At 49.1% G+C, this 53,108-nt stretch carries 46 protein-coding genes and 2 pseudogenes; 19 read left to right on the top strand and 29 right to left on the bottom strand.

The window, feature by feature from the left end; all coding sequences use genetic code 11:
• A pseudogene (locus QQ055_RS03045) lies at positions 1-454 on the top strand (IS701 family transposase); the annotation flags it as partial.
• Positions 455-501: 47 nt separating this feature from the next.
• On the opposite strand, the gene QQ055_RS03040 reads toward QQ055_RS03045, so the two are convergent.
• Together QQ055_RS03040 and QQ055_RS03035 are read right to left on the bottom strand one after the other, a co-directional pair.
• Positions 502-768, bottom strand: coding sequence for a Precorrin-3B methylase (locus QQ055_RS03040; RefSeq protein ID WP_349775312.1), 267 nt, complete (start codon positions 766-768; stop codon positions 502-504).
• A gap of 60 nt (positions 769-828) precedes the next feature.
• On the bottom strand, positions 829-1,662 hold the full coding sequence (locus QQ055_RS03035; RefSeq protein WP_284476277.1) for an aldo/keto reductase: 834 nt from the start codon (positions 1,660-1,662) through the stop codon (positions 829-831).
• 164 nt (positions 1,663-1,826) lie between these two features.
• Here QQ055_RS03035 and QQ055_RS03030 point away from each other — a divergent pair, with 164 nt between their 5' ends.
• The 3 genes from QQ055_RS03030 to QQ055_RS03020 are packed head-to-tail and all read left to right on the top strand — an operon-like array spanning position 1,827 to position 4,230.
• Positions 1,827-2,477, top strand: coding sequence for a hypothetical protein (locus QQ055_RS03030; protein ID WP_284476276.1), 651 nt, complete (start codon positions 1,827-1,829; stop codon positions 2,475-2,477).
• Between the two features lie 47 nt (positions 2,478-2,524).
• Positions 2,525-3,946, top strand: a complete 1,422-nt coding sequence (locus QQ055_RS03025) for a phosphoglucomutase/phosphomannomutase family protein (protein WP_286004210.1) — start codon at positions 2,525-2,527, stop codon at positions 3,944-3,946.
• Positions 3,947-3,954: 8 nt separating this feature from the next.
• Positions 3,955-4,230, top strand: coding sequence for a LapA family protein (locus QQ055_RS03020; RefSeq protein ID WP_284476275.1), 276 nt, complete (start codon positions 3,955-3,957; stop codon positions 4,228-4,230).
• A gap of 39 nt (positions 4,231-4,269) precedes the next feature.
• Here QQ055_RS03020 and QQ055_RS03015 read toward each other — a convergent pair whose 3' ends face one another.
• The 6 genes from QQ055_RS03015 to QQ055_RS02990 form a co-directional block, all read right to left on the bottom strand.
• Positions 4,270-5,160: a transposase gene (locus tag QQ055_RS03015; protein WP_284476274.1), complete on the bottom strand. Its 891-nt coding sequence runs from the start codon at positions 5,158-5,160 to the stop codon at positions 4,270-4,272.
• Between the two features lie 309 nt (positions 5,161-5,469).
• Positions 5,470-6,627, bottom strand: a complete 1,158-nt coding sequence (locus QQ055_RS03010; protein ID WP_284476273.1) for a glycerate kinase family protein — start codon at positions 6,625-6,627, stop codon at positions 5,470-5,472.
• 213 nt (positions 6,628-6,840) lie between these two features.
• Positions 6,841-8,277 (bottom strand): ATP-binding protein, encoded by a 1,437-nt coding sequence (locus QQ055_RS03005; RefSeq protein WP_284476272.1) that lies wholly within the window; start codon positions 8,275-8,277, stop codon positions 6,841-6,843.
• An 11-nt stretch (positions 8,278-8,288) separates the two neighbouring features.
• A complete protein-coding gene (locus QQ055_RS03000; protein ID WP_349775311.1) occupies positions 8,289-9,794 on the bottom strand; it encodes an SLC13 family permease in 1,506 nt (501 codons plus the stop codon).
• A 229-nt stretch (positions 9,795-10,023) separates the two neighbouring features.
• Complete coding sequence (locus QQ055_RS02995) at positions 10,024-11,874, bottom strand: GAF domain-containing protein (RefSeq protein WP_286004211.1); 1,851 nt, start codon at positions 11,872-11,874, stop codon at positions 10,024-10,026.
• On the bottom strand, positions 11,792-12,871 hold the full coding sequence (locus tag QQ055_RS02990; protein ID WP_286004209.1) for a PAS domain-containing protein: 1,080 nt from the start codon (positions 12,869-12,871) through the stop codon (positions 11,792-11,794). The genes QQ055_RS02995 and QQ055_RS02990 overlap by 83 nt, the downstream gene beginning before the upstream one ends.
• Before the next feature lie 477 nt (positions 12,872-13,348).
• Here QQ055_RS02990 and QQ055_RS02985 point away from each other — a divergent pair, with 477 nt between their 5' ends.
• Positions 13,349-13,753 (top strand): response regulator, encoded by a 405-nt coding sequence (locus tag QQ055_RS02985; RefSeq protein ID WP_069967506.1) that lies wholly within the window; start codon positions 13,349-13,351, stop codon positions 13,751-13,753.
• Between the two features lie 108 nt (positions 13,754-13,861).
• Here QQ055_RS02985 and QQ055_RS02980 read toward each other — a convergent pair whose 3' ends face one another.
• The 4 genes from QQ055_RS02980 to prfC all read right to left on the bottom strand — a co-directional run bounded on the left by QQ055_RS02980 (position 13,862) and on the right by prfC (position 19,879).
• Entirely contained in the window at positions 13,862-14,326 is a 465-nt protein-coding gene (locus tag QQ055_RS02980; protein WP_069967505.1) for an RNA recognition motif domain-containing protein, read from the bottom strand.
• A 622-nt stretch (positions 14,327-14,948) separates the two neighbouring features.
• Positions 14,949-17,339, bottom strand: a complete 2,391-nt coding sequence (locus tag QQ055_RS02975) for a M48 family metalloprotease (protein ID WP_284476269.1) — start codon at positions 17,337-17,339, stop codon at positions 14,949-14,951.
• 66 nt (positions 17,340-17,405) lie between these two features.
• On the bottom strand, positions 17,406-18,257 hold the full coding sequence (locus tag QQ055_RS02970) for an Rpn family recombination-promoting nuclease/putative transposase (RefSeq protein ID WP_284476268.1): 852 nt from the start codon (positions 18,255-18,257) through the stop codon (positions 17,406-17,408).
• 8 nt (positions 18,258-18,265) lie between these two features.
• Positions 18,266-19,879: a peptide chain release factor 3 gene (gene prfC, locus QQ055_RS02965; RefSeq protein WP_284476267.1), complete on the bottom strand. Its 1,614-nt coding sequence runs from the start codon at positions 19,877-19,879 to the stop codon at positions 18,266-18,268.
• 304 nt (positions 19,880-20,183) lie between these two features.
• Between prfC and QQ055_RS02960 the strand changes: the two genes are divergently transcribed.
• The gene (locus tag QQ055_RS02960; protein WP_284476266.1) at positions 20,184-22,373 is read left to right on the top strand and encodes a PAS domain-containing sensor histidine kinase; all 2,190 of its coding nucleotides are present in this window, start codon (positions 20,184-20,186) and stop codon (positions 22,371-22,373) included.
• Between the two features lie 205 nt (positions 22,374-22,578).
• Entirely contained in the window at positions 22,579-22,932 is a 354-nt protein-coding gene (locus QQ055_RS02955; protein WP_284476265.1) for a DUF4870 domain-containing protein, read from the top strand.
• A 73-nt stretch (positions 22,933-23,005) separates the two neighbouring features.
• Here the strand turns inward: QQ055_RS02955 and QQ055_RS02950 are convergent, their stop codons facing one another.
• The 4 genes and pseudogenes from QQ055_RS02950 to rimO form a co-directional block, all read right to left on the bottom strand.
• Positions 23,006-23,947, bottom strand: a complete 942-nt coding sequence (locus QQ055_RS02950) for a bestrophin family protein (protein WP_284476264.1) — start codon at positions 23,945-23,947, stop codon at positions 23,006-23,008.
• A gap of 354 nt (positions 23,948-24,301) precedes the next feature.
• Complete coding sequence (locus QQ055_RS02945; RefSeq protein ID WP_284476263.1) at positions 24,302-24,775, bottom strand: hypothetical protein; 474 nt, start codon at positions 24,773-24,775, stop codon at positions 24,302-24,304.
• Positions 24,776-24,957: 182 nt separating this feature from the next.
• Complete coding sequence (locus tag QQ055_RS02940) at positions 24,958-26,349, bottom strand: DEAD/DEAH box helicase (protein ID WP_069967535.1); 1,392 nt, start codon at positions 26,347-26,349, stop codon at positions 24,958-24,960.
• 64 nt (positions 26,350-26,413) lie between these two features.
• Positions 26,414-27,735 (bottom strand): annotated as a pseudogene (gene rimO / locus QQ055_RS02935) (30S ribosomal protein S12 methylthiotransferase RimO).
• A gap of 379 nt (positions 27,736-28,114) precedes the next feature.
• Between rimO and QQ055_RS02930 the strand changes: the two are divergent.
• The 4 genes from QQ055_RS02930 to QQ055_RS02915 all read left to right on the top strand — a co-directional run bounded on the left by QQ055_RS02930 (position 28,115) and on the right by QQ055_RS02915 (position 32,127).
• Entirely contained in the window at positions 28,115-28,645 is a 531-nt protein-coding gene (locus QQ055_RS02930; RefSeq protein ID WP_284476262.1) for a DUF3122 domain-containing protein, read from the top strand.
• Positions 28,646-28,790: 145 nt separating this feature from the next.
• Complete coding sequence (locus QQ055_RS02925; protein ID WP_284476261.1) at positions 28,791-29,474, top strand: Crp/Fnr family transcriptional regulator; 684 nt, start codon at positions 28,791-28,793, stop codon at positions 29,472-29,474.
• A gap of 170 nt (positions 29,475-29,644) precedes the next feature.
• Positions 29,645-31,444: a M61 family metallopeptidase gene (locus QQ055_RS02920; RefSeq protein ID WP_284476260.1), complete on the top strand. Its 1,800-nt coding sequence runs from the start codon at positions 29,645-29,647 to the stop codon at positions 31,442-31,444.
• Between the two features lie 206 nt (positions 31,445-31,650).
• Positions 31,651-32,127: a tellurite resistance TerB family protein gene (locus QQ055_RS02915; protein WP_284476281.1), complete on the top strand. Its 477-nt coding sequence runs from the start codon at positions 31,651-31,653 to the stop codon at positions 32,125-32,127.
• Positions 32,128-32,177: 50 nt separating this feature from the next.
• Here QQ055_RS02915 and nadA read toward each other — a convergent pair whose 3' ends face one another.
• The 7 genes from nadA to QQ055_RS02880 form a co-directional block, all read right to left on the bottom strand.
• Complete coding sequence (nadA, locus tag QQ055_RS02910) at positions 32,178-33,152, bottom strand: quinolinate synthase NadA (protein ID WP_284476259.1); 975 nt, start codon at positions 33,150-33,152, stop codon at positions 32,178-32,180.
• A 143-nt stretch (positions 33,153-33,295) separates the two neighbouring features.
• Positions 33,296-34,354 (bottom strand): 3-deoxy-7-phosphoheptulonate synthase, encoded by a 1,059-nt coding sequence (aroF, locus tag QQ055_RS02905; protein WP_284476258.1) that lies wholly within the window; start codon positions 34,352-34,354, stop codon positions 33,296-33,298.
• Positions 34,355-34,496: 142 nt separating this feature from the next.
• Positions 34,497-34,994: a PAM68 family protein gene (locus QQ055_RS02900; RefSeq protein ID WP_284476257.1), complete on the bottom strand. Its 498-nt coding sequence runs from the start codon at positions 34,992-34,994 to the stop codon at positions 34,497-34,499.
• A gap of 15 nt (positions 34,995-35,009) precedes the next feature.
• Positions 35,010-35,279 carry a 30S ribosomal protein S15 gene (rpsO, locus tag QQ055_RS02895; protein ID WP_069967490.1) on the bottom strand — a complete coding sequence of 90 codons (270 nt, stop codon included), beginning with the start codon at positions 35,277-35,279 and terminating at the stop codon, positions 35,010-35,012.
• Between the two features lie 248 nt (positions 35,280-35,527).
• Positions 35,528-37,177 (bottom strand): alpha-amylase family glycosyl hydrolase, encoded by a 1,650-nt coding sequence (locus QQ055_RS02890; protein WP_284476256.1) that lies wholly within the window; start codon positions 37,175-37,177, stop codon positions 35,528-35,530.
• A gap of 156 nt (positions 37,178-37,333) precedes the next feature.
• Entirely contained in the window at positions 37,334-37,960 is a 627-nt protein-coding gene (ruvA, locus tag QQ055_RS02885; protein ID WP_069967533.1) for a Holliday junction branch migration protein RuvA, read from the bottom strand.
• 228 nt (positions 37,961-38,188) lie between these two features.
• On the bottom strand, positions 38,189-38,938 hold the full coding sequence (locus QQ055_RS02880; RefSeq protein WP_284476255.1) for a sucrose-phosphate phosphatase: 750 nt from the start codon (positions 38,936-38,938) through the stop codon (positions 38,189-38,191).
• Between the two features lie 417 nt (positions 38,939-39,355).
• On the opposite strand from QQ055_RS02880, the gene btpA reads away from it, so the two are divergent.
• From btpA to QQ055_RS02850, 6 genes are all read left to right on the top strand, one after another.
• A complete protein-coding gene (gene btpA / locus QQ055_RS02875; RefSeq protein ID WP_284476254.1) occupies positions 39,356-40,210 on the top strand; it encodes a photosystem I biogenesis protein BtpA in 855 nt (284 codons plus the stop codon).
• 94 nt (positions 40,211-40,304) lie between these two features.
• The gene (locus QQ055_RS10790; protein WP_069967486.1) at positions 40,305-40,781 is read left to right on the top strand and encodes a glutaredoxin family protein; all 477 of its coding nucleotides are present in this window, start codon (positions 40,305-40,307) and stop codon (positions 40,779-40,781) included.
• 81 nt (positions 40,782-40,862) lie between these two features.
• Positions 40,863-41,780, top strand: a complete 918-nt coding sequence (locus QQ055_RS02865) for a vitamin K epoxide reductase family protein (RefSeq protein WP_284476253.1) — start codon at positions 40,863-40,865, stop codon at positions 41,778-41,780.
• Between the two features lie 146 nt (positions 41,781-41,926).
• Entirely contained in the window at positions 41,927-42,130 is a 204-nt protein-coding gene (locus tag QQ055_RS02860; protein ID WP_069967484.1) for a hypothetical protein, read from the top strand.
• A gap of 162 nt (positions 42,131-42,292) precedes the next feature.
• Positions 42,293-44,533, top strand: coding sequence for a CHASE2 domain-containing protein (locus QQ055_RS02855; RefSeq protein WP_284476252.1), 2,241 nt, complete (start codon positions 42,293-42,295; stop codon positions 44,531-44,533).
• Between the two features lie 243 nt (positions 44,534-44,776).
• Positions 44,777-44,998: a hypothetical protein gene (locus tag QQ055_RS02850; RefSeq protein WP_141724379.1), complete on the top strand. Its 222-nt coding sequence runs from the start codon at positions 44,777-44,779 to the stop codon at positions 44,996-44,998.
• A 17-nt stretch (positions 44,999-45,015) separates the two neighbouring features.
• On the opposite strand, the gene nadB is transcribed toward QQ055_RS02850, so the two are convergent.
• From nadB to QQ055_RS02830, 4 genes are all read right to left on the bottom strand, one after another.
• Positions 45,016-46,665 carry an L-aspartate oxidase gene (gene nadB / locus QQ055_RS02845; RefSeq protein ID WP_432805993.1) on the bottom strand — a complete coding sequence of 550 codons (1,650 nt, stop codon included), beginning with the start codon at positions 46,663-46,665 and terminating at the stop codon, positions 45,016-45,018.
• An 82-nt stretch (positions 46,666-46,747) separates the two neighbouring features.
• Positions 46,748-47,182, bottom strand: a complete 435-nt coding sequence (psbU, locus tag QQ055_RS02840) for a photosystem II complex extrinsic protein PsbU (RefSeq protein WP_069967482.1) — start codon at positions 47,180-47,182, stop codon at positions 46,748-46,750.
• A gap of 89 nt (positions 47,183-47,271) precedes the next feature.
• The gene (locus QQ055_RS02835) at positions 47,272-48,294 is read right to left on the bottom strand and encodes an adenylate/guanylate cyclase domain-containing protein (RefSeq protein WP_069967481.1); all 1,023 of its coding nucleotides are present in this window, start codon (positions 48,292-48,294) and stop codon (positions 47,272-47,274) included.
• Between the two features lie 263 nt (positions 48,295-48,557).
• Positions 48,558-49,178 carry a DUF3120 domain-containing protein gene (locus QQ055_RS02830; RefSeq protein WP_284476280.1) on the bottom strand — a complete coding sequence of 207 codons (621 nt, stop codon included), beginning with the start codon at positions 49,176-49,178 and terminating at the stop codon, positions 48,558-48,560.
• Positions 49,179-49,482: 304 nt separating this feature from the next.
• Here QQ055_RS02830 and QQ055_RS02825 point away from each other — a divergent pair, with 304 nt between their 5' ends.
• Entirely contained in the window at positions 49,483-50,451 is a 969-nt protein-coding gene (locus QQ055_RS02825) for an undecaprenyl-diphosphate phosphatase (protein WP_432805992.1), read from the top strand.
• Positions 50,452-50,490: 39 nt separating this feature from the next.
• Entirely contained in the window at positions 50,491-51,873 is a 1,383-nt protein-coding gene (locus QQ055_RS02820; RefSeq protein WP_286004208.1) for a TIGR03279 family radical SAM protein, read from the top strand.
• Between the two features lie 137 nt (positions 51,874-52,010).
• Here QQ055_RS02820 and QQ055_RS02815 read toward each other — a convergent pair whose 3' ends face one another.
• Both QQ055_RS02815 and QQ055_RS02810 read right to left on the bottom strand, forming a co-directional pair.
• Positions 52,011-52,556 (bottom strand): FKBP-type peptidyl-prolyl cis-trans isomerase, encoded by a 546-nt coding sequence (locus QQ055_RS02815; protein ID WP_284476250.1) that lies wholly within the window; start codon positions 52,554-52,556, stop codon positions 52,011-52,013.
• Positions 52,557-52,583: 27 nt separating this feature from the next.
• A complete protein-coding gene (locus QQ055_RS02810; RefSeq protein WP_069967477.1) occupies positions 52,584-52,907 on the bottom strand; it encodes a phasin family protein in 324 nt (107 codons plus the stop codon).
• Positions 52,908-53,108 lie beyond the last annotated feature (201 nt).

Below are 53,108 nucleotides of genomic sequence, written 5' to 3'. Positions count from 1 at the left end.
AAATCTTCAAGGTCAAATCAAAAAGAAAATCGGCAATCTTTATGGATTAAGAACTTGGATAGAATATGGATTCCGGCAATGTAAACAAGAACTCGGTTGGACTGATTATCGCTTTACGAATTTCCGAGACATTGAAAAGTGGTGGGAAATTATTTTTTGTGTTTATCTAATGATTAGTTTAAGTTCTCTACCTTTTTTGTCCTTAAATTCTCGCGAGCTAGGGGAGAGTGAAAAGATTGAGACGAATCAGAGTTTTTCTAGTCATCAACACTGGCAGTCGGGGAAGAGCTGGAAAAGCGTTTTGAATAATTGGCGTTTGATTATTCAACCGACGATTGCCTTATGGCTGCTTTCTCCTTGGTTAAATATTTTTGCAAATCCTGATTTATTGAGAGGGTTTCACAACTTAATTCAGATTATGAACCAATTTACACCGGGTTTTCCTGATGGATAATTTGACTGTTTTGTTACTTTTTGATATCGGAGAGTGACAGAAGAGGGCTACTTCGCCTTCCGTTTAGACTTGGGTGGGGTGCGGTGTGCGCCGAAGTATTTCTCGCTGCGATAGCGCAGCCACACCCGCAACTGTTGGGGAATTTTGTCTTTTTGTTCTTTCGTTAAGGTATTGTAAAGCGCTAAGGCGCGTTCCCTTTCTCCGCGACAGGCGGCGTTATTATGAGCATCCCAGTAGCTGCGTGCTATCCGAATTCGCCGACAGACTTCTTTAACTAGCGCTTCTCCGGTGAGGGGTTTTTCTGGTTTTGCCATCATTCAATTACCTCATAATATTGCACCAGTGCTAGAAACCGGGTTTCTCAGGTCTTAATCCTAGAGCATTTCTAGGGGGGTGGGTTGAGTGGGGGGAGGAAAGGCGCTGTCGAGGGTTGCTAATTCTTCAGGGCTTAATTGCAGAGTTAGGGCGTTATAATTTTGCTCTACATGGTCGATGCGGCTGGCTTTGGGGATAACAATTACGTTATCTTGGTGAAGCAACCAGGCGATCGCAATTTGTGCCGCACTTACCCCTCTCGCCTCTGCCAGTTGATTGAGGGTACGATGATTCAGCATCCGGCCTTGTTCAATGGGAGAATAAGCCATCACTGGGATGCTGTGCTGGCGACACCAGGGAAGCAAATCCCACTCTATCCCCCGGCGCGTTAGGTTGTAGAGGACTTGGTTGGTGGCAATTTGCGATCCATTCTCTAACCCAATGGCGGCTTGCATATCCTGAAGGTCAAAATTACTGACGCCATAGCTGCGAATTTTACCCGCCTGTTGTAAGGTTGCAAAGGCTTCTAAGGTTTCCGAAAGGGGAATAGAACCTCGCCAGTGCAAGAGGTAAAGATCGAGATAGTCTGTTTTTAACCGTTGCAGACTCCGCTCGCAAGCTGCGATCGCGCCCTGTTTTGAGGCATTATGGGGATAGACTTTGCTGACTAGGAACACTTCAGAACGACGAGATGCGATCGCTTCAGCAATGACTTCCTCTGCACCCCCCTCCCCGTACATTTCTGCTGTATCAATTAACGATAAACCCAAGTCGAGGCCATACTGCAAAGCCTTCACCTCGCTTTGCCGATTTTTCCCACTTTCCCCCATCTGCCAAGTTCCCATACCCAAGACAGGAATTGCATCACCATTGGGAAGTTTCAGCGTTTGCATGGTTGTTTCTCAAAGGTTGGAAAAGGCGATCGCACTAATTTTACACCTCAGAACTCGCCCAATTGGCTCCTCCCAAAAGAGGAGAATGAGTCTTCCCCGCGAAATCGCAACCCGAAGTTGTGTAGCCTGAGACTAAGACTTGTTATTTTCGCGACTATTTACTAATGAAATCCCCTTTCTTCCTCTGTGGTTTGCTGATTTTACTCGTAGGTTGCAATCAGAATACACCGACTCCCGCCGTTTCCCCGAACCCTACGGTTTATCCTACTGCTGCTTCAACCCCTGTAATCCCTCAATCTGAAAATGACCCCTCTAAACTCATCTCTGATACAGGCATTGGTGAAGCTAGGATTGGAATGAGTCTTGGAGAACTTAAACAGGCTTTGGGGAGTAACGCAGAATTTCGGGTAGAGTCGCCCTATATTGTAGACTTCGATGCGATCGCAGTTCGGCAAAATGGCGAAGCGCAATACTATATCCTCTATCCCGCAGGAACGACTTTGCAAGATAGCGACCCAATTGAGCTAATTTATACCGAAAATCCTCAATATCGTACAGTTGATGGAGTTGGCCCGCAAACCCCCATCCAAACCGCTGAGGCTGTCTACGGTCAACCTACTTTGTCTTATAACTATTCTAGTGAAGGACGCGAAGCGGCGCGCTTTGCCAACCAACCCCAAAAACTGCTGTTTGGCTTGGGGAACGCTAACCGAGGCGACTTAGCCGGAATTTACCCCGAATCTCAAGACGAATATAACGAAACCTCCCAATACAAGGAAGATGCAAAAATTCAGAGCATCATCGTCCGTCCCTAGCAAAGGGAACGTGTATATTAGTGAGGAATCGTTGGTATTAGCCCGCTATGGTAGAGATCAAGTTTGGCACGGATGGTTGGCGAGGAATTATCGCAGATGATTTTACCTTTCCCAATGTCCGAAAAGTCACGAGAGCGATCGCGCTTTATCTCAAATCTGCCTATTCTCAAGATCGACCCGTCCTCATCGGTTACGATACCCGATTTCTCGCCGATAAGTTTGCGCGGGCGGCGGCGGAAATCTTAGCCGAGTTAGGATGGACGGTAAAGATCGCCGATCGCGATTGTCCCACACCTGCGATCGCCTACAATGCCAAACTGCTAAACTCGGCGGGGGCCTTAATGTTCACCGCCAGTCACAACCCGGCCCGCTATTGTGGGATTAAATATATCCCCGATTACGCTGGCCCGGCAACGCCAGAAATTACCGATGCAATTGTCGCCAATTTAGAGAACGCCACAGACGACTCTCCCCGCCAAGTTCCCAGCCAGCTTATTTCTAAGTTTGACCCCAAACCCGCCTACCTCGACTTTTTGCGGACGTTAGTCGATCTCGACACGATTCGCGCGGCTAAACTCAAGGTCAGATACGATGCGCTATACGCCACCTCGCGCGGTTATCTGGATGCGCTGTTAGAAGAGTGCGGTTGCCAGCTAGAATCGTTCCACACCCATCGCGACGTGCTGTTTGGGGGGGGGATGCCAGAACCGACTCCCGACCAACTGGGAGCGCTAATGACGGCGGTGAAAGCCAGTGGTGCTGATGTGGGGTTAGCCACCGATGGCGATAGCGATCGCTTCGGGATTGTGGACGAACAGGGTAATGTTTTGACCCCCAACACGGTCTTATTGCTGCTTGCACGCCACTTAATTCAAAATAAGGGCAAAACTGGTGCAATTGTCCGCACGGTCGCGACAACGCATTTATTGGACAATCTAGCCGATCGTTACGGCTTAGAGTGTTTTGAAACCCCCGTTGGCTTTAAGTATATTGGCGAGAAGATGCGCCAAACAGATGTCTTAATTGGCGGGGAAGAGTCGGGAGGCTTAAGTATTATCGGGCATATCCCGGAAAAGGATGGGATTTTAGCCAATCTTCTGGTTGTGGAAGCGATCGCCTCTGAGGGGAAACCGCTATCGCAACTGGTTGAAGAAGCGATCGCCCAAACCGGCGGGCCTCGCTACAATCATCGCATCGATTTGCATCTAGAAGACGCCCACAAAGCGGCGGTTATCGCCACCTATCAGCAAAATCCCCCAAATGCGATCGCCGGAATTGGCGTCAAACAGGTCAGCCACAAAGATGGTTTAAAGCTCTATCTTGAAGATGGCGGTTGGGTTCTCCTGCGTCCTTCCGGAACAGAACCCCTGATGCGCGTTTACCTCGAAACTGACTCTTTAGAGAAACAAGCACAAATCGCCGCCTTCTTAGAAACGCTGATTCAAGCTGTTTCCCCTGTCGCCGCCTAACCTAAGTTATGAATACGTTCCCGCTATTTCTGATTTCGATTATTTTCGCCCTTTGGGTCAGCGCGATCGCCCTTGTCTCCGTACAAAATGCGGCCCCCGTTTCCCTGCGCTTTCTGGTCTTCGAGTCTATTCAACTCCCGTTTGGCTTAGTCTTAGCTTTTAGTGCCAGTATCGGCTTAATTGCCGGCGCGATCCTCATCCCCCTTTGGGGTTTACCCTCGGCTTCTCGTCGATCTTCGGCTTCTGTCAGTGCGGCTGACGAGGATGATGAGTTTGATTTCTAATCAAAAGAACCCGCTTGTCCGGGTTCTTTTGGCACAAACTTAGAGAGAATAAACCTGACCGTCAATCAGCAAGCGGGTAATCCCTTTAGCTTGCAAATACTCGCCAACCTTGTGAAACATTCGGCCGTCGGGAACCTTAATCACCCGTTGCGATCGCTTCGAGAACCGCCGCGCCACCCGATGATTATCAAAAATCGGTAAAGTTCTTTCCAACTCCTCCACATCGGGAATATCGCCCAAATCGCCGAAATCGCGCAACGGACGGGTAATTAACTCAGCGGCGCGATCGATCACCAAATAACAAATTTTCGGGATATTCGCCTCTGCTAACGGCAACACTTCAATCGGAGGGGCCGTACTTTTGCGATTCTTAGACCGTGCCAAAATTGGCTTTGGTGGAAAATATTCCTCTTCCTCGTCATCCTCGTCGTCTAGATAATCCTCATCATCGTCATCATCAAAGTCTTCATCCTCCTCATCGTCCTCTTCTAAGTCGGCTTCGCGATCTAAGAGTAAATCTTCCCCTAATAATTCCTTAAGGGCGCTGGCTTGACCTTGATACGTTTCGTCTGCTAGGGGAGATTCCAAAATTTCAGATTCTTGGCGTGCAGGTGCGTAACGGGTGGGCAAATTGATAGCCGCCGCCACCTCTTCTTCTGGATCGTCATCTTCTGCAACTGCGTCCGATGGCTGAGTCTTCATTGCCTCAAGATCAAAAAGTTGCGGAGGTTGACCCTTACCCGCCGCTGCCCGTTTTTGCTGTACCAATATCTCGTATTCTGCCGCCGGTAAGCGACTTTTGAGCAACCGACTAATCGTCGAATTGCTCACGCCATAGCGCGTCGCCAGGGTGGAAGTCGTTTCCGGTGTTTCTCGGTAAAGACTTAGGATCTCGTTTTTTTCAGACTCGGATAGTTTTCTAGGAGGCATGGATTCAGTGCAAACAACGGAGAGGGAAAGCCGTTATGAGTTCTAACAGATGAAAGCGCGTTTGTAAAGAAAGCCTTGGACTTTATAGTTTAACTTGCTTTGACTTTTCCCATCGCAACGGAAATGACTTGCAAGTAGTTTTCCTGTTCAACGAACAATCCCTATTTTAATTTTAGGTTGCTACAGCAGGTTCAACACCAATACAGTCTGCTGATTTTTCAACTTTTGCCTGAAAACTCCGAAGCGGGCGATCCTCAATTAAACCTCAATATTTTTAGCCCCCTCACCCTAGGATGAGGGGGCTAGACGCTAGGCACTCAGGCGTTGACCAACCAACAACAGGCGTGTCAATCGTTCTGCGGCATTAGTCACCAGTTCGCAGGCATTGGCGATCGCCTCCTCTAAACTGCAAGGGCCATCTAAGATACTTTCAAACGAATCAATCCCGCAATCAAAATTAACTTGGGCATCTTCCCCAATGGTTCCAGCGATCGCCACCACCGGAATCCCATATTTTTTAGCCCGTCGCCCCACTTCCGCCGGAATTTTTCCCCGTGGCGTTTGAAAATCAATACTCCCCTCTGCTGTAATCGCTAAATCCGATTCTTGCAATAGAGTTTCTAAATCTAAATACTGCATCACAATGTCATAGCGGGGGTGTAGAGTTGCCCCCACTAAAGCAGATAGCCCCGTTCCTAACCCTCCCGATGCGCCGCTTCCTGGTGCTTCCCGCACGTCTAAATCTAAATCGCGTTGAATAATCTCGGCGTAGCGATCCAGCGCGGCGGCCATCTGTTCTACCGTTTCTGGGGATGCGCCTTTTTGCGGGCCAAACACCCTCGCTACCCCCTTTGGCCCGCACAGTAAATTATGCCAGTTGCAAGCCACATCAATTTGTACCTCTGCAAGGCGCGGATCGCGCTGACTCATATCGATCCGGTCTAAATGAATCAATTCGCCGCCGCCGCGTCCAATCTCTTCGCCCTCCGCATTCAGCAAGCGAACGCCCAAAGCTTGCGCCATCCCCGCGCCGCCGTCATTGGTTCCAGAGTCGCCGCAACCTACTAAAATGCGTTCTGCACCTGCGTCTAGAGCCGCTTTAATTAACTCTCCTACCCCATAGGTGGTTGTTAACAGGGGATTGCGAGCCTCGCGGGGGACTAGACGCAACCCCGCCGCCGCCGCCATTTCTAAGACAGCCGTTCTGGGACCATCTCCTCCCAAAAAGCCAAAATGTGCAGCAACAGATTGACCGACAGGACCAGTAACGATCGCGGAATGCAAGGTTCCTCCAGTGGCATTCACTAAGCCTCTAGTAAAGCCTTCCCCACCATCCACTAAGGGGGCTTTCTGAATGCGAGCGCTAGGCAAAACTCGGAGAATTCCAGCTTCAATACAATCAGCAACTTCGTCAGCTTCTAAGCTTTCTTTGAATCCAGAGGGTGCAATTAAAATGTTTAAGGTCATAAGAAGTTTATCTAAAACTTAAGAAACGGTTTGGGAAGATAACCTCTATTGTCAGTGCCTAGTTTTGAAATGCCTTACCTCTGGGGAAAGACAGCAAGCTCTAGAGTAAGATAGATTTCCCGCCCTGAATGTCGTTAGGTTGAGAGACGAAACCCAACAGCAGCCAGGGTTGTGTTGGGTTCGTTAACTATCCTTTACCCGATTTCCCGCCTCTCAATCTCTGAGGGGGAGTTGCATTTGCACGTAGGTTCCGACTCCCGGCTGACTGTCAATCACCAAATGGCCGCCATGCTGTTCAACGATCGCTCTCGTGAGTTGCAGTCCCACTCCAGGACGGTCTTCAGATTCTAATGAAACTAACGGTAATTCTGCACCCCGACCATTATCCGCCACTTCAATCAGCAGTTCGGTGCCTTCGGTGCTGAGGTTGGCACGGACTCCTACGCGCCCCCCAATTTCTGGTAAGGCGGCTAAGGCGTTGCGGACGAGTTCCCCAATGGCTTCTCGCAATTTCAGGCGATCGACTGTGGCAAATTTTACTTCTGGGCCAATATCTAGTTCTAAACTAATGGCTCGTTGGGCGAGTTCGTCATGGAAGCGCAGCAAGACTTCATAAATGAGCGTGCGAATATCGGTGCGTGCCAGGTTGAGGTCTAAAGGAAAGCCAAATTCAGTAACTCTGGTGACAGCTTGCAGCAGGCGATCGAGTTGCTGAATCAGTTCTTGCTTGGGGATAACAGCAGTTGCACCGTTACCATTGACTTCGCTATTTAATTGGGTCACGCGCGATCGCAACTGCGACACCAGCCGATGCAAGGTGACTCTGGAGGGGCGTTCTTGCCAGACGGGTTCTGAATGGGCGGGAATGGCTCCTAAGCCTGCCATTTGCTCCCTCAGTTGCAGTGCTGCCATCATCTGATTGAAGGCGCGGTGAATATCGCCAATTTCGTCGGCCCTTTCTTCATCGAGTTGGCGCTGAAAGTCCCCAGTTGTGACATCTTCTAAGGCTTGTTTGACTTCTCGCAAAGGGGAAAATAAGTCGGAGGCTAGATAAGCAAACAGCAGCAGAATTAAAGAGGTGGTGCCAAAGGCGGCGATCGCTAAAACAATGCGGGTGGTATCTAAGGTGCGCTGGACTTGACGGTGAACGGAGGAACGGTAGTCGCGATCGGAGGCGATCGCTTGTTCGGTTAAGGTCTGAAACGACTCAAAATCTTCATCTTCTAATTCGCCTTCTAGCAGCACAAAGGCCTCTCGCCGCTGTCCGGCATCCACTAGGGCAAATACCTGTTGGGCGCTTGCGACTAATCGTTGGTAAGCTAGGCGCACTTCTTGCACTTGTTGTTCTTCCTCGGCAGTATCGGCTAAAGCTGCCCAGCGTTCAAAGTCGGTTTCGATGGGGCCCAAAAAGGCGTCAAATTCTTCAGCCGCATCGAGATCGCCACCGCTGACGGCATCGGGAACTTCCTTAAAGGCGCGGAAAACGCTAGCTTGAATCCGTTGCAACAGTAAGCTGCGTTCGTAATGGGCCTCAAGTTGGGCGTTGCTGCTTTGCCATTGCGCGATCGCCCAAACGGTCATCCCGGCAGTGGTTAGGGCCAATAAAGCCAGACCCCCAAAGGTGGTTAACAGTTTTTGTCGTAAATTCATGTTGTTGTCTCCTAGAGCGCTAAACCAATCCAACGCCAGTAGCCGTAATAGAAAGCCACCATTAGCACTAAATGCACGAGCAGCAGCACTGCGCTTAAATACAACAGGTCTGAAGGCTGATAGGTTTCGCCTTCTAGTTCCTGGAACATCAGCAGCGCTTTGGAACTCACCGGGAACGTCAAACAATAGTCCATCCCCACGGTGCTGATAAATAACACCGCCACGGGGTTGAGTTGCAAACTACTCCCTAGGTACAGCAAGGCGGGCACTAAAGCCGCCGCCCGCGCTGTATGCGAGGTCATGTAGATATGCGAGGTTAAGGAGATAAAGCTGAGAATCAGTAAAAGAATGGCGGGCGAACTGGCTTGAGCAATGCCGGTTGCGCCAAATAAGCGGTCGATAATCCATTGGGCTGCACCGGAGTCAATGAGGGCATGGCCGAGGACGAGGGCTGCGCCAACGAAGATAATTAAATTCCAAGAAACGGCTTTGAGACCGTCTTTCCAACTGAGAACGCCGATGCCTGGGGCGGTGAGCAAGGCGGCTGCAACAACAGTAACCGTGGCGATTTCGAGTCCGTGCCAGTCGGCGGTCAGCCAAAGGGCGATCGTGCCTGTAATGATGCCCAAGGTTGTCCATTCTGCTTGGGAAAGGGGTCGGTTGGCAGCCTGTTGGGGGACTCGGATGGGTCGCTGGCGGCGCTTGCGGTCTAAAAATAGGCGCATGACGATCCAACACGAGAGGTAACTGGCAACGATACCAAAGGGTAGGCCATAAATTGACCATTGCAGGAAGGAGATGGACTCGCTGCTAATTTGTTGCAGCAAATCTAGGGCGATCAGGTGCGATCCGGCCCCAACTAGGGCGCTGATGGTGGAAACGAGGATAATGGTGGGCATCAGCAAGGCGAGGGCGCGGGTGATGCGGCGATCGCCCGCAGCCTTGGCGATACTGCGAAAGATGGGAATGACGACGGCGGCTCGACCGGAGGTTGAGGGGATAACGAAGGCTAGCAGGATCAGCAGGGTGGTGACGAGCCAAAAAACGCTGCTGACGTTGTGGGCCCGCGCGACAACCAGTTGCGTGAGGCGACTGGCGAGTCCGGTTTTCTGGACGGCACCCCCTAAAATAAATGCGCCGATCATCAGCCAAATAATGTCGGAGGCAAGGGCGTCAAATAGTTGTTCTTGCGGACTTCCTCCACTCAACACCAGCAGGAGCATGGCAATCAGGGCGATGTAGGCGGCGTTGAGGCGGGTGGTTGACCAGAGGATGACGGCGAGGGCAAAGGCAAAGAGCGATAAGCGGGCTTGGGTGGGAAGGGAACCGGGTAGGAGGATGGCGATCGCGGCGACTGCGAGCGAGGCTAGGGGCCAGACGGCATCGACGACCCAGCGAAACTGACGTTTGGGTTTCACTTGGGTTTTGGGCGAGGGTTTGCTCTCAAATCGCGTCCAAATACTTTCCGGGGGTCTTTGGGCTTGCTTTCGGGTCTGAACTGTCGGCATTTTAGTCATACTCAGTTGTACGATTCGCAAAATGTCTTCAACTGCTCAATGTTTTAGAAACATTGGAGAATCTACTTTGGAATCGAATCAGGTTAATGAGGACTGAATTCTCGGACAATTGCAGAATTCAATATTTAACCTAATAACAACTTTTGCTTAACTCTCCTATTTCCCTTTAGGCGGAAATTTGAGGAGATGCCCTCGCCCTTTTTCTCTACTTCTAGGAATAGTCCTAACCTCAAGTCAGGGGTTCGGTTGGAGCAATGGGAATCGCGATTATAAATTCGGCTCCTTTACCCACTTCAGAGAAACATTGCAGTTTGCCTTTATGTTTTTCGACAACAATTTGATAGCTAATCGATAGACCTAAACCCGTACCTTTGCCGACTGGCTTGGTTGTAAAAAAGGGATCGAACAGGCGCGATCGCACTTCTTCAGACATCCCTTGTCCGTTATCAATGACATGAATTGCAATCCATTGGTCGTTAATATATTTAGTCTGAATCCAAATAGTTGGCATTAAAGGCAAACTTGAAGAATAAGAAGTTATAGGGACAACTGCCGATAATTCTGAAGAAGCTTCTAACGCATCAATCGCATTACTTAAAATATTCATGAAAACCTGATTGAGCTGACCGGGGTAACACTCAATTTGTGGCAGGTTGCCGTACTCTTTAATCACCTGAATGGCTTGATTGGCTGTCTTGGGCTTGAGGCGATGTTGCAGAATCATTAGGGTGTTGTCTATCCCCTCATGAATATTGACAGGTTTCATTTCCGATTCATCCAAACGCGAAAAGTTTCGCAAAGACAACACAATTTGACGAATCCGTTCCGCCCCCACCTGCATCGATTCTAAGAGGCTAGGTAAATCTTCTTCAAGAAACTCTAAATCAATATCCTGAGTCTTATCTTGAATAGTTCGATCGGCATTAGGATAAGAGTCTTGATAGAGTTTTAATAAATCCATCAAATCTTCAATATAGTTACTAGCGTGCGTCAGATTTCCAGTAATAAAATTCACTGGATTATTAATTTCATGGGCAATTCCAGCAATCATTTGACCCAAACTCGACATTTTTTCATGTTGAATCAGTTGAGCCTGGGTTGACTTGAGAGTTTCTAAGGCTTCGCTTAATTGTTCGGCTTGGGTTTTGGCTGCAAAAGCTGCCGCATGGGTTTGAGCATAAAGTTCGGCTTGATCGATCGCGATCGCCAATTGATCGGTCACGGCTTGAAGTAACTCCACCTCAGAATTGCTCCAAGGGCGCGGCCCGCTACAATGACTGCATATAATAGCTCCGAGTTGTCCGGTGCGCGTTTCTAGGGGAACCAACAGTTGAGAAGAAATTCCTTGATGAAACAGCGACGCCTGCAATATCCCCAAGTCAGTATCCTCTGCAAGTTCGCTTGTCGAGTCATGAGTTTCTTCAATCCGAAGCGTTTCCAGGTTTTGGATCTTCTCCATTAAAATGGTTGTATCTGTGGGAGAAAAATCACCTAAGCCGCTGGCAATGTCTGATGCTGCGGATTCGTGCGTAATTGATAAATAGGCTTGATGCGGCCAGCACCACATAAACTGACAGCGATCGATATTGAGTAAGTTACGAATTTCGCTAACCGCCGTCGTTAAGATTGTGTTGAGGTCTAAAGACTTGCGAATTTGGTTAGCCAGCTGAAACAGTAGGCTTTCGCGGCGAGACATCAAGGCTTCGCGCGCCCAAGATCGATCCACCGCAACGGCGATCGCATTCGCCACCCAACTTAACGTATTATCCAGTTCAACGCTAAATGCCCGCTTGCTAAAAACCGCCATAACGCCAATCAGTCGGTCTTCAACAATTAACGGATATCCCGCAAAAGCGCTAAGTTGTTCTTCTTCGGCCCAAGTTGAGGCCCCGAACCAGGCATCTTTGAGGAGGTTATTCGTATGGTAAGGCTGGCGATTGTGAGCAATAAAGCCAATAATTGAAATCCCGATCGCAATTCGCACGGGGAAAGCTTCGCTATAGGACAGTTGACCCGCCACTGCTTGTAATTCCAGCATTTGCGAATCGGTTGCAAACAGCCAAATTTTCGCGCCAGCAATATCTAATTCTTGGACAATCGCATTTGCACACCGCTCTAAAATATCGGGAAGCGTTTCCGCCCTGAACCAAGATGGTACCCACTTCAGTTGCTAGGGTGGAAAGGTACGATCGCTCTAAGAGTTCGGCCTCAGCTTGTTTGCGGGTGGTGACATCGCGAAAGTAAACAGATAATCCTTCTTGGTAGGGATAGGCTTTTACTTCTAACCAGATGCTGAGAAGCGAGTAAAATTCTTCAAAGTGAACGGTGACTTGACGCGACATCGCTCGCTCAAATTCGCCTCTGAAGGTCGAGTTTGCTAATTCTGGGAATTCTTCCCACAAATGGGTGTTTTGGAGTTGCTTGCGGTTTCTCAGCAGAATTTGCTCGGCGCGAGAGTTGAGGTAGGTGAACCGCCACTGACGATCGAGGGTAAAGAAGGCGTCGGTGATACTTTCTAGGATTTTGACAATTTTCAGGTTAGAGGGGTAAGCGATTGCCTCTTCTGAGGAGAACTGACCATTGCGATCGGATGCGGGTAGGGTGTCTCGATGGCTGTCTAGCAATGCGGTGACTTGACGGCTGAGGGCTTGGAGGGCTTGCTGTTGGCTGGGGCTGAGGGGGCGATCGCGATCGTCCATCACCCCCATTAAGCCCAGCGCATACCCATCTGAGGTAAAAATGGGTACGGCAGCATACAAGGGTAAGGTTTGAGATGTGCCATTCACAGCCATCTTTAAAGGGGGATGTCCCTGGCTTGTCCAAACCCCTTGCTGCGCTACAATTTCATCCCAAGGGAGGAGTTGGCGGTCGAGTTCGTTGCTAATGTTGCCGACTTTCGCTTTAACCCACAACCGATCTCGATCGACAAAGCCAATTAAGGCGATGGGGGCTTGACAAACTTGGGCGGCCAAAAAGGCAAGATCGTCAAAGCGGGTGTCTGGAGGGGTGTCTAAAATTTGATACTGAGCCAAAATCTTGAGCCTTTGAATCTCATTACTGGGCAACAAAATAGTCATTGCGATCGCTCCCCCTGGTCACACATTGGTCATGAACCTGTTGCTTTTCGATCCCACCGTTCATGGTCTTTCTAACTCAACAGCACTCTCTTTTTCGGGATTAACCCAATTGGATTGAAGCGATTTCCTCTAGTCTAAAGTGCCCAAATTAACATACGGCTCGCTATCTTAGCGTGTTAAAATTTAATGACTTGCATTAAGAATAATGAATTAGCTCAACGCTCGTTTGTTGATGAATCAGAAAACTAAAATAAATACGTTGACCGTGAATAACTATGAAGGATCTGTGAGTTTATCCTAATTTTGGGCATTCTGAGAATGTCTAGAGGTCATTGTAGTGGTGCAAAATCGCTCTGGCAACGATCGAAGACTGCGTTGCGCTCTCTTGTCGGCCCTTTTTTTCAGACAGGAGAATGGGTAAAAAGCTAGATATGAAGAGCCACATTTCAGAACTATTCTTGGTTGGCGGAGAGAAAGATGGTTTCCGGTGCAAACAATTTTAAAACAATTCTTGCGGTTGACGACAGTGCGATCGTTCAACAGTCAATCAAACGCTCTTTAGAAAATGCCTATCGCGTTTTGGTGACGAGTAACGCGGTGGATGCTCTATCCCTGATCTACCACGAACCCATATCCGCAGTTTTACTCGATGTCACCATGCCGGGGGTTGATGGCTTAGAACTGTGTCGAACGGTTCGCAGCCTTCCTCAGTTTCAGCATCTACCCATTATTATGCTCACAGCTAGAGACAGCGCCTTTGATAAAGTCCAAGGTCGATTAGCAGGCGCAACAGAATATTTGACAAAGCCTTTTGAGGCAGCCACCCTCCAAGAGGTACTCGAACGGCTGATTGATAAAAAGCCGAGTTCCTCCGCCAGTTAAGTTCACTGGCTGGAACGTCCCCCCAAATTGAGGATAGGTGCAGGAGCGTTTCGATAACTATCGCTCCTTACACCCATCCCCATTAGAGAAAACAATACCCAAATGAACTTAGGAATTGGTCGCTTGAGCGGCCAGCATTTCCTTGAGCTTTTCCAGTTCTTGGGCCCAACGCGGATCGGGCTGAACGCTGTTGCTCGATTCGGTACTGGTACTGGGAGAACGGCGAGACTTGTTATTGTTGTTTTTACGACGCCCGCTGCTGCTTGCGGTGGCGCTGCTGCCAGCACTGCTCGCCACGGGTGCTTCTTCGTCTGATTTGCCTTTAGCACGGGGCAATGCTTTCTCAATTTTGAGGGCATTGTCTTTAAAGACATAGCCGTTGTACTTCTCAATAATTTCATCGGCTTGTTCGTCGGTCTTGACGGTGACAAAACCGAATCCCCGACATTTTCCGGTCTTGCGATCGGTAATGACTTTCGTTGAGATCGAATCGCCAGCATCAGCAAACACAGCAGCTAGCTCTTGACGGTCTATTTCTTTGGGTAAATTACCAACATATAGGCGAATAGACATGAACTGAAACCTCCAGACTGAGAATTAAATCAACTTGCACAATCCACTGCTCGGCCACGGGGTCAACTGGGATGCCCTCTTGCAACGAGAAACTCCCCTAGAACTAACCAACCTTTGCACCTTTTCGTAAACCTTGACAGTCCAGCTGACCTTAGCATTTTGCCGATCCAATATCCCTCGTCTCTCCTTTGTTGTCCGGAGGAGAGAAATTGGCGAGATTAAGTCACTGCGTAATTTTTGGGTCATCACTGGAGGCTTTAAGCCAAGCATTTTTTTCTGGAATAACCTTGCCAGAACTTGTGCCATTCTATAAGGTATCACGCCCTTAAGCACCTAGCTCGTTAGTACGACAAATTTCACTCTTTTAGTTGATTTGAAACAAACAATCTTTTTTGCTCAAACCTGCAATCTAGTCAACCCCGTCTTCTGTAACTGTAACAAAAACCAGCCGACAATTGCGGCTGGTTAAGCTTGCTGTGTTGGGAGGAAGAAAACATGACTTCAAGACAGATTAGCTGCACCTGCAACTGAAGTAGCATCCTAGGGCCTGTCTGAGTTCATGGGTTAACATTAAATAATGTTACACGAATGGACGCGATCGCGCAACTTTTCTTTACATTTATCAAGTAGCCGGGGTTGTCCAAATTAAATAAGCAGCCCAAGCCACCACCGCAAACGCCATTAAAGTTAACCAAATCGGCTGATAGTTCCGCGCTGTGCGATTATTGCGCGTGCGAATTTGTTCCACATCAATCCAGGGGGTTGCCCCGCGTCTCAGCCATCCCGTCACAGTAACGGTTTGCCCGATCCAAGCGCCCGGTTGAGGGAAGCCCGACCCGAAATAGGCAAGGGGGCCCAAAAGCGGGTAATGATGAAGTTTAATCGGTCCAGCAGGGCTTTGGATTGTCAAATCTTGAGCCAATGCATTGCCGATCCCGCGCTGGCCGGTTAGTTTGCCGACTAGGCGGATGGGGGTACTCTGGGGAGGTAAGCTGCGCTCAGAAAGTTGCAGTTTCAGCACGTCTCGTTCAGTTTTGGCGTTGGTTGCTGTAACTTCTGGAAAATAGCTGTTAATTCGCACTAATAAGTAAACGCCAAAGCAAATTAACCAGCAGGCGGCAAATAAGTAACCTAGTTTGTCTTGAGAGAGCCAAACCAATTGCCAGATGTACAATTCATAGCTAATTTTGCCAACAACCCACAGAAAACCCCGCAATGCTAACCCGCCTAAACAGCCGTAAGCGATCGCGCTAGGGAGTAACGGCCAAGCTTGGGCATTGTGCAATAGTTGTTGAGTGGTGGTTGTTGCCCATTGCTGAAGGTTGGTTTGAGTCCAGCGAAATGGACGAGGGGGGGAGGGTAAATCGAGTTCGGGTTCGAGACGCCAAAAGCGCGCATAATGGGTGAGGCGGGATAGGCGATCGCCTAAAAGGGGATGTCCCTTGAGGGCAACCAGCCAGCGACGGTAGGGGTTGCGTAAATCCCAGGCGAGTAGTTCTTCAAAGGTGCGATCGCTCGTTTGGGCGGAAAATAATAAGGCTTGTTTGTAACCAACCGGCAGCAGAAAGTTGAAGCTTTCTAACAGCCAGCGAGTAGATTTGTCCCTTTTTGGGCGGGCGGAGTTGTCCTCAGCAACTGTATCGGCGACTCCCATCGCAATTTTGAGTAAAGCTCGAATGAGGGCATTGGGATGACCTGTAATCGCAACGGCTTCCGCATCGCTATAGAATAAGCGCCAGCGCGATAGCCACAGTAACGGGAACTGAAGTATCCAATAAATGCCATACATCAAGCTAGCGATTGTTGCGCCTAAGCCTTGAATGAGGTTAATCAAGAAAGGATGCTCAAAGCGATCGCTAGTTTTTTCGCTCCAGATCGAGGCTTGAAGATAGAGTAAATAGGGGATTTGTAAAAGCAATACGCCCCAAGACATCACCGCAAAATCCCAATGGACAATTTGCCCCAGTTGTGTAGCATAAATTGCCGCAATTTCCTCTTCGCCCAACTGTTCTAAAAGTCCCTGGCTGACGACAATACAAGCCGTTTTGGGTAAATGACCGTAGGTAAAAATGAGGGGGGCTGGGTTCGGTAAAAGTTGCAGTTGCGGTAAGGCTAACCGACGCTGACGGCAATAACGCTGAAGGGTGCGAACGGCATCTGGGCTATAGGCACTAAGCGTTTCTAGGGGGAGGGGTTGCGATTCATAGAAGAATTTTAGCAACCCGGTTACGATCCAAGGGAGTCCAACTGCCAGGATGACTAAGATCGCCAGAAAGAGTTGAGTTGGATCTTGGTAAAGGAAGCCGAGGGGGTTGACGAGGGGAAGGCGCAACAGCAAATCGTTAATTTTCGGTCCCCCATAGCGGAAGGTAAAGCGCATCCACCAGAATAGAGCGATCGCTGTGGCAATTTGTAGCCCCCACAACAGTTGCGGCGAGCCGACTAGACTAATGTTTTGAGGTAAATTCCCCCAGCGTTGAGCGCGTCCGGCTTGATGCCACTGACGGTTTTGTTGGGAAAGCTCAGAGGGTTTGCGGGTTAAGGGAGGCTCTGAACTAGGCGGGGGGTTGCTGTCGAGTTGAAGGCGCGTTTCAGTTTCAGACTGTTGGGTTGAGAGATGTTCCGCAGTTAGGGCCGCACTTTCTGTTTTTGGCTGGCGTTTTAAAGAAAAAGAGGGTTTGGCTGGGGGAGACGCCATCGGCACAAAACCCGTGACATCGGCTGTCTTTTGCGGGGTTGCAGCTTGAGAGAGTTTTTCTAATGTTTTGTTAGCCCAATTTGCCGAACGCGGATTTCTGCTGTGGGTAAGCGTTTGGGCGATCGCGATCGCTTTTTCCCGATCTCCTACTTGAGCATAGGCGGTAACTAAGCCAATTTGAGCGCGTTCAACCCGGCTGAGATCGAGTTCTAACTGACAAACTTCTTCTAAATGCGCGATCGCACTTTGATAATCTTTTTGTTTCAGGGCAGCTAAACCCGACGAGAGTGCGGAGTTTTCCGGGGTAGATGCCATACTCGCATTCAACCAACTCAGGACAACTCCTAAGATAGCTCTCCTGGGTCAGAAATGGCGCTTTTTCTAAGGGCTGTCGGTTGCTTGAATTACGGCTTGCACGGTTTCTAAGGGGAGTTCTAGCAATTGCGCGATCGCTTCTACTTCCATCCCAAGAGACACCAGCCGGGGAATTAAACTGAGTTTGGCTTCCTGTCTGCCTTCCTGCTTCCCTTCCTGTCTGCCTTCCTGTCTGCCTTCCTCCTTACCCTCTTGTTTTCCTTCGCTAAAAGCCTCTTGATAGACTTTCGTTTGCTTTAACTCGTTGAGTCCTAACATTTCCTCAATCTCCTCGCGGGACTTTTGGGGGAGTTTATAAATAATGATAGTTTCGATGAAATCGATTAAGTTATGCTGAGTGGTTTCATCAACAAGCTGCCGTCTAGCTTGAGCAATTAATCGTCTGGCTAGCGTTCCCGCCGTTGCCTCAGCCTCAATCACTAGCTTAACAACACCTACGCCGAGAGAGTTTTCCGCCGCCTCTCCCAATTCATCGAGATAAATGCGCGTTACGCGATTTAAGGATAAAATTTCCTCAAACTGCAAGTCCTGTGCGCGTTCCACACTGCGGGATGGATAAATGGTGACAATGCGCCAAGGATGAGGCGGTTGATATTGTCTCAGGTAGAGGAACAGTTCGGCAAACAGGCGATAGTAGAAATTATCGTCTGGCTGGAACTGCACCTCAACCAGATAAAACGGTTGGTTTTGCTGAGTGGGTTTAGGTAGAAATAAACCATCTAAGCGAAACGCCAGTTGTTTGACTTCTACTGAGGTGAAGTCATAGCGATCGCTATCTTCCGGTAAACGTCCAATTAACTCGAAGAAAATCCTGGGAAATTCTTGGAAGAGAGTATAAAACAGGGTATCGGTTTTCACAGCTTGCTTTAGATACCAGAACCGAGAGGCGCGATCGCACTCAGCTTTAAGTCAGGATGATCGCTTTGTATCTGTTGCAAATTCCACTCGTTCTTAAACAGTAAAACGGGTCTTCCCCAATTATCCTTAACGGTGACGGAGTTAAAGAGGCGTCCGACTTTTTCTAAGGCTTCCCAGCCTCCCAACACCCAACGCGCGACAGAATAGGGCAGCATTTCTATATGGGTTTCGACATTGTACTCGTTCAGCAAGCGGAACTGCACCACTTCAAATTGCAGTTGTCCAACGGCGGCGAGAATGGGATCGCGCTTGGCTTCGTCGGCTGAGTACATAATCTGAACGGCACCTTCTTCGCGCAATTCGGAGACGCCTTTGTGGAATTGCTTAAATTTAGAAGGGTTGGGGTTTCTCAGGTAAGCAAACAGTTCGGGAGAGAAACAGGGAATGCCTTCGTACTCTACTTTTTGTCCGGTGTAGATTGTATCGCCGATCGCGAATACGCCAGGGTTATTTAAGCCAATCACATCCCCAGGATAGGCAACATCTACCACATCTCGATCTTGAGCAAAGAGTTTTTGCGGACGCGAGAGACGGACATTTTTGCCGGTTCTGGCATGGTTGACGGTCATGTCCTTCTCAAATTTTCCCGTACAGACGCGCACAAAGGCAACGCGATCGCGATGTTTCGGGTCCATGTTGGCTTGCAGCTTGAAGACGAACCCGGTAAATTCGGGATAAGACGGTTTTAAGCTTCCGGCGCTGCTTTTCCGTTCTCCAGGTTTAAGGGCATATTCTAAAAAGGCATCAAGAAATAGTTGAACGCCGAAGTTAGTCATGGCGCTGCCAAAAAAGACAGGGGTCATTTTGCCTTGATGAATCAGTTCTAAGTCAAATTCTGGGCCAACGCCTTCAAGAACTTCGAGATCCTCTTTGAGTTGATAGTACAAGTCTTTGTCTAACAGTTCCTCAATACGCGGATCGCCTAGGCTGATGGCTGTATCTTTGGCTGCTTTTTTACCGTGTTCTGTCCGTTCAAAGAGGTGAATTTTTTGGGTGCGTCGATCGAATACGCCTTTAAAGTAGTCTCCCATGCCGATCGGCCAGTTGACAGCGTAGGTTTGCAGTCCTAATTCTTGCTCAATTTCATCGAGGAGTTCTAGGGGAGTGCGGCTGGGACGATCGAGTTTATTGAAAAAGGTGAAGATGGGAATTTGGCGCATCCGGCAAACTTCAAACAGCTTGCGGGTTTGCGGTTCTAAACCCTTAGCCGCATCTTCTAGCATGACGGCATTGTCAGCAGCGGCTAGAGTACGATAAGTATCTTCACTGAAGTCCTGGTGTCCGGGAGTATCGAGTAAGTTAATTTGGCGATCGCGATACTCAAATTGCAAAACAGTAGAGGTAATGGAAATTCCCCGTTGCTGTTCCATTTCCATCCAGTCTGATGTCACCTTACGCTGACTTGCACGCGCTTTAACGGCACCGGCTTCGTGAATTGCGCCGCCGTAGAGTAGCAGTTTTTCGGTTAACGTGGTTTTCCCAGCATCGGGGTGAGAAATAATCGCGAAATTACGACGTTTTTCAACGGCGGTTTGGAGTTCGGTGTGAAATTCAGTGGACATACTGAAGTCTATGGCAGATTTTACGGAGAGACTATAAGTGTGGCAGAGTTTGAGATTCGGATGCAACTGAATCTAGATGGATGTTGGCGCGCGATCGCCAATCCAATCACAGGAAAACGTCAGTCATGATGGCATTTTAATCGCTAAAAGTTTTTGCTAAGGAGCAATTTAGGGCCGTTGTTGAGCCAATTTTAAGTTTTACACGATCGCAAGAAGTGCAAGAGTCTCGTTGTCTGCTTGCCGCCGATGGATTGTTAACGGACTCTCAATCTTAGCTAATCCACACCAGCACCTCGGAAAATCTATGCTAAATATCTGGATAAACTTTGTTGATTCAAGTGGGTTTATTCCTCACGGACATTGCTACCTCTGGAAACCCTGGCTTGTTTGGCTCAACATTGCATCAGATACGCTGATTGCTCTTGCTTATTATTGTATTCCTTTTTTACTGATCTATATCGTCCAGAAGCGCGGCGATCTGCCGTTTGGCTGGATTTTCTTTTTGTTTGCAAGTTTTATTATCGCTTGTGGAACTGGACATTTGATTGATGTCTGGACAATTTGGCATCCTGTTTACTGGATTTCGACGGCTATTAAGGGGATAACGGCGTTAGTCTCTTTGGGAACAGGGGGAGTATTAGTGGGGTTAGTTCCCCTGATTCTTCAGTTACCGAGTCCTTCGCAACTGGAGGAAGCCAACCGCCAACTCGCTGCGGAGGTTCGGGAACGACAGGCGATAGAAAGGGAGTTGCTGTCTTCTCAGGCGCGTTTGGCAGGAATTTTAGATATTGCTGATGATGCAATCGTTTCGATTGATGAATCGCAAACCATTATTCTGTTCAATCAAGGTGCAGAAAAAATCTTTGGCTACCCAGCACAGGAAATTCTAGGTCAATCGCTAGAGGTGCTGTTACCGTTACGGGCCGTCCCTAATCATGCTCGCCATGTTGCTAATTTTAAAGGAAATTCGCGTTGTATGGGCGATCGCGCTACGGTTGCAGGTCGGCGTCGAGATGGGACGGAATTTCCCGCAGAAGCGTCTATTTCGCGTTTAGAAACGCCTGAAGGGGTGGTGTTTACCGTCATTCTCCGCGATGTTAGCGATCGCCTGCGCGTGGAACAAGCACTGCGTCAAAGCGAACGCCGTTTTCGCACCATTTTTGAGGAAGCTGGAATTGCGATCGCGCTGACGGATTTAGCTGGTCTGACGATTGAAGCCAATCCAGCCTTGGAAAGCTTTCTCGGCTACAATAGCGAGCAATTACAGCATCGCTGCCTCAATGATTATGCGATCGCATCAGATTTAGCATCAGAAGCACCTCTTTACGAAACGCTGTTACACCAGCAGTGCGATCGCTATCAAATTGAAAAGCGCTATCGTCATGCTAATGGTCAAATTCTTTGGGGTCGTTCTACAGTCTCCCTCGTTCGAGGTCAAGATACCCAATCTCAATTTGCGATTTGCATGATTGAAAATATTACTGAATGCAAGCAAGCAGAATTAGCTTTGCGTCTATCTGAGTCCCAGTTAAGACAACAAGCTCAACAGCTAGAACAAACGATTCAAAAACTTCAACATACCCAAACTCAACTCATTCATACTGAAAGAATGTCCAGTCTCGGACAAGTCGTTGCTGGGATGGCCCATGAAATTAACAACCCGATTAATTTTATTTCGGGAAATATTGTTCACGCCTATAACTATGCCAGGGAATTACTAGAACTCGTCAAGATTTATCAGCTAACCTATCCGCTAGCTACTCCACAAATTCAATCTCAAATTGAATCAATCGATCTAGATTTTATTGCAGAAGACCTGCCTCGATTACTTTCTTCCATGAAGATTGGAACCGATCGAATTCAACAAATCGTTGTTTCCTTAAGGAATTTCTCTCGACTCGATGAGGCAGCCGTTAAAGCTGTCGATCTTCATGAGGGAATTGAAAATACGTTGCTAATTTTACAGCATCGCTTCAAAAGTCAATCGCCTACTTCGGCAATTCAGGTCATCAAAAACTATGGAAACTTACCCTTAGTTGAGTGTTATGCAAGCCAACTCAATCAGGTTTTTATGAATTTGATTAGTAATTCCATTGATTCTCTACGGGAAAAATCAGCCCTTTTAGTCGCGCAACAACAAGCCACCCTAGAGACTAAATCTGTAGAAATTCACTATCCCTTTTCGCCAGAAATTTCAATTACCACAGAAGTTACTTCTGAAAACCAGGTTGCAATTCGGATTTCTGATAATGGAGTTGGGATCGGTTCGGAGATCAAAAAACAGTTATTCGATCCCTTTTTTACGACAAAACCGATAGGTTCGGGGACAGGCTTAGGCTTATCGATTAGCTATCAAATTGTCATTGAAAGACATGGCGGCACCCTAGAATGCTTCTCGGAATTAGGGAAAGGGGCAGAATTTGTGATTCAAATTCCCGTTTGTCAGAGTCAACTACAAGTTGCTGAAGTCCAACAGCCTAGACCCATTATTTGAAGCTGTTTTTCTACTTTAGCGAACCTCCATCAAACCTGCACCTTCTTCCTCGCCTACTGGGTTAGGATGGTTCTCTACTTCTCTCAACACCTTGAGATGAGGTTTACTCTACTCCAGTTTTCGGTATCCCGAAAGTTTCCCTCCCGAAGCAATGTGATAAGGTCAAAGTAGGCGTACAGGCTTGATGCAACAGAGGAAAAATTCAATGTACGAAGTCTATGATACCGATAAACGGAAGCTGCTATCGGCTCTCAGCCACGGCTCTATCTTTTTTAGCGCTACCCTAGTGTCGATCGGCATTCCTGTAGCGATCTTATTTGTGAGCGAAGACCCCATTGTTAAAGAAAATGCTAAAGAAGCCATTAATTTTCACCTCAATGTGTGGTTATATGGCGCGATTATTGGGGTTCTGTCTTTCCTCACCCTGGGATTGTTAGGGTTTATTCTCTTCCCCATCTGGTTTTTAGTTCACTGGGGACTTTCTATTCGAGCAATTTTATTTAGTCTAAGCGAAGTCGAGCGGGCTTACCGCTATCCTTTTATTTTCCGGGTCGTCTAAGCGGAATGCTAGAGGAGACGACAATCAATGCTAATTGCAGCGCGGGTACTGGCAATTAGCATTGAGAAAGCGCTTAAAAGTCTTCAGACGCGTCCAGCAGCGAAGTCACTGTCAAGGCTTCTGGAACGGTGTAGAAGCTGGGTGAGAGCGAGATTAAGTCTTCAATATTGCGTTGCATGGTACCGCAAATTGCATCTAGAGGGAGATCGTTGGCATCATGACCAAAGGGATCTTCAATTTCAATCCCAATCTCTTCAATCCCTAGTAAAGCAAAGCTGACTAAGGCAACGGTTAGACCTGTTTGCCAGCCTTGGGTTTTCACCATTTGAAAGGGTAGAGAAAGGCAGTAAATCAAGAGTAGCTGCTTGAGATGGATAACGTAGGCCAGGGGAATCGGCGTTTTCTGGATGCGTTCGCAAGCACTTAAAGCTGCCACTAGATTATCTAGTAACCCATACATAGCGGTCAGTTGTTGGATGCTGAGGCGATCGCGTCGATACTGTTGTTGTAGATAGTCGCCAATCCAAAACGCCACTTCTAATGGGGGATTATTCATGCCTTGCAGCTTTTCGTAGCGCGAGAGGGGCATAAAGGCGGCTAATTCGTTGGTGACGGGTTCCCCGCGTAAATGCAGTTTTGTGGCGACTGCAAAGGCAAGCAGCAGGCGCAGCGCCTCAATTTTGCCTTGTCGATCTTCCGGTTCGGGTTCGGGGATGGAAACCCAGATTTGGCGGGCGAGATTACGCACGCTAATGATAATACTTCCCCAAGCCTTGCGGCCTTCCCAAAAGCGGTCGTAGGCGGTATTGGTGCGAAAGACTAAGAGCAAACCTAAAACGAGACTGGGAATTAAACTATCTGCGGTTGGCCAGTTGACGGCCCAACCCTGTTTGTAAAGTGCAGAAACAACGAAGCCGAAAATCCCGCACAGGAAAACGCGGGGTAAGACGGCTTTTAAAACAGAACCCTTAAGTTGGGTAGCAGTCCGAAACCACTTCCACTGACTAATAACCATTCAGTCACTCGACTTGCATTCAAGATTACAGATTGCCGTTGCAAATTTGAGGAAGATAGAGGAAAAGGCACAAGACAACCCCTAGAAACTAGAGGTTAGGTAGATGCGACAACGGTTGAAAACCCTCCAATATAGATTAGCCCTCCCTACAGGATTGGTATAGGGAAGGCGTGGGTTCTCAGTTCTAATTTATACGAGTGGGTTGGGATATGCCACCTATAAAATTGCCCTACGTAAGGGGAATCGCAGGGCATCAGGACAGTTAATTGCTTGTTACGATCTAGTGTCTCTAGGGTTCTCCTCTCTGCTGCGATCGCTTGTGCCAATTTCTCCAGTGTCCACTGATCAAACGCTTCAAAAGCCTAGCAGACCGCGATAATAGTGCATGAGCCAGCCGACGATTAGGCCAATCAGCGAGGTCGCGGTTAAAATCCAAAAAGCCTGTCTCTCGGTATAACCTGCGGTTTGAATATCTAACCGGGCTAAAGAACCAGCCGAGAGCAAGATTAAGCCAGTGGCAAAGATATAAATCTGAGAGATTGCTAATACGGCGGCGAATGCAAAGCCAACAGCCGCGATCAAAATGCCAAGGTCTGTTTTAGACCAAGCAGCAACTAAGGTTTTAGCACTTCTGAGGGGGGCGGTTAAGAGGGCCGCAAAAAAGACAGCAAGGGCAGCCGCGATCGCCCACACTGTATAAGCGCGATGCCACTGAAATCCCTCGACTTCGGGTAAAGGGGGTAAGGGCAAGGTAAATCCATAGGTCGTGTAGGTCAAAACCAAAATGCTCAGAGAAATCCAAGGGAGTTTTTGAAAAAACGGCTTCATGGCCCCTCGACCTATAGCAAAGTGGTGGAGTGGTAGGTAAAAAACTAGTTAGGTTAATCTTGGATTCGCGATCGCATCTCCACCAGAGAATCCCTACGTGGGTATACAAGCAAAAGGAGTGACTGAATAAGCCACTCCTAGGGGCGATCTCCTAGTAGAAATCGCCAACAGATTGATCGATCTTAGCGACCTTGAGACACTGAGGTTTTAGAACGCTTAATCAATTTGGGTTTAGGCGTTGTGGGCGGAATTTCTTCCTCGGCGTAGTCTGACTGCATCCAAGCGGGACGCACGCGATCATAGGCCATTTGTAAGGCCGCAGCAGCGATCGCATGGGGATCGTACTCTTCAGACAGTTGAGCCACAATGGGTAAGAAAGAGGCCATCCGTTCGCCAGCGAGGGCTTCGCGCACTTGGTCTTGCAGTTTTTCCAGGTGGCGAGCTTCAATTTGAGAACGCGTGGGAATTTGCTTAACTTCCAGCTTCTGCCGCAAGTGACGCTCAATTTGATAGAGTTTGCGACGATCGAAGGGTTGCAATAGGGCGATCGCGGTTCCTTCTTTACCCGCGCGTCCGGTTCTGCCGATCCGGTGAACGTAGCTTTCAACGCTATCGGGTAACTCGTAGTTAATGACGTGCGTCAGATCGTCTACATCTAACCCGCGCGCTGCAATGTCGGTAGCAACCACAAGGCGGACTTGACGGTTGCGGAAGCGCAGCATCAAGCGTTCCCGTTGAGACTGGCTGAGATCGCCGTGATATTCATCCACATTATGTCCGGCGGCTTGCAAGAAACTGGTCAGTTCTGCGGCTTGGCGGCGCGTGCGGACGAAAATGAGTGCAGATTCGGGATCTTCAAGTTCCAAAATCGGTTGTAAGGCTCTGGCCTTAGTCCAACCGCGCGGAACCATGTAGGCGGTTTGGTTGATCCGAGTTGGGGCCGTTTTGGTTTGCTTGACGGTGACGGTGACGGGAGAGCGTAAAAACTTCGTCACTAACTCGCGAATCGAAGAAGGCATGGTGGCGGAGAAGAATGCGGTTTGCCGTTCTACGGGCAACTGCATCAGGATCTTCTCGACATCTTGGATAAAGCCCATGTTCAGCATTTCATCGGCTTCATCTAAGACTAACCAGTTAATTTGGTCGAGGTGTAGGTCGCCGCGTTCGTGTAAGTCAATGACTCGACCTGGGGTACCCACAACGATGTGAACGCCTTGTTGCAAGCGTTGAATTTGCCGATCGATGGCTTGACCGCCATAGATCGATTGGATGCGGATGCGGCGATCGCCAGCAAAGCTACGCATCGCTTGGCAAACTTGCATGGCGAGTTCGCGCGTTGGGGTCAGGATTAAAGCTTGGGGTGCGGATAGCTTGAGGTCAATCCGCTCTAGAATGGGCAGCGAAAAGGCTGCGGTTTTTCCGGTTCCGGTTTGGGCTTGTCCGACGACATCCCGACCTGATAGCAGGTGGGGGATGGCTTGAGACTGAATATCAGTTGGCTCAACAAATTCGAGTTTTTCTAAATGCTTGGCGCGAGTTTCTGAAAGTCCTAAGCTTTGGAATGAAAGCGTCATTAATGCTCCTTGTGCTTGTGTTTCTAAAATCTTGGCAGGGTTGGATTGAATCAAAATCGGATGATTACGGGGTTACAATTTGACCGTATAAGTCATAGACATCGGCATCGATAATTTCGACGGGGACGAGGCTACCCAGACGAGCGCTACCTTGGACGTAAACTAAACCGTCAACTTCTGGCGAAAATCGAGCGGAACGACCGATCAGTTCCCCGGTTTCTGGGTTTTCTTGTTCGATCAGAACTTTGACGACTTTGCCGATTTCTGCTTGGTTCTTCTTCAGGGAAATCGGTTGCTGCACTTGCATAATGGCGTCGCGCCGTTCGTCCATCACGGCTTGCGGCAGTTGATTCGGCAAGTTGTAGGCGGGGGTGCCTTCTTCGGCTGAGAAGGTGAAAACGCCCACGTGGTCAAATTCATGCCGCTTGACAAATTCGAGGAGATGTTGAAAATGGCTCTCTGTTTCTCCGGGGAAACCGACGATCAAGGTGGTGCGTAAAACAGCGTTAGGTATAGCTGTTTTGAGCTTTTCAATGATTTCGTCATTGACGCGACCTTGCCAGGGCCGGTTCATGGCTCGGAGAATTTCCGGATGCGAGTGCTGTAGGGGTAAATCTAAATAGGGCAGTATATTGGGCGTTTCTTGAATTGCCTCGATGACGGGTTGGGTTAACCCGGTCGGGTAGGCGTAATGCATCCGAATCCAGGGAATGTCTACTTCCCCTAATGCCCGGAGCAGTTCGGCCAGTTGGGGCTTGCCATAAAGGTCTAGCCCGTAGTTCGTGGTAATTTGGGAAATTAAGATAATTTCTTGAACGCCTTCGGCTGCCAGGTGTTTGGCTTCAGCCACGATGGATTCGATTGGACGCGATCGCTGATTGCCCCGCAGGTGCGGAATAATGCAAAACGCGCATCGATAATCGCATCCTTCGGCCACTCGCAGATACGCAACCGCTTCGGTTGTCGTTCGGTAGCGAGGGGTGGTTTCGTCAGCAATATAGGTGGGTTCGGCTGAAACTTCTTTGACGCGATCGCCGCCTTCAACGCGGTGAATCACATCGACTATTTTATGATAATCCCCAGTGCCAACAACGGCTACGGCTTCTGGCAGCTCATCAAGGAGTTGATCCTGGAAGTGCTGGGCCATGCAAGCCTGTAATCAACAATTTTTTTGTTGGCTTCTGCTAGTTCAACGAGCGTGCGAACAGATTCCTCTCTAGCTGCTTGAATAAAGCTGCACGTGTTAACGATGACGTAATCTGCTAACTCTTCATCGGAGTCTACCTGATAACCTGCTTGGACTAAAAGTCCTAGCATGTGTTCGGTGTCAATCCGGTTTTTCTCACATCCGAGGTGAGAGATTGCAATGGTTGGCTTATTGCCCATTAGGTGACTAACTGACAGCGACGGTGGAAAGTTCAGGTGAGACGATATGCTTCGTCTTCACGCAGGAGGTCGATTGGGGTGAGTTCTCAACTAAACGAGTCTAGTAGAGAATTGCCCGAATCTGCCTGTGCGCTTGTTGATATCACACCTGATATTTTTCACCGCTGTTAGGGGAATCCCCTGCTTCGCGGTCGCCGACAACCAGGCGGCAACATCAACGATCTGTGTAGCGCAGATTTCGATATCTCAACATTACTATACAATAACTTAACGCCTCGATCGCAGGGGGGACGGTTTTCCCTACCTGGGATTGCGTTCCTCTCTAGGGTTGCACGCAATATTAAGAATTGTTAAGTGTTGCCAATGGATGTTAAATCTTGTGAAGAAAATAAACAAAATCGGGATTTTAGTCTTGGTTTTCTTCAGTCTGAGTTTAGCTCAACCCAAGGGAGCGATCGCCCACTTGCAAGAACATCATCAGCAGTCCGGGCAACTAAGCTTACATTCGCGCCAAACCCTACGAGACCGCGCGGGCTACGCTTGGCAAGTCGTGCTATTTCCGGGCGAATCTCCCAGCGATCCCCGTTGGAATCTCCGCCTAGTCGGATTTCCGGGAGCAGTTGAAGTGGCTCATCCTCAGCCCTTAACCATCAGAGCGGCTGAAGGAATGGACTGGAGTGCGGCTGATGTCTTTCGCGATCGCCCTCCGGCTATCTCCGTCGGTCAGTACGACTTCACCGAAGTTATGCAACATCTAGAAAGTGTGGATTTCCTCATCGTGCAGGTTCCTTTAAGCGAAGATCGAACCCTGAGCCTGAAAATTCCTCCTTTTTTAATTGCCGAATGGCAACAACTGGCTCGCTCAAAATCTTCGCCGGAGCGATCGCACTCCCCCCATCCTAGCAAATAGACCCAGAACTGGCCAAACGCATCAACAATAAAGCTTCTTGGATAAGTTATTCAGAACGGCGATAAACTGATGGGAGAGAGCAAACGCCTCTTTTCCACTTTCTTTGAGTGCGAATCGTCCGAACTCCCTATTGCCACAAGTTTTCATGCAACCTGAAGAGTTTAGTGAACTTTTCCCTTTGTTTAACGCAGCCAACCCAGAAACCCTGGAGTGGCTCCTCTCCATTGCCGCAGAACACGAATACCCCGCAGACAGAGCCGTCTTAATGGAAGATGCCTGGGGCAATGCTGTCTTCTTCGTGGTATCAGGTTGGGTCAAAGTCCGCCGTCTCTCTGGAGACGATGCTGTCACCCTCGCCATCTTAGGTCGGGGCGACTTCTTTGGCGAAATGGCAATTTTAGATGAATCTCCCCGCTCAACCGATGTCATTGCCCTTTCTCCTGTGGAACTTCTGAGCATTTCTGCCCAGCGCTTTATCCAAACTCTATTCAAAGACGCGCAACTGCACCATCGCATGTTGCAGCTTATGGTTAAACGCTTGCGCCAGACAAACCTTCGCTTCCAACTCCGCCATCAACCCCCTGCGGTTAAACTTGCCAATACCCTCGTCGGCTTAGGAGAAAATTACGGGCAACCGGGCGAATATGGGACAGAAATTTATAACATTCCTTTCCAGGATCTCGCGGATGTCACCGATATTGGCGTCGAAGAAACCACAAAAATTATGGAAAAGCTCAATGAAAAGGGCTGGATTAAAATTGATAGCGCCAATGAAACGCTCGCGCTAGTTAATCAAAAACAACTTTCCCATCTTGCCGGTCGAGTTTAAGGCCGCAAGAGGATCTTTCCGGAAATGTCCTACCCTGCAAACCCCAGAGAATCCCAAATCTATCGATCGTTTAGGGAAATCTCCAACAGGCAATAGCAAGCATTTTCCAGCCTTTCCTCAGAAAAGTCATCTTAACTCCCGGTTGGATCGCCCCTCACACCACTAATTTCATGACAGAAGCCACGCTAACTCAACCCACCCGTCCCCAACAAGCTGCACCCACCCTGAACTATCAAGTCTCCCTCACTCAGCCCAGTTCGCATTTGTTTGAGGTGATGTTGCGGGTAACGGGCTGGCAAAAAACAACCTTGGATCTAAAATTCCCCGTTTGGACGCCCGGATCTTACCTGGTTCGAGAATATGGCAGACATCTACAAGATTTTCGCGCTTGCGATGGCGAGGAAACGCCTTTAAAAGCTCGCAAGCTCAGTAAAAATCACTGGCAAGTCGAGACAGACGGGGTTACAACCGTTGTCGTTCGCTATCGCATCTATGCCGCCGAGTTAACGGTTCGGACGAATCACCTAGATGCGACACATGGCTATTTTAATGGGGCGGCCCTATTTTTTCGATTGCCGGGATTTGAGAAAACCCCGATCCAAGTTCGGATCGTGCCTCCCAGTCCAGAATGGCGCGTAACAACGCCCCTCCCGCCAGTGTCGGGTTACGCTCATACATTTGAGGCGGCTGATTTTGATACGCTTGTTGATAGTCCGTTTGAAATTGGCACCCATCGCACCTATTACTTTGAAGTCTTAGGGAAACCTCACGAACTGGCAATTTGGGGTCAAGGAAACGAACAGCCAGAACGGATGGTTAGCGATATTGCCAAAATTGTCCAAACGGAGGCGCAATTGTTTGGGGGTTTACCCTACGATCGCTATGTGTTCCTCTTACATCTGGTTTCCCACGCAATGGGGGGATTGGAACATAAGGATGGATGTTCGCTCATTTATCAGCGCTTTGGATTTCGCGCGCCGGATAAGTATCAGCGCTTTTTGCAATTGGTGGCTCATGAGTTTTTCCATCTGTGGAATGTGAAGCGCCTCCGCCCGAAAGAGTTGGAGGTGTTTGACTATGATGGGGAAAATTACACGCCGTCTCTGTGGTTCTGTGAAGGGACGACGAGTTATTACGATTTATTGCTGCCGTTACGGGCGGGGATATACGATGCCAAGACGTTCTTAGCGGAGTTAGGCAAGGAAATTACGCGCTTGCAAACGACGCCGGGGCGGTTGGTGCAGCCGTTAAGCGAGTCGAGTTGGGATGCGTGGATTAAGTTATATCGTCCGGATGCTAATAGCGGAAATTCTCAGATTTCGTATTATCTCAAGGGCGAGTTGGTTTCGCTGTTGCTGGATTTGTTGATTCGGACGCAGCATGAAAATCAGCGATCGCTTGATGATGTCATGCGTCAAATGTGGGAAGAGTTTGGTAAGCCGGAGGTTGGGTTTACCGCCGAACAACTTCAACAACGGATTTCGGCAATTGCGGAGGTGGACTTAACGGAGTTCTTTGAGCGTTACTTAGAAACGACTGAAGAGTTACCGTTTAATCGCTATCTGAAGCCGTTTGGCTTGAGGTTAGAGAGCGATCGCGATGATGATTCAAATCCGGGCGTTCCTTTCTTCGGCCTCACTGTCAAGACGGAAAATGGTAAGGCAATGGTGAAAAGCGCGATCGCTCATTCCCCTGCCCAAAATGCCGGAATTAATGCCGGTGATGAGTTATTGGCCATTAACGAGATCCGCGTCACCGCCGAACAATTGAGCGATCGCCTTCAGGATTTTGCCGCAGGCGATACCATCCACGTCAGTGCCTTCCACCAAGATACGTTGATAACGGTTCCTGTCACCCTCGGCGAACCCCAACCCACTCGCTATCAACTGGTTCCGGTAGAAAACCCAACCCCTCAACAGCAAGAACTGTTTCAAGGTTGGCTAGGAGTCCCTCTCAAGAGTGTTGCCTAACCTCAACCGACTATTAACCAAAGGATAGTTGCGGAGGTTGAGGCTTGGCGATAACATCCCTTAACAAGTTCCTAAAGTTTTTCTGAAGCTTTAAAACCCAAAGCGGAGGGTACAGCGAACGTCCGTTTCTCTGTTCAACCTGTATCTTTTGCTTAAAGGGGATGTGATACCGTGTTGGCTATCGCATAACGGTACCAATCATGACCATGACCCCTCCGCCTCCTCCACCGATTACGCCGCGTCAAATGACTTTACTACGGGTTGTGACTTCAATGGCGTGGTCTGATGGCGAACTGGCTACTGAAGAAGTCGATCTGATGTTAGATCGCTTTAGCCAGTTATTTGGAATGGGCAATCATCAAGAGCAAATTAAGCAAGAATTGCGCGATTATATGATGCAAAACTTGCCTTTAGAAGAGTTAATTCCTAAGTTAGAAACCCCAGCCGAACGCGAATTGGTTTTGAAATTAGGATATGAAGTGATTGCGGCGAGTGCTAGAACACCTGACGAACCTAAAATTAATGCAGATGAAGCCCAAGCTTATCGCAAGTTAACTGAGCTATTAAATTTGCCCCCAGACGTAGTTCATCGGATCGAACAAGAGGCGATCGCCGATTTAGAAAGTTCTGAAGGCATTATTGAAACGCTGACTCATAAGTTAGAAGAATTTATGAATCAATAGGAAATCCTCCCTGAGCCGATGGCTGAGGAATGCTCAGGGAGCATTTTAACTTAAGCGCTCATTTCCAACATTCGCTGGATAGGACGTAACGCCGCCAAGCGAGTCTCTTCGGGTAGGGTAATTTCGGGTTGGCGATTTTTCATCGCCAGATACAACTTTTCTAGGGTATTCAACCTCATGTGCGGACACTCATTACACGCACAATTATTCAACGGGGGTGCCGGAATAAACTGCTTATTTGGCGTCTGCTTTTGCATTTGGTGGATAATGCCCGGTTCTGTCACCACAATAAAGGATGGACTGGCGCTGGTTTGCACGTACTTCAACAAAGCGGAAGTGGAGCCAATATAGTTGGCGTGGCGTAGAACAGCAGGCTCGCATTCCGGGTGCGCGATAATTTCGGCATCGGGATATTGCACCTGAAGCTGAACCATTTTCTTTTCCGAAAAGGTTTCGTGAACCATGCAACTTCCTTGCCACAACACCATCTCGCGCCCGGTTTGTTGCATCACGTACCGACCTAAATTGCGATCGGGTGCAAAGATTAGGGGTTGATCTTTGGGAATTTGGTTCACTAACTTCACCGCATTGGAGCTAGTACAGATAATATCGCTCATGGCTTTAATCGCAGCCGAGCAATTGATATAAGAAATCACCAGATGATGGGGATGAGCCGCTTTAAAGGCTGCAAATTCGTCGGGAGGACAACTGTCGGCTAAGGAACAACCCGCCTCTAAGTCGGGAAGCAAGACTAGCTTATGGGGATTGAGAATTTTAGCCGTTTCCGCCATGAAGTGGACGCCCGCAAACACGATAACTTCGGCTTCGGTGTTGGCAGCTTTGCGAGAGAGTTCTAAAGAGTCCCCAATAAAGTCCGCAATGTCTTGGATATCTGGATCTTGGTAATAATGGGCTAGAACAATAGCATTGAGTTCCCGCTTAAGATCCGCGATCGCGCTAAACAGATCCTTCGGGAGATCGCGAGTTTGAGTCAGGGGGCGTTGGGGAAGTGCAGTTGTAAACAAAGCGAGTTGTCACCAACAGTGTAAAGGAATATGACTTAATTATAGTTGATTTTACCAAAAGTAAAAGTCAACCATAAACAAACCGTCAATTTCCGCAGTCTGTTGCAGCCATTGACGGTTATCGCAGTTCAATCTTTAGGCGACTAAGCTAGAACGGGAGCGGGTTGGGGCCAGCGTTCTACGGCTTTCCCAATCACCGATAGCTCTTGCATTAATCGATCGAAGCGTTCCGGCGTCAGGGATTGCGGGCCATCGGAAAGCGCCTTAGCCGGGTTGGGGTGAACTTCAATCATCAGCGAATCAGCTCCGGCGGCGATCGCCGCCTTGGCCATCGCCGGGACATACTGATAGCGACCCGTCCCATGACTGGGATCGATCATAATCGGCAGGTGAGTTAACTCGCGCAAGACTGGAATTGCCGATAAATCCAGCGTATTGCGGGCATACTGGCGATCGAACGTCCGCACGCCCCGCTCGCATAAAATCACATTGGGGTTGCCTGCGGCCATAATATACTCGGCTGCCATTAACCACTCTTCAATCGTCGCCGACATCCCCCGCTTCAACAGGACGGGTTTTTCTTGAGCGCCAATTTTCTTGAGCAGCGAGAAGTTCTGCATATTTCTCGCGCCGACTTGCAGCACATCTGCAACTTCCGCAATCTTCTCAATATCAGCCGTATCCATGACTTCGGTAATAATCCCCAAGCCAGACGCATCGCGAGCGGCGGCTAGTAGCTCTAGAGCGCTTTCGCCGTGGCCTTGGAACGCATAGGGAGAAGTACGCGGCTTATAAGCGCCTCCCCGCAGGAATTGAGCGCCCGCAGCCTTCACCCGCACGGCAGTTTCAACAATCATCGCTTCGTTTTCAACTGAGCAAGGCCCAGCCACGAAAACGAGGGGGTGATGTTCGCCAAAAGGAACCGCGCCATTTGGCGTTTGCACGATCACCTCAGACGGTTCGCCATGCCGATATTCGCGGCTGGCACGTTTAAAGGGTTGTTCAACCCGCAAGACTAGCTCGATCCAAGGACTCAATTCTTGAATCCGCTCTTGATCGAGATCGGCGGTATCGCCCACTAACCCGATCACAACTTTGTGCTGACCAACAATCTTTTCTGGAGAGAGGCCCCAAGTTCCGAGTTCGTCGCTAACGCGAGTAATTTCGGCATCTGGGGTGCCGCTTTTCATGACAACAATCATGTTTGACTTTCCCTATTGAGTAATTAGGCTTTATTTTTAAGGGGTCTAACTGAATTTGATTTAACCTTAAAATGGGAAGCTCGGCACAAGACAACAAAGCTTCATCTGCAAGAAGTCGCCGCGCATCCAGTACCGAGCGGATTTATTCATTTTGTTTGCTTGACCGCCAAGCTGCGGTCATTCTGCCAAAATTCGTCGTAAATTCTTGCCAACCTAGAAGGCTTCCCGGTGCTTGTTCATCCCAGGAGGCAGAGAGAACGCCGTAACTCAGGCCTAAAACGCTGAGTCCAAAGAATCCCATACTCACTAAGACAACAGCCACATGAGGGAGCGGAAACTCGGTTTGGGTGACAATCCAGTAACTTGCAAAAAAAGTTGAGATTGCTAGTCCAAAGGGAACTCCACTCAGCGTTGCCATCCGGCGCACCATGCGTTTGCTCACCACTTCTGGAATCGTGCGACTTGAGGAGCGATCGCTCCCCGCAGCGCTTCGGCTTTTGGGCTGATTCCGGGTAGCCACCGCCTCTGGAGCGCTGTTTTTAGAAGCGTCTGAGGCGGTTTTCGCTGGCTTTTTGCGACGGTTGGGTTCAAAGGGCAAGCGATCGCTCTGGGAAGTCTCGCGATCTTTTTGCGGGGACATAAGCAATACCCCTGTTTATCCGCGAATGTTTAAACGACCTAGCAGTTCTCTATAACGAGTTTGATCGTGCTGTTGCACGTAGCCCAGTAAACGCTTGCGCTGACCAATCATTTTCAGCAGGCCCCGGCGCGAAGCATAATCTTTTTTATTGGCTCTGAGATGGGTACTCAGGCGGTTAATCCGTTCGGTGAGAACGGCAATTTGCACGTCAGCCGATCCAGTGTCGGTTTCGTGAACTTGGAATTCCGAAATAATCTCGTGTTTGCGCTCTTGCGGCAAAGTCATGGGTATCTATCTACGAAAACGCAGCAATTTAGTATCATACCACAATCCTTGGGGTGGCGTTCAATAGGGGTCTGGTTTTTTTGGCGGGCTGAGAGAGGGTGCGATCGCGCTTTATTTGCCTGGGGTAAGGGAATTTAAAGAAATTGCCCAAAAATGCTGTAGCAGCCCCATAGCCAAACGCTAGGCAGCGATCCTACATCTTTTGAGGATCGCTGCCCAAACACTAAATTCAGATTAAACTTGCAAAACTAATGCCAAACAAAAACTTTCGCTTCGTATTCTGGCAAGTCCATCATCATTTGATTATCGCCTGCCTCAATATCATAATCTCCCGTCCATTCGTGCCACGTCCCATTTTCGGGAAAATGAGGAATAGTATAGCCAGCGCGGAAGCTATCGGAGAAGTTCGCCACCACTACAACGCGAGAACCTTCGTCATTCCAGCGGGTATAGGCTAACACTCGATCTTCAGCATTTTCGTAGAAGAACTCAATATTCTCTGTATAGAGAGCATGATTGTGTTTGCGAAGATCGATCAAACCTTTGTAGTAGTTCAGCAAACCTTGATTATTCTCGTGCTGAAGCAGCGTCCAATCAATTTTAGCCTGGTCAATTGTTTTATGTTTAAATTCGCCAAACTCTTCGCCCATCCAAATTAAAGGAACGCCTACTGCGGTCATCAGGATCGCTGCTCCTAATTTTGCCCGCTTAAACGCTGCTTCGTCAAAGATGTCGCGTTCTGCTAATTCTGCCATCACATGATTATGGTCGTGATTGGTTAAGTAATTCACGACATTGGTAGCGCCCAAAAATCCTTGACGCTTGCAGTCAATCACATCTTTTAAGCGTTCGAGGTCAAACGTATCGCCGCAGATATGTTCGAGTACGCAATGGTAGAAGCTATCATGCCAGCAACCATCCATTGGGCCATCAAAGTTGGTAATGCTGGTTGTTTCTGGAATATGCTCGGCAATATTATAAAAAGGTTTTGAGCCTGCCGTTTTTTTGGCTTCTTCTACAATCCAGTGCATAAAATCGTAGTTGGCAATTTGTCGCGCTGCATCGAAGCGAATGCCATCAATATGATATTCCTGAACCCAGAAACGGACGGTATCTCCAATAAACTGCCAAGCTGGTTTGATATCGAGATTTTCGTCGTAATGCTCGTAGTTAAATTCCGGCCCCCAATTATTATCAGGATCGCGGGGAGAGTGATGATACCAATAGTCGTGATCGATTTGAGTTAAGGGGCTTTCGGCTTCTGAATGGTTGTAAATCCCATCCATAATGATGCGAATACCGCGAGCATGACATTCATCGACTAAACGCTTTAAGCCTTCTGTTGTGCCATAACTCGATTCTGTAGCAAAGAAGTAGCGCGGGTTATATCCCCAACTGTAATCTCCGGGATATTCTTTAACGGGCATTAGTTCAATGGCGTTAATCCCTAGGTCGCAGAGATAATCTAACTTTTCAATAACGTGTTTGTATTTGCCTCGTTCGTAAGGATCGTCTTCTCCCCCAGAAAAATCACCCACATGCATTTCATAAATTACTAAAGCATGGTCGGGAGGCAAATCCTTGTCATCATTTTGCCAAACATAGGTATCTGTAATTCTTTGACCGTCCTTCACGCGAACAACACAGTTCTGCGTTGGGTTATCAATATCTGTGGCGTAGGGATCGTTAACATCTACCCATTCATCGGGTTCAAAGAACCAAGACTTTGTTTGAACGCGAAACTTGTATTGATACTCGCCGTCTTTGAGTTCTACTTGGGTTCTGAAATATCCTTTGTCGTCTTTTTCCATTGGGATTTCTTCCCAATCCGAAAACGAACCGACTAAAGCAGCACCTTTATTATAGGGAGCAAATAACTTAAATTCGATGGAAGCCATAGCGAGCGCTGAAAACTTAACGAGTGAATATCTGTATTGTCGTTGGCACTCCCAGAAAGGCACATCATTCTGAAGAAATAAGTTTTAGGTACCCCTAAACACCAGGAATAGCTCTATCCTGTGCAGGAAGTTTGAGGCGTGGAGAATACTCGTTTTCTAGCTTAAATGAGCGATCGCGCTTCTAATCCAATCCTCAGCATCCTGATTGCCCGATAACTCCGGTTCCTGGCTGAGAGATTGTAAGGTTTGGGTAATTTCTTGGCTGGTATACCCTAGCGCCAACAAGGTCATTTCTACATCTTCTAGGAGGGTGGGAGACAGCGACACGGTTGTGGGAATAGAAACCCCGGTTTGCATCCGCCATTGAGCCAGCTTAGTCCGCAATTCTAAGGCAATTCGTTCTGCGGTTTTACTCCCTACTCCTGGGGTTCTGACCAATTGCTTGACGTTCCCGGTGACAATGGCCTGAACGAGGTCTTGTAAGCCTAGCGTATCTAAAAGCGCGATCGCTAACTGCGAGCCAATTCCATTGACGCTAACCAGTTGGCGAAATAAATCTCGTTCGGCAGAGGAGGCAAACCCATATAAGATTGGTTGGTCTTCGCGGATCTGATAGTGGGTGTAGACTTGCACCATCTCCGCCGCTGCTTCAGAAAGTTGCTGCGCCAAACGCTTAGAAATTTGCAGTTCATAACCCATCTGGTTGACTTCTAGCAGCAAGACAACCCGATTGCCCTTATTTTGCTGAATTTCTGCAACAGTACCTTTGAGATAGCTAATCATAGAAACATAATGGCGCAAGACTCCAATCCCTGGTTGACTGACAATCGAGATCGTCGCGTAGGGTGGGTTGAGATCCGAAACTTAACACAACCCTGGCTGCTGTTGGGTTTCGCTAACGCTAATCCAACCGACGACAGCATCGTCAATCAGCTCCAATCCTACTCTATGGCACGCGAAAAGCGCTTCCCCGATCGAGAAACGCTTCAATCAAAGCCTAGATGAAGATCCCTATTGGATAAAGCCGAAGTATTGCAAACCTTCCCAAATTCCGGCAGCACAGGCTTTTTGAGCTAAATAGCGATAGTCCGTTCCATTGGCTTCATGCCATTGGCGCAATTCAGGAAGGGCATTTCCAACAATGATGCCGCGTTCTGTCCCGACGCTAAACAAGGCAATATCATTCCCAGAGTCGCCGCAGACCACAGTTTTTTCCGGGGGAATCTGCCATTTTTGCCGGAGAAACTGCATCGCTAGCCCCTTATCTCCTTTTTCCGGTAGGATATCCAAATCCTTACCACCGCTGTAGACTAGCTTAAAGTTGAGGTCTTGTTCCTTGAGCTTGTCTTCGAGCCGGGGAAGAACTTCAGGGGCAACAGTTTCGCTTAAAAAATAGCTCACCTTAAACGGTCGTTGCTCCGAGTCGGGTTGAGCTAACAAGTCTGCAAACTGGCCGGCTGTCTCTAGGACTCGCGCGCGATCCCATCCCGGCGAAAGTTGTTGCGACCATTGAGAATCGGGGGTTTCATCCTGGGGATTGAGGTAAACTTCAGTCCCAACCGCCGTGACGAGGGCATCGGGATCGAGCAAGTGTTTTTCCGATCGCAGGTGCTTGTAAGAGACCAGCGATCGCCCAGTTGAATAAACGATCTTTGTACCATACTCTTGGCGGTAACTCGACAGTCGGTCGTTGAGGAAGGCTAAAGCCGCATCATCCCCAACGAGGGTATTGTCCAAATCAGTCACAAATAGGAATTTCACGGGATTTCTCGCAAACAGCGATCCCCACAGTTGGAGATCGGATGGGCTGAAACTGCCCCAATTCTACCGGGGGGCTTGCCCAGAGTCTAGGAATCTTTAGTTAGATTCTCGTCGGATTCGATCGCCGCATCGTGTACAATTAGGCTAGTCGTATCCCTTCGAGATCGAGAAATTCTTTGAATTTGTTGAATCGAAAAAGTCCGATGCTGCTTGTTGTAAAAAGGTCAACTAAAACGTGAAACAGCACATTCCAAGGAGGTTCATTTCCCAACTGGGAGGTTCGATGAAAGCAGAGAGCTGTACGCCCAGTTTACCTGGGTCCTGGGACGGGTAAGCGAGTTTGCCTTATGGAATGCTTGGAACTGTTCAGTACCTTTTTCCTTCGTTTTTTGGTCAGCGAGTCCGAACGGTAAATCAGTGGACTTAAATCAGATATTTAAAACGCCGAATCCCATCATCGGTGTCGTTCATTTACAACCCCTCCCCACCTCGGCGCGTTGGGGAGGAAACCTGAAAAGTGCGATCGCCAGAGCCGAGCAAGAAGCCACTGCTTTAGCCTCTGGTGGCGTTCACGGGATTATTGTAGAAAACTTTTTCGATGCGCCCTTCGCAAAAGAGAGCGTCGATCCAGCAGTTGTGAGTGCGATGACCTTAATAGTCGATCGGATCATGAACCTGGTGACGCTGCCGATTGGAGTCAATGTCTTGCGAAATGACGCCCACAGCGCTTTGGCGATCGCCAGTTGTACGGGGGCCGCTTTTGTGCGCGTCAACGTCCTTACGGGTGTAATGGCGACCGATCAGGGGCTAATAGAAGGACCCGCCCGCGAACTGATGCGCTATCGCCGCGAACTCGATAGCAACGTTAAGATTTTGGCCGATGTCCTGGTGAAGCACGCCCGACCCTTGGGATCGCCGAATTTAACCACCGCCGTTCAAGAAACCATTGAGCGCGGGTTAGCCGATGGCGTGATTCTCAGCGGTTGGGCAACGGGCAGCCCGCCCAGCCTCGAAGACCTCGAACTTGCCAGCGCCGCTGCTAAAGGCACGCCAGTCTTTATTGGTAGCGGTGCCAACTGGGAAAATATTTCCACCCTGATTTCTGCCGCCGATGGTGCCATTGTATCAAGTTCCCTCAAACGGCACGGACGCATTGACCAACCCATCGACCCCATTCGGGTGAGTCGTTTTGTAGAAGCCATGCGTCGCGGAGTTACTGCCAAAAATACAGCCCCCGCCTCTAGCGTGCCAATTCCGTCTTATTCGGAGTGAAAGCGATTCGATACAATCAACAACAGATGGCAACACTTCTAACCCAGAAGCGTCAACCCATCAGGTACCCTGCACTCACGTTGAGGAATTGGCCATGCAAGAGCAACAAGCTTCATCCCGGAGCAAGGGGCGGGCAACCCGCCAATTGATTGTCCCGTTGAGTCTTGGCGCGATCGCCCTAGCTGTAACCGTAGGCGTTGCGATCGGCGCGCGATTTCCCGTCGCCCAAGCCCAATCTTCTAACCGAGTTGACGATCTCATTGCCAACCCCTCCAACCCCGCTCAAATTGCTCTGGCGGAACATCTCGCCCAAAGTGGTGCGAAAATGTATGGGGCTTACTGGTGCCCTCACTGCACCAATCAAAAGAGGCTCTTTGGTCGCGAAGCGGCTCGTCAGTTGCCTTACATTGAATGCGACGCCCAAGGAGAAAACCCTCAACCCGCCTTGTGTCAAGCAGCAAACATCCGCGCCTTTCCCACATGGATCATTAATGGCGAACTGTATTTAGGCACTCAATCGTTAGAAAAGCTAGCCACCTTATCTGGCTATAGAGGGTCGCGCAATTTTTAACAAACGAGCAACCCTAGACCTTTTAGTACAATAGGTCTGAACTGGAAGCAATTGCAAACTGAATGATTTGAGCAAGGTATTATGAGGCGTCGGCGTTCTACTCCCTGGATTCATCGTTGGTCGCGTCCCGCTCTAGCGGCGATCGCAACATTAGGTGCCCTAGAAACAGCGTTTCTCACCGTTGCAGAACTGACGGGCAATGCATCAGCAGTCTGTCCCACTACTGGCTGCGAACTGGTCCTCACCAGTCCCTACGCAATGGTTATGGGCATTCCCTTGACCTTATTTGGCTTTTTAGGTTACTTGACAATGGGGCTGTTGGCGATCGCCCCTTTGCTCGTCAATGCCGAAACTCAGAAAGAACGGCGATCACAACTCGAAAAATCAACTTGGTTTCTCCTGTTTATTGGCGCAACCGCCATGCTCGTGGGTAGCGCCTATCTGATGTACATTATGGCAGCGGTTGTTCAGGCATTTTGCCCGTACTGCGTTGCTTCCGCAATTTTCTCCCTAGCGCTGTTTGTCCTCACAATTGTGGGTCATGCCTGGGAAGATGTCGGCCAGTTGTTGTTTACCGGAATTATTGTGGGGATGGTGGTTCTATTGGGTGCATTAGGTTTATATGCCAACGTTAACCAACCGCCCGTAGCTCAACAGCAAGATGCAAGAACGCCTCCACCCGTCACCACCGTTTCAGGCGAGGCAGAAATTGCCCTAGCACGCCACCTCAGCGAAATTGGGGCGCGAGAATTCGGGGCCTATTGGTGTCCCCACTGCCACGACCAAAAAGAACTGTTTGGCAGAGAAGCCGCTCAACTGATTAATTACGTTGAATGTGCGGCTGACGGTCAAAACTCCCAAATGGAACTCTGTCGTTCTCAAGGCATTACCGGCTTCCCCACCTGGGAAATTCGCGGACAGATGTATCCCGGCGTTCAGAGCCTAGAGTCGCTCGCGCAACTATCGGGCTACCAAGGGCCGCGCAACTTCCTGCGCTAGGTACAGAGCAGAATTCCCCCTTGAGGTGGATGTGAAATCAACCCCTGGTGTGACTCGAATCACAAAAGTTAACTTTTTCATATCACAGCTTGGGGGAAGACCGCAATGCGATAACAGTTATAGACTCTGTGTGACGGGGAACTGTTATGGCTCGCTTACTTCCGGTTAAAAGTTCTACGGCTCTCCACGCGATCGCTTTCACCGTGGCTGTCGCTCTCATTGCCGGTCAACACAAATCCAAACCCATACAGTTCTCCCAGACTGGACCTCAACAGCCGACTATCGTTCAGGTGCAAATTGAGTCAGAAGTTCCGGTCGCCCTGCGCCCCTCGACCAGCGTCACCCGTTAAGTGAGGAAGTGGATTTCTCAAGCGTTGAAGGTGCCAGTTACCAGAAAAGCTAGTTATACTAAAACTTCAAAGTTGCGCTCAAGTTGCAACGCTTTCCAGGGTATCTCGCAATCTCCAAAAATCAGTTTACGATTGAATCATTCCAGTTTTGTCTAAACCAATATGAAGCTAGGCAAAAAAGCCAAGCGCTTTTGGGCTAGTTTGAAACATCAGGGGGGTGAAGAACGACGCGTTTTCTTCACCTCCTTTGGAATTACGGGCTTAACGATCTTGCTCCGCTTTATGGGGCTACTTCAGGCCAGTGAATGGACAGCCCTCGATCAGTTCTACACCCTTCGCCCCACGCCACCGCAGGACGAACGTATCGTTATTGTGGGCATTGATGAAGCCGACTTGCAAACCATCGGCACCTGGCCCATTCCTGACGCCGTAATGGCAGACCTGCTGACAGCCATTGCCAGCTATCAACCGAAGGTAATTGGCTTAGATATCTACCGCGACTTGCCCATTGAACCAGGTCATGCCGAGCTTCAGGAAGTGATGGGAAGCTTACCCAATCTGATTGGCATTGAGTGGCTAGCGGATACGTATTGGTCTGGAGTGCCTGCACCCCAAAGCCTGGTTAAAGATCGTCGCGTGGGTTTTAATAACGTTGTCACCGATCCAGATGGCACGGTTCGGCGCAATACCCTTTACATGCATATCGATGGTAAAGCTCGCACCAGCTTTGCTCTCAAGATCGCTTTTCTGTATCTTCAGCACTATGGCATTACTCCAATGCCGGCTCAGAGCAATCCCCAGTATCTGCAATTGGGCGAGGGCGTTTTTCGTCCCTTCCGCTCTAATGATGGGGGTTACGTACGCGTTGATGATAAAGGCTATCAAATCTTAGCGGATTTTCGCGGGCCGGCGGAAACCTATACCCGCGTTTCCATGATGGATGTGATTGAGGGCAAGGTTGAGGCCGATTTATTGCGCGATCGCATTGTGTTGATCGGTTCGGTGGCTACTCGCTTGCGCGACTTTTTTCGCACTCCCTATAGTAACGGGTTAATCGTCTCTAAAAAAGCTGTATCGGGGGTGGAATTACAGGCTAACTTTATCAGCCAAATTCTGGATGTTGCCCTGTACGATCGCCCCATTTTACAAACGCTCCCCAATCCCTTGGAATGGCTGTGGATATTGGTTTGGGCGTATTTGGGCGCGAGTTTTAGTTGGTCGATTAGTTCGCCCCAGCGTTTGGGGTTGCACTTATTTACCGCTCTTTTGGGGTTAACGGGCGCGTGCTATGCTGCCTTTTTGGTGGGGTGGTGGCTGCCTTTTGTGCCACCCGCGATCGCCTTGAGCGGATCGGCCATCTTCATCATCAGTTATTTGGCTCACCAAAAGGAAGAGTTAAACCGTTCCAAAGAGTTTTTACATAAGGTAATCGATTCGATTCCCGATCCGGTCTTCGTCAAGGATAAAAACCATCGCTGGGTTGTCCTCAACCAAGCTTACTGTAACTTGATTGGCTATCCCCTCGAAGCTTTGCTGGAGAAATCGGATCGCGATGTCTTTTCTCGGCGAGAGGCTGAGGCTTTTCGCCAACACGATGAGGAGACCTTTTTCACCCACGAGTCGCAAGAAAGCGAAGAGTCGCTGACTGATGCGCGGGGGGTGACGCATTTAATTGCCACAAAGCGATCGCTACACCAAGATGCTGCTGGGAATTTGTTTTTGGTTGGGGTGATGCGCGATATTACGCAACGCAAGCGCCGGGAAGAAGAGTTGAAGCTCTCGAATGAGGAGTTAAAGGTTTCCCAGAACCAAATGCGCTATTTAGCCTACCACGACAATTTGACGAGACTGGCCAATCGCAAGCTGTTTGAAGAGAATTTAACGCAGGCGATCGCCGAGGCGGAAGCAAACCATCATTGGATTGCGATTTTATTTCTAGACTTGGATGGCTTTAAGGATATTAATGATACGCTGGGTCACGATGGCGGCGATATGCTCTTAAAGGCGGTGGCGCTGCGCTTAACGGGATGCTTGCGGAGTAGCGATACCGTGGCTCGGTTTGGCGGCGATGAATTTACGGTGATTTTGCCTAAAATTCCCACAATTGCGGATGCAGCAAGGGTGGCTGACAAGATTTTATCCACCTTGATGCAAAGTTTTTCGATTAACGGTCAAACCCTATCAGTGACTACGAGCATCGGAATTAGTCTCTATCCGGTGGATGCCGAGAAGATAGAGAATTTAATTAAATGTGCTGACACGGCCATGTACCGAGCCAAAGATCTAGGGAAAAATCGCTACGAATTCTGGCACAATCTTCCTAATGCCTCGGATTGCGATCGCGCGAGGCTGCCACATCCGAATGATTCGGAATGCCATAGCCAAAATCAGTCCGAGCTGTAACGGTTGCAAGTTAGGGGCTGAAGTCATCGGCGATCGCGCTGGTTCCCGTATTTTCCGATCGCGATCGTTCGCTTTCAACAAGACTTTATAAAAGTCCCTCAATTTTGTCCCGAATCAGAGCAAAAAACCCTGAAGTATTGAGTATTGATAAGTTGCTCGAAACAGCTACCGTACATTTACGGATTTTATCGACTTCAGTGGATGTACTGATATAATAATCGAAGGAGTCATTGGCCTACAGTCATGCACATTACAGGCACTTTACTAAGGCTTACAGGAACACTGGCACTGGCGCTCAGTTTTCAAGCGATGGCTGTTGGCAATGCGTGGGCAGCCCCCCACCAATTGCAGTTTGCGGAAACTTCCGATTTCCAACTCCAACAGACGATCGGGAATGGCTTACGCAATTATGAACCCCCCGATAACGGTAGACCCGACAGCAGCGACAGTTCCGGTACGATGTAGTTCTTGCTCCAAGCTGTTTAATCGGGAATGGGAACCGATTGCCACCAGCGAGAATTTTGGATAAGCGTGTGCGTTTGCCACGCCGCAGAGGTTTGAGAAAAGTCGGATCGATAATGACCGCCGCGACTTTCTTGCCGAAATACGGCACTTTTAAGAATAAGCTGACCAATTTCCAAGAGGTTCCACGTTTCTCCCCACAGTCGTAACGTGCGATCGCACTCTGGAGAGGGAAACTGGACGAGGGTTCCCGGCTGAAGATTTTGGAAAAATTGCGTGCTTGGCAGTTGCTCAAACTCTTGTTGCAGCCCTGAGAGTTTGGCGATCGCCGCTTCTAACACCTCAGCCGAACGACAAATTCCCGCACTTTGCCACATCAACGCCTTGAGCGAAGTTGCGATCGCTTCAAGTTGCGCTGGTGCAGGCAATGCCTCTAACGGTACCTCTACCTTCTGTTGGGTTTCGTCTTCTAACAGGGGCAATAACTCTAGATGCGCTAACTGAGCGCCGAATACAACACACTCTAACAGAGAATTGCTCGCCAATCGGTTGGCACCATGCACCCCCGTACTCGCCGTTTCACCCACCGCATATAAGCCCGGAATTGAGGTGCGACTTTGCAGATCGGTGGCGATGCCCCCCATCCAGTAATGGGCAGCCGGTGCCACGGGGATCGGCTCTGAAAAAATATCAATTCCCCAATGTTGGCAAACCTGAAAGATATTGGGAAAACGCTTTTGAATCGTTTCGCGGGGAATGGGGCGTAAGTCTAACCACACATGAGGCGCTGAGGTGGCTTGTAGGTGGCTAAAAATTGCACGACTGACCACATCCCTGGGGGCAAGTTCCCCCTGGGGGTGATAGTCAAAAGCAAAACGCCGCCCTTGAGCATCGACTAAATGCGCTCCTTCGCCGCGCACGGCTTCGCTAATTAAAAAATGCGGGGCCCCAGGTTTGGTTAGGGCGGTGGGATGAAATTGGAAAAACTCTAGATCTCGCAATAAGGCACCCGCCCGATAGGCGATCGCCACGCCATCCCCGGTACTCAAGGCGGGATTTGTGGTTTGGGCAAACACCTGTCCGCCCCCTCCCGTCGCTAAAATTACTGCCCTAGAGCGTATCCAGCGAATTTGACCTTGATAAGCCACGCTCACCCCCTGACAAGCCCCCGTCTGGGGATGCCGCCATAAACTGAGGGCAAAGGCTTCCGGGATGGTGGTGATGTGGGGACATTGCAAAACCCGTTCGCCCAAAATACTGACGACGGCGCGCCCAGTGGTGTCGGCGGCGTGTAAGACGCGGCGGCGAGAGTGGGCGGCTTCTAACGTCAGGGCCAGTTGCGTTCCGTGGCGATCGAACTCGACCCCTAAGTTCACTAGAGATTCAATACATTGGGGCGCGTGGCGAACTAAAAATTCCACCGCTTCGCGATCGCATAAACCCGCTCCGGCTTGCAGCGTATCGTGAATATGTAATTCTGGGGAATCTTCCGGGGCGATCGCGGCAGCAATTCCCCCTTGCGCCCAGTCGCTAGCTGAGAGCGCTAGGGCATCTTTACTAATTAAACCGACGCGATAGTGACGAGGCAAACACAGGGCAGCATACAAGCCAGCCGCACCTGCTCCGACTACTAGGGCGTCATACAAGTCAGAGAGCTGCGGCTGAGGAATATTGGCGTTCAAGGGCTAAATTCAGCAGTAAAAAGGGTTCAGAGAAAGGACGGACTCAAAGCCCGCCCTTTAAGGTTAGCGATTAGTCGTAAATTCCGTTATTGATGCGATCGTCTCCCTCCGTGAAAACGGTTTCAACGCGGGTCACGGTAAAGTTATCCAAATTTTGTTGCAAAATTTCTTTTTGGCGATCGCTCAAGCCAGAAATTTTCAGAACAGATTCAACGCTATCGTAAGGCGCATTCTCCACAATTTTAGCGGCAAGCGTGGGGTACATCCCTTGATACCGCCGGAACGCGCGGACATTGGTGTTATTTAAATCAATTTTCTTGCCAAACTCGGTTGCTAGCTTTTCGTCCGCCTTATTGCGGAGTGGGGTGACTTCTGCGGCCAGTACCGTGGAGCTACCCAAGCGTACATCTGACAAGGTTAGGGCATTGGCACGACCGACGCTGGTCAAGTTAAGACAAGCGACTGCCATGATTACTATCGATACCCAGCAAGCAAAGCGTCTCATTAAATCGATCCCTCCCAACAATTAAAGTGTAATCTGGACACTGGATTGCGAATATATATCGATCTATTATCGGACTCATCTGTACAATTTCAGCGCTCTTGTTGTTCAGATTCGGGAGTTTCCTGGGTTAATAAAAATTTGTCAAGGTCGTCAAACGAGCAGGCATAGGTAATTGTTGGGGTTTCGTAACCTTTGAGATTGACTGAATATTCGGCGAATCCAGTGGGATCGGCGCTAAAACTGGCTAAATATTGATAAGTCGTCTTACCGAGTGCTACATCTTGACCGATTTGTTTAGTACAGGTTTCTAGCCGGAAGGCAGAGTTGACGGTATCGCCTAGGGCGGTATAGTCGGGGCGATCGCCGCTACCTGTATTCCCCACCATTGCATACCCCGTGTTCAAACCCGCGCCAATGCGAAGGGGGAAGGGGAGGGGATGGCGGGTGGTCAATTCCTCAGTCATTTTATGCAGATCGCTTAAGGCGTGGAGAATGCGGAAGAGTTCTTCTTGGTTAACGCCTTGAGTGCCGTGAAACCAGACGGCCATGATCGCATCGCCAATATATTTATCGACCCAGCTCCCGCGCTGGCGGATAATATTGCCCGCATGGCGGAACCAACTGCCAATCATTTCGGAAAGAACCGTTTCGTCGAGTTGGCGGGTTAAGACGGTGAAGTTGCGAATATCGACAACGACAACTGAAATGAGGCGGCGGACGTGTAGCGTGGCGGTGGCATTAAATTCTCCAGAATCTAACCCCATTGCGTCGCTGGGGTTGTTGGGAACTGAAGGACAATAAAAATCCAATTCGGTTTGACCGAAGGTGAGGCGATCGCCATGTTTGAGGGTGACGGGAACGCTGACTCGGCGTCCGTTGACAAACGAGCCATTTCGACTGCCTAGATCGATCAGGTAGTAGTCTCCGGTTTCTGTACATTGCAACATCGCGTGGTTGCGCGAGATCCACGGATCGGAGAGAACCAAGTTATTATCTTCACTTCGACCAATCGTCCAGCAGTTACTACCAACTAGGGGTAAATAGCGCTTTCCTGAGTCGGTTTGCAGGACGAGATGAGGATTGGATTCTAGAGTCACTGAGGGCTGAGTCATTAGAGAATGTTTCCCTATGATGCATCCTGACACATCCATTCCTGTCAGTGCTAGGGGGAGGGGGTTCAAAAGGGAATTGGGTTTCCTTTTTCAATCTCGCGAAGCCTCAAAGGGTGAGGTTTTGAGACTGACTTGGGGAAACCGCCTCTTGAACTGAGTTGGGGATGGTTTACGGGGTTCAAGACGATCGGGTTAGACGTTCAGGTTGCATGAGGGCGATGACAACACGCAATTCTGTTATAACCTTTAACCGACTCTTGACTTCATGCTGCCGATCGAGCTGCAACCCAGAAAAGACTATCCACTAAAATTGTACTCAAGACTGCTCCACCGAATGCCCACCAGTAAGACTTTTTGGAACGCAGGGGCAAAAGTCCTGCTAGCAGTAAAATGACGATCAGCGCGATCGCCCAACTGAGGCCCCAAGGGGTTTGAATTTGAGCGATCGCATTTTTAAAGATGGGACGAATCAAGTCTAGTTCTGGCTCAACTTGCATGAGTTGACGCCAGTGCGGAATTAAATTAACAAGGTAAAAATAAATATCGGTGACGGCGGTGCCGAATAAGGAGCCGAGGTAAAATAAGTTGCCAACGCTACCCGAACGACGCCAGAGGCTGATGAGAACGAAGGGAACGCCAATGGCTTCTACGGGAAGGTGGAAGAGGGGTTCCCAGCGCAACCATCCCCAATAAATGGAACCCGCCAGCCAACTCCAGCTAAATCCTAAGATTAAATCGCCCCACAATTCGGTCTGTTCTTGCGATCGCCAAACGTACCCCAGCGCCACCCACCCCAAGGTGAGCAGCAAACTCAGAATTGGGAATTGGCGCACCAGAGGCGCTTGGAAAAAAACCGGGACGCTAACTAAGAGTAGGGAAACAATGCCAACCTGCCACGGCCCAGGATAGGTTAAGGTTTGCCACCATTGGGTTTTGCGATCGCTTCCCCAGCGATTGACGGTCGATAGCTCGGAAAAGGGGGTGTGATTAAGCAAAGCGATTTTAATTTTTGTTACTTAAGTTTATCTTTTTTAAGATATCAGATTTGTCGATTCTTGCCCGTATCCCCCTGGGGGGTATTTTTATTGTAAGACCAATCGGCAAACTTCACCGAATCGTCATACATGGGGGTTTCGCAAGAGATTTAAAATTGATTACAATGCGGCCAGTATTTTCCAAAAACAGAGTATGACTCGAAATCAAGCGCTAAAGCTTACGAGTTTAGCGACCTTTACGGCGCTGTTCCTGCTGGGCTTAGAAGCCTGGAAGGCAACCGCTCAGGTACCGCCGACGGCTGAAATTTCGCCACTTAGCGAACAGATGAATATTTGGCAAGCTGCTTTTTTAGGGATGGTGCAGGGGTTAACCGAATTTATCCCGATTAGCAGTACAGCTCACTTAAAGGCTATTCCTGTATTTCTAGGATGGGGAGATCCGGGCGTCACCTTTACTGCGGTGATTCAACTGGGCAGTATTGGGGCCGTTTTGTGGTACTTTTGGCGCGACTTAGTGCAAATTACCCAAGGGGCTTGGGGGGCGATTCAACGCCGAGATTACGAGCATCAAGACTATCAGATGGCGCTAGGTATTGGTTTAGGAACTCTGCCGATTCTATTTTTCGGGGGATTGCTGAAAATCTTTGTCCCCGATTATGATAACTCTCCCCTACGGAGCATGGCAGCGATCGCCGCCGCCTCAATTCTCATGTCTCTATTATTGGGAATCGCCGAACGCCTAGGGAAACGCAAGCGCAACTTTACCGACCTTAACGTTTGGGACGGGATTAATATGGGACTAGCTCAAGCCCTCGCCCTCATGCCAGGGGTTTCCCGTTCCGGTTCCACCATCACCGCCGGTTTATTTATTGGCTTAGAACGCGCAACAGCAGCGCGATTTTCCTTCCTGTTAGGGCTTCCCGCCATTACCCTAGCTGGGATTGTTGAATTTGTTGGCGTCCTTAAAGATGGCTTTGCCACCAACAGCCTCGCCAACGTCTTCATCGGCTTAGTGTCGGCTGCGATTTTCTCTTATCTGTCCATTGTTTGGCTGATTCGCTTTTTGCAAACCCGCAGTACCTGGTTATTCATCTGGTATCGGTTAATTTTTGGCGTCGTTATCCTCAGCGCGATCGCCACAGGGTTGATCGAAAACAGCTAGGATCGGAACAGCCGATTATTTGTTATTTCCCCACCAGCCATGAGCGCTGTTTCCATGCGTCCAGCGACAATTAGCCGCGTCTTCCCTAACTCCATTGCTGATGAAATGGGATTTGAACCCGGAGATGCCATTATCTCCATCAACGGTCAGCAACCGCGAGATTTAATTGACTATCAATTTCTGTGCGCCGACGAGTTCCTAGAACTTGAAGTGCTGGACACTCGCGGGAAAACGCACCATCTCGAAATTGAGAAAGACTACGACGAAGACCTCGGACTCGAATTTGAAACCGCCCTATTTGATGGCTTAATTCAGTGTAATAACCGCTGTCCTTTTTGCTTTATCGACCAGCAGCCCCCTGGAAAGCGTCAAAGCTTATATCTTAAAGACGATGACTACCGCCTGAGTTTTCTCTACGGCAGTTATCTGACCCTCACTAACCTTACCCAGAGAGAGTGGGACAGAATTGACCAAATGCGCCTCTCTCCGCTTTACGTGTCCGTTCATGCCACAGAACCCGAAATTCGCACGCGACTGTTAAAAAACCCTCGCGCCGGACAACTTTTAGACCAATTGCGCTGGTTTCAAAAAAAACGGTTGCAAATTCATGCTCAAGTCGTCGTTTGTCCGGGAATTAACGACGGCGAACACCTGGAAAAAACCCTCTTAGATTTAGCCCAGTTCCACAAAGGCGAAATTCCCGCCGTAGCCTCTATCGCCGTGGTTCCCGTAGGTCTCACCAAATTTCGACCCACCGATGACGAACTGATTCCCGTCTCTGTGGAAAAAGCCCAAGAAGTGATTCAGCAAGTTCAACGCTTGCAAGTTCAATTTCGGCAAAAACTGCATTCTACTCTAGTGTGGTTAGCCGACGAGTGGTTTCTGATTGCTGGCGAACCCATACCGCCGGAATCCCATTATGAAGATTATCCTCAAATTGGGAATGGGGTTGGCTCTATTCGTCTATTTATTAAAGAATTCCAGCAAACGGCAAAAGCGTTATTACCCAAACGCCTCCCTCAACCGCGTAGCTTAACCTGGGTGGTGGGAAATGCGGTTGAAAAAGCCTTTGCACCCCTTGTCACCCAACTCAACCAAGTTGAAGGCTTAGAGGTGCGTTTAGCCGCCCTCCGCAGCGAGTATTGGGGGAGAGAGATTACCGTCACAGGCTTGCTAACGGGTCAGGATTTGCTTTTATCTTTACAAGGACAAGCATTAGGCGATGGCATTCTGCTACCCACCGTGATGCTTAAACAGGGAGAAGCTGTGTTTCTCGATGATATGAGCGTTGCAGACGTTGAAGCGCAGTTGCAAACCCCCATTTACCCGGTTGAAGGGGTTGAAGATTTAATAAATACCTGTTGTGCAGAGATTGGGAATGGGAAGGTTGGAGAAAGAAAAGGAGAGATTGAGGTTGCTTAATTGAAACCCTACCTCAATCTCTGTACTCGATCTATCGCTATCCTCAATCAAAGCAGAACCTTCTCTAGCGCCCCTTGGCTTGGGATTGAGGAGAAGGAGTGCAACTGATGTATAGATAGGACGGAAATTGCTAATCTCTAGCTAATTCTCAGCAGTTCTACATCAAAAACTAGCGTAGCGTTGGCAGGAATCACACCCCCTGCGCCGCGTTCTCCATAGCCTAACTCTGGGGGAATAATGAGTTGGCGGCGTTCGCCGACCTTCATTGTACCCACGCCTTCATCCCAACCTTTAATCACTTGCCCTACCCCAATTCTGAAGGAAAACGGGCGATTGCGATCGCGAGAGCTATCAAACTTTCTGCCATTACTAGCTAAGGTACCCGTGTAATGTACAACCACGGTATCGCCCCGTTTGGGGGTTGCGCCAGTTCCTTCTTTGAGAACGATATATTGCAAACCTGAAGGAGTTGTAATTGTTTCTCCTTCAGCAGGTGCAACTAGAGTTTCAGCAGCTTGGGCCACAATTTGACTCGCTACTGGGTCAATAACGACCAAATCTTCAATCCCCGCTGAGGGCATATTCGCAGCATTCGCTTCACCGCGAAAACTGGCAATCTGGGAGACCACCAGAACAACGACACAAACCAGCATCACGCTGACGCTGATTAAAATTTCTCGCACGACAACTACTCCTTAACAATGGGTGAACTACCGCCAATGCTTATTTTCTAAATCTCGAATTTGGCGTTCTAGGCGGTCGAGTCGTCCCCGCAACTCATCGAGTTCTGATTGGCGAGGTACTCCTAGATCCTGTAACACATTTCGGAGCTGACGCTGCATTTGGGAATCAAAATTGCCTTGTTCGGTCTTTAACCGTTCCATAAGGTCATCAACCATCCCTTTTGCTTGTTCGGGGTTGACGGTTCCGTTTTTCACCCACTCATCGCTGACTTCCCGCAGTTTTTCAGCCACTAATGAGGTTGTCCCCACACCAATTAGCAGGAGTTGTTTGAGTAAAGTATTGCTATCCATAAGGTTTCTATCTAATTTCTGGCTGCTGTACCAGTTCTATTTTGCGTTATCTTAGCTCTGGTCTGTCGTTACCTGACATTCGTAATGACCGTCACTTATCTTCAGTGCTGAGTTGAAAGTGCTGAGTGCTGAGTGGGGAAGAGAGTAGCGAGTTCCGAGTTCCGAGTTCTGAGTTCCGAGTGAGAAGAGGGTGGGGGGATG

The sequence above is a fragment of the Geitlerinema calcuttense NRMC-F 0142 genome, from assembly GCF_030285425.1.
The sequence above is the reverse complement of the archived record's forward strand: the minus strand, read 5'-3'. Positions and strand labels throughout refer to the sequence as shown.

What these genes read in the sequence shown, in the direction of transcription:
- QQ055_RS03040 (WP_349775312.1), bottom strand. Translation starts at nt 768, where the DNA reads ATGGCAAAACCAGAAAAACCCCTCACCGGAGAAGCGCTAGTTAAAGAA.
- QQ055_RS03035 (WP_284476277.1), bottom strand. Translation starts at nt 1,662, where the DNA reads ATGCAAACGCTGAAACTTCCCAATGGTGATGCAATTCCTGTCTTGGGT.
- QQ055_RS03030 (WP_284476276.1), top strand. Translation starts at nt 1,827, where the DNA reads ATGAAATCCCCTTTCTTCCTCTGTGGTTTGCTGATTTTACTCGTAGGT.
- QQ055_RS03025 (WP_286004210.1), top strand. Translation starts at nt 2,525, where the DNA reads ATGGTAGAGATCAAGTTTGGCACGGATGGTTGGCGAGGAATTATCGCA.
- QQ055_RS03020 (WP_284476275.1), top strand. Translation starts at nt 3,955, where the DNA reads ATGAATACGTTCCCGCTATTTCTGATTTCGATTATTTTCGCCCTTTGG.
- QQ055_RS03015 (WP_284476274.1), bottom strand. Translation starts at nt 5,160, where the DNA reads ATGCCTCCTAGAAAACTATCCGAGTCTGAAAAAAACGAGATCCTAAGT.
- QQ055_RS03010 (WP_284476273.1), bottom strand. Translation starts at nt 6,627, where the DNA reads ATGACCTTAAACATTTTAATTGCACCCTCTGGATTCAAAGAAAGCTTA.
- QQ055_RS03005 (WP_284476272.1), bottom strand. Translation starts at nt 8,277, where the DNA reads ATGAATTTACGACAAAAACTGTTAACCACCTTTGGGGGTCTGGCTTTA.
- QQ055_RS03000 (WP_349775311.1), bottom strand. Translation starts at nt 9,794, where the DNA reads ATGACTAAAATGCCGACAGTTCAGACCCGAAAGCAAGCCCAAAGACCC.
- QQ055_RS02990 (WP_286004209.1), bottom strand. Translation starts at nt 12,871, where the DNA reads ATGACTATTTTGTTGCCCAGTAATGAGATTCAAAGGCTCAAGATTTTG.
- QQ055_RS02985 (WP_069967506.1), top strand. Translation starts at nt 13,349, where the DNA reads ATGGTTTCCGGTGCAAACAATTTTAAAACAATTCTTGCGGTTGACGAC.
- QQ055_RS02980 (WP_069967505.1), bottom strand. Translation starts at nt 14,326, where the DNA reads ATGTCTATTCGCCTATATGTTGGTAATTTACCCAAAGAAATAGACCGT.
- QQ055_RS02975 (WP_284476269.1), bottom strand. Translation starts at nt 17,339, where the DNA reads ATGGCATCTACCCCGGAAAACTCCGCACTCTCGTCGGGTTTAGCTGCC.
- prfC (WP_284476267.1), bottom strand. Translation starts at nt 19,879, where the DNA reads ATGTCCACTGAATTTCACACCGAACTCCAAACCGCCGTTGAAAAACGT.
- QQ055_RS02960 (WP_284476266.1), top strand. Translation starts at nt 20,184, where the DNA reads ATGCTAAATATCTGGATAAACTTTGTTGATTCAAGTGGGTTTATTCCT.
- QQ055_RS02955 (WP_284476265.1), top strand. Translation starts at nt 22,579, where the DNA reads ATGTACGAAGTCTATGATACCGATAAACGGAAGCTGCTATCGGCTCTC.
- QQ055_RS02950 (WP_284476264.1), bottom strand. Translation starts at nt 23,947, where the DNA reads ATGGTTATTAGTCAGTGGAAGTGGTTTCGGACTGCTACCCAACTTAAG.
- QQ055_RS02945 (WP_284476263.1), bottom strand. Translation starts at nt 24,775, where the DNA reads ATGAAGCCGTTTTTTCAAAAACTCCCTTGGATTTCTCTGAGCATTTTG.
- QQ055_RS02940 (WP_069967535.1), bottom strand. Translation starts at nt 26,349, where the DNA reads ATGACGCTTTCATTCCAAAGCTTAGGACTTTCAGAAACTCGCGCCAAG.
- QQ055_RS02925 (WP_284476261.1), top strand. Translation starts at nt 28,791, where the DNA reads ATGCAACCTGAAGAGTTTAGTGAACTTTTCCCTTTGTTTAACGCAGCC.
- QQ055_RS02920 (WP_284476260.1), top strand. Translation starts at nt 29,645, where the DNA reads ATGACAGAAGCCACGCTAACTCAACCCACCCGTCCCCAACAAGCTGCA.
- QQ055_RS02915 (WP_284476281.1), top strand. Translation starts at nt 31,651, where the DNA reads ATGACCCCTCCGCCTCCTCCACCGATTACGCCGCGTCAAATGACTTTA.
- aroF (WP_284476258.1), bottom strand. Translation starts at nt 34,354, where the DNA reads ATGATTGTTGTCATGAAAAGCGGCACCCCAGATGCCGAAATTACTCGC.
- QQ055_RS02900 (WP_284476257.1), bottom strand. Translation starts at nt 34,994, where the DNA reads ATGTCCCCGCAAAAAGATCGCGAGACTTCCCAGAGCGATCGCTTGCCC.
- rpsO (WP_069967490.1), bottom strand. Translation starts at nt 35,279, where the DNA reads ATGACTTTGCCGCAAGAGCGCAAACACGAGATTATTTCGGAATTCCAA.
- QQ055_RS02890 (WP_284476256.1), bottom strand. Translation starts at nt 37,177, where the DNA reads ATGGCTTCCATCGAATTTAAGTTATTTGCTCCCTATAATAAAGGTGCT.
- ruvA (WP_069967533.1), bottom strand. Translation starts at nt 37,960, where the DNA reads ATGATTAGCTATCTCAAAGGTACTGTTGCAGAAATTCAGCAAAATAAG.
- QQ055_RS10790 (WP_069967486.1), top strand. Translation starts at nt 40,305, where the DNA reads ATGCAAGAGCAACAAGCTTCATCCCGGAGCAAGGGGCGGGCAACCCGC.
- QQ055_RS02865 (WP_284476253.1), top strand. Translation starts at nt 40,863, where the DNA reads ATGAGGCGTCGGCGTTCTACTCCCTGGATTCATCGTTGGTCGCGTCCC.
- QQ055_RS02860 (WP_069967484.1), top strand. Translation starts at nt 41,927, where the DNA reads ATGGCTCGCTTACTTCCGGTTAAAAGTTCTACGGCTCTCCACGCGATC.
- QQ055_RS02855 (WP_284476252.1), top strand. Translation starts at nt 42,293, where the DNA reads ATGAAGCTAGGCAAAAAAGCCAAGCGCTTTTGGGCTAGTTTGAAACAT.
- QQ055_RS02850 (WP_141724379.1), top strand. Translation starts at nt 44,777, where the DNA reads ATGCACATTACAGGCACTTTACTAAGGCTTACAGGAACACTGGCACTG.
- psbU (WP_069967482.1), bottom strand. Translation starts at nt 47,182, where the DNA reads ATGAGACGCTTTGCTTGCTGGGTATCGATAGTAATCATGGCAGTCGCT.
- QQ055_RS02835 (WP_069967481.1), bottom strand. Translation starts at nt 48,294, where the DNA reads ATGACTCAGCCCTCAGTGACTCTAGAATCCAATCCTCATCTCGTCCTG.
- QQ055_RS02825 (WP_432805992.1), top strand. Translation starts at nt 49,483, where the DNA reads ATGACTCGAAATCAAGCGCTAAAGCTTACGAGTTTAGCGACCTTTACG.
- QQ055_RS02820 (WP_286004208.1), top strand. Translation starts at nt 50,491, where the DNA reads ATGAGCGCTGTTTCCATGCGTCCAGCGACAATTAGCCGCGTCTTCCCT.
- QQ055_RS02810 (WP_069967477.1), bottom strand. Translation starts at nt 52,907, where the DNA reads ATGGATAGCAATACTTTACTCAAACAACTCCTGCTAATTGGTGTGGGG.